The organism is Thiorhodococcus minor (assembly GCF_010820565.1).
GTDB lineage: Bacteria > Pseudomonadota > Gammaproteobacteria > Chromatiales > Chromatiaceae > Thiorhodococcus > Thiorhodococcus minor.
Genome location: NZ_JAAIJQ010000039.1, coordinates 1 through 54,211, shown reverse-complemented (window position 1 = coordinate 54,211; position 54,211 = coordinate 1). Strand labels below are relative to the sequence as shown.

Below are 54,211 nucleotides of genomic sequence, written 5' to 3'. Positions count from 1 at the left end.
CTTACTCGATGATCTTGGAAACCACACCAGCGCCGACGGTACGACCGCCCTCGCGCACCGCGAAGCGCAGACCCTCTTCCATCGCGATCGGCGCGATCAGCGTGACGGTCATCTTGACGTTGTCGCCAGGCATGACCATCTCGATGCCCTCTGGCAGCTCGCAGGCACCTGTGACGTCGGTGGTGCGGAAGTAGAACTGCGGACGATAGCCGTTGAAGAAGGGCGTGTGACGCCCGCCCTCTTCCTTGCTCAGCACGTAGACTTCGGCCTCGAAGTGGGTGTGCGGCGTGATCGAGCCGGGCTTGGCCAGAACCTGACCGCGCTCGACGTCTTCACGCTTGGTGCCACGCAGCAGGGCGCCGATGTTGTCGCCAGCCTGACCTTGGTCGAGCAGCTTGCGGAACATCTCGACACCTGTGCAGGTGGTCTTGGTGGTGTCTTTGATGCCGACGATCTCGACCTCTTCACCCACCTTGACGATGCCGCGCTCGACACGACCGGTGACGACGGTGCCGCGACCGGAGATGGAGAAGACGTCCTCGATCGGCATCAGGAAGGCACCGTCGACGGCACGCTCGGGCTCGGGGATATAGCTGTCGAGCGCCTCCATCAGCTTGTCGATGGACGGACCGCCAATCTCGGACTCGTCGCCCTCGAGCGCCAGCTTCGCCGAGCCGGTGATGATCGGGGTGTCGTCACCCGGGAAGTCGTAGCTCGAGAGCAGCTCGCGCACTTCCATCTCGACCAGCTCGAGCAGCTCGGCGTCGTCGACCATGTCGGCCTTGTTCAGATAGACGACGATGTAGGGCACACCGACCTGACGCGAGAGCAGGATGTGCTCGCGGGTCTGGGGCATGGGGCCGTCGGCCGCCGAGCAGACCAGGATGGCGCCGTCCATCTGCGCCGCACCCGTGATCATGTTCTTGACATAGTCGGCGTGACCGGGGCAGTCGACGTGCGCGTAGTGACGATTGTCGGTCTCGTACTCGACGTGCGCCGTGGCGATGGTGATGCCGCGCTCGCGCTCTTCCGGGGCGTTGTCGATCTGATCGTAGGCGCGCGCTTCACCGCCAAACTTCTTCGCCTGGTGAATGGTGATCGCCGCCGTCAGCGTGGTCTTGCCGTGGTCGACGTGACCGATGGTACCGACGTTGACGTGTGGCTTGCTACGCTCGAATTTTTCTTTGGACATCCCGCTCTACCTAAATCACTCGATTACTGTTTCTTGGAGACCGCTTCGGCAATGCTGGCGGGCACCTCGTTGTACTTACCGAACTCCATGCTGTAGGTCGCGCGACCCTGGGTCGCCGAACGGAGGTCGGTCGCGTAACCGAACATCTCCGAGAGCGGGACCTCGGCACGGATGATCTTGCCGGAGGGCGCGTCTTCCATACCTTGAATCATGCCGCGCCGGCTGTTGAGGTCGCCCATGACGTCGCCCATGTTCTCTTCGGGCGTCACCACTTCGACCTTCATGATGGGCTCGAGCAGCACTGGCTTGGCCTTGGCCGCCGCTTCCTTGATCGCCATGGAGCCCGCGATCTTGAAGGCCATTTCGCTCGAGTCGACCTCGTGGTAAGAGCCGTCGTAAAGCTCGATCTTGACGTCGACCATGGGGAAGCCAGCCAGGATACCGTTCTGCATGGCCTCCTGAATGCCTTTGTCGACCGCAGGAATGTACTCCTTCGGAATGGCACCTCCGACGATAGAGTTGACGAACTCGTAACCGCCGCCGGCCTCCATTGGAGAAACCTTGATGTAGACATGGCCGAACTGACCGCGACCGCCCGACTGACGGGCGAACTTGGTTTCCTGCTGGACGCTGCCGCGAATGGTCTCGCGGTAGCTGACCTGAGGAGCGCCGACGTTGGCCTCGACCTTGAACTCGCGCCGCATGCGGTCGACGATGATCTCGAGGTGAAGCTCGCCCATGCCGGAGATGATGGTCTGACCGGACTCTTCGTCGGTCCGCACACGGAACGACGGATCCTCCTGAGCCAGCTTGGAGAGGGCGACGCCCATCTTTTCCTGGTCGCTCTTGGTCTTGGGCTCCACCGCGACCGAGATAACCGGCTCGGGGAACTCCATGCGCTCCAGGGTGATCACCTTCCCGAGATCGCACAGGGTGTCGCCAGTGGTGACGTCTTTCAGACCCACGGCCGCCGCGATGTCGCCAGCGCGCACTTCCTTGAGCTCTTGGCGGTCGTTGGCGTGCATCTGCAGGATGCGACCGATGCGCTCCTTCTTACCCTTGACTGGGTTGTAGACAGAGTCGCCCGAGCTGAGCACGCCCGAATAGACCCGAAAGAAGGTCAGGGTACCGACGAAGGGGTCGGTCGCGATCTTGAACGCGAGCGCGGCAAAGGGCTCGTTGTCGTCGGAGTGACGCTCCGCCTCGGTCTCGTCCTTGTCGTCCAGGATGCCCTTGATCGCGGGGACGTCGACCGGGGAAGGCATATAGTCGATGACCGCGTCCAGCATGGCCTGCACGCCCTTATTCTTGAAGGCGGAGCCACACATCATGGGGACGATCTCGGTCTTGAGGGTGCGCGCACGGAGACCAGCCATGATCTCTTCTTCGCTCAGCGCCTCGCCCTCGAGGTACTTCTCCATGAGCTCTTCGCTGGCCTCGGCCGCGGCCTCGACCATCTTTTCACGCCACTCTTCGCAGGTCGCGACGAGGTCTTCCGGGATATCACGGAGCTCGTACTCGGTGCCGCGCGACGCCTCGTCCCAGAAAATGGCCTTCATCTTCACGAGGTCGATGACGCCCTGAAAGTCCTCTTCGGCGCCGATCGGCACCTGGATGGGCACGGCGTTGCCGCCAAGGCGATCCTTGACCTGCTCGACGACACGGAAGAAATTGGCGCCCATGCGGTCCATCTTGTTGACGAACGCAATGCGCGGGACGCCGTATTTGTCGGCCTGACGCCAGACCGTTTCGGATTGGGGCTCGACGCCGCCAACAGCACAGAAGACGGCGCAGGCACCATCGAGCACGCGGAGCGAGCGCTCGACTTCGATGGTGAAGTCGACGTGCCCGGGGGTGTCGATGATGTTGATTCGGTGCTCAGGGCGCTCGCGACTCATGCCCTTCCAGAAGCAGGTCGTCGCAGCGGACGTGATGGTGATACCACGCTCCTGCTCCTGCTCCATCCAGTCCATGGTGGCGGCACCGTCGTGCACCTCACCGATCTTGTGCGAGATCCCCGTATAAAAGAGGATGCGCTCGGTCGTAGTGGTCTTCCCAGCATCGATGTGCGCCATGATGCCGAGGTTGCGATACCGCTCGATGGGTGTGCTACGTGCCACGACTAAATCCGCCCTGATGAATCCGAAAAATAAAGAGCTCGACAAACAATGCGCCCGCAGGGCGCAGCGAGAGACTTACCAGCGATAATGCGAGAAGGCCTTGTTCGCCTCGGCCATGCGATGCGTATCTTCCTTCTTCTTGACCGCCGTGCCACGCGCATCCGCGGCATCCATCAGCTCGCCCGCCAGCCGCTGCGCCATGGACTTCTCGGAGCGCTTGCGGGCCGCATCGATGAGCCAGCGCATCGCCAGCGAGTTGCGACGCGTCGGACGCACCTCGACCGGCACCTGATAGGTCGCACCACCAACGCGCCGCGACTTGACCTCGACGGCGGGCCGCACATTCTCCATCGCCTGCTCGAGCAGCTCGATAGGCTCGGCGCCCTTCTTCTCCGCAACCTGATCCAAGGCCTTGTAGATGATTCGCTCGGCAACGGACTTCTTGCCGTCTTCCATCATCATGTTGATGAACTTGGTCAACAGCTCGCTTCCGTGCTTTGGATCCGGAAGGATCTGGCGACGGGCGGCAATGCGTCTTCTCGGCATGTTCTTTAAGGCTCCGACCTGACTCGTTGGTAACTGATCGCTTCAGCGCGAAATCACTTCTTCGGGCGCTTGGCGCCGTACTTGGAGCGACCTTGACGACGCTTCTCGACACCAGAGGTATCCAAGGTTCCACGCACGGTGTGATAGCGCACACCCGGCAAGTCCTTCACACGACCGCCCCGAATCAGCACCACGGAGTGCTCTTGGAGGTTGTGCCCCTCACCACCAATATAGGAGGCGACCTCGTAGCCATTGGTCAAGCGCACACGCGCAACCTTACGCAGCGCAGAGTTCGGCTTCTTGGGCGTCGTGGTATAGACACGCGTGCAAACGCCACGACGCTGCGGGCAGGCCTCAAGCGCCGGCACGTTGGACTTTGCCACGTTCCGCTTGCGAGGCTTGCGGACGAGTTGGTTGATCGTTGCCATGCAAAGAGTCTCCAGCGGCGCCCTCGCGCCATAATCTCTGATAGAGCTAAACGAAGCCTGCACGAAATCGCGCCAGCGCTGGTAAAGCGCCAGCCGTCGCGCACGAAGCGATCGCCTACTCGGGGACCGGGCGATAGACCCAGACCTAGGAACCGGATATTCGAAAATGAGACTAGCCGGCAGAGTGCCGGCTAGCTGAGACAGAGCAGTATAGGGACCGACCTAGCCGATGTCAACAACCATCATGCCGGCCAGGTAGGTCCCGAAGTAGCCCTATTCCGTCTCTGAGGTATTGAGCGCCTTCTTCAAGGCCTCTTCGAGATCCTCGGCCGCCATCTCGACCTTGGCCCCGCCCTCGCTTTCCAGACGCTGACGCCGCCGCTCCTGGTGATAGGCGAGTCCAGAGCCTGCCGGGATCAGACGACCGACGATGACGTTCTCCTTCAGTCCCGTCAGACGATCCGTCGAGCCGCGCACGGCGGCCTCGGTGAGCACGCGCGTCGTTTCCTGGAAGGAGGCCGCGGAGATGAAGGACTCCGTCGCCAGCGAGGCCTTGGTGATCCCCAGCAGCAGCGGATCGAAGAGCGCCGGCTGCTTGCCTTCGGCCGCAGCCCGATTGTTCTCATCGAGAAGATGCGAGTGCTCGACCTGCTCGCCACGCAGCAGGGTCGTGTCTCCGGGCGCCGTGACCTCGACCTTGCGCAGCATCTGGCGCACGATGACCTCGATGTGCTTGTCGTTGATCTTCACGCCCTGCAGACGGTAGACGTCCTGGATCTCCTTGACGAGATACTCCGCCAAGGCGGTCACGCCCTTGAGACGCAGGATGTCGTGCGACGACAGCTCGCCATCGGCGATCACCTCACCGCGCTCCACGCGCTCGCCCTCGAAGACATTGACGTGCCGCCACTTCGGGATCAGCTCCTCGACCGTCTCACCATCGTCCTTGGTGATGATGAGACGCTGCTTGCCCTTGGTGTCCTTACCGAAGCTGACCGTGCCGCTGGCTTCGGCCAGGAGCGCCGGCTCTTTCGGCTTGCGCGCCTCGAAGAGGTCGGCGACCCGCGGCAGACCACCCGTGATGTCACGGGTCTTACTGGACTCCTGCGGAATACGCGCGAGGATGTCACCCACGCCGACCTCTGCCCCGTGGGAGACGCTGACGATGGCGCCCGAGGAGAGGGCGTAGCGCGCCGGCAGGTCCGTGCCGGCGATATTGAGCTCATTGCCGTTCTCGTCGAGCAGCTTGACCATGGGGCGCAGGTCTTTGCCGGAGGCCGGACGCTGCTTGGGGTCGATGACGACCAGCGAGGTCAGACCTGTGACGTCGTCGACCTGTCCCTGAACCGTCACGCCCTCGATGAAGTCCTCGAACTCCAGCTTACCGGCCACCTCGGTGACCACCGGGTGGGTGTGCGGATCCCAGTTCGCCACCACGTCGCCCGGCTTGACGGCGTCGCCGTCGGCGACACGCAGCGTCGCACCATAGGGCACCTTGTAGCGCTCCTTCTCCATGCCGCGCTCGTCGACCACGGTCAGCTCGCCGGAGCGCGAGACCGCGACCAGGTTGCCGGAGTGGTGCTGCACCGTCTTGATGTTGTGCAGCCGCGCCGAGCCGCTGTTCTTGATCTCGATGCTGTTGACCGCCGCGGCTCGGGACGCCGCGCCACCGATGTGGAAGGTCCGCATCGTCAGCTGCGTGCCGGGCTCGCCGATGGACTGCGCGGCGATGACGCCGACGGCCTCGCCCATGTTGACGCGGTGCCCACGCGCGAGGTCGCGCCCGTAGCATTGGGCACAGACACCGACCCGAGACTCGCAGGTAATGGGCGAGCGCACGCGCACCTGGTCGATACCGACCTCCTCGAAGCGCTCGACCCAGCCCTCGTCCAAGAGCGTACCTGCCTCGCAGACCAGCTCATCCGTGCCCGGACGATAGACGTCGATGGCGCAGACGCGCCCGAGGATACGCTCGCGCAGCGGCTCGACCACGTCGCCACCCTCGATGATGGGCGACATCAACAGGCCTTCGTCGGTGCCGCAGTCCTCCTCGAGCACGACCATGTCCTGCGCGACATCCACCAGACGGCGCGTGAGATAACCGGAGTTGGCGGTCTTCAACGCCGTGTCCGCGAGGCCCTTCCGCGCGCCGTGGGTCGAGATGAAGTACTGGATGACGTTCAGACCCTCGCGGAAGTTCGCGGTGATCGGCGTCTCGATGATGGACCCGTCCGGCTTGGCCATGAGGCCGCGCATACCCGCTAGCTGACGAATCTGCTGGGCCGAGCCTCGCGCACCTGAGTTGGCCATCATGTAGATGGAATTGAAGGAGTCTTGCTTGCGCTCGGCGGCGATGCGCGACTTGCCGTCCTTCAATCCGTCGGCAATGCGATCCTTCGCACCCTGGGCCTTGATCTGCTCGAGATCGATGTGCTCCAGCACCTTGCCGCGATAGCTCTCGGTCAGGGCGTCGACCTTGGCCGCGAGCTCCTCCTCCGCCATGCTGCCGGCAGCGAGCAGAGAGCAGACTCCCTTCAGCTCGCCCTGCCAATCGCCGAAGATGCCGCGCATGAGGTCGCGCTTGTCGTCCTCTATCACGCCCATCACGGCCTGGCGATACTCGCTGACGAGCCGCTCGGCCTCGTAGGCGACACTGGCGCCCGCGGTGTCGGTGCCGAGCTTGGCCATCATGGCCTTGGCGACCTGGTCGTTGGTGCGCGACCAGATGTCGACCACCTTGTTGTAGCGCTCGCCGTTGGTGACGAGACCCGAGGCGTATTGCTCCTGGATCTCCTTGACCTCGGCCTCGGCCGCCGCGAGCAAGGCGCCCTTGTCCATCTTCATGTCGTGCGCGTCGGTCGGAACCTCCATGTCCTCCAGTCCGATGGAGACACCGGCCTTGGTGGCCATGCGGAAGCCCAGATACATGATCTGGTCGGCGAAGACCACGGTATCCTTGAGACCCAAGCGGCGGTAGCAGATGTTGATCAGCAGCGAGATCTGCTTCTTGCCCATCGGCCGATCGACCAGCTCGAAAGGCAGCCCCTTCGGCACGATCGCGTAGACCAGGGCCCGCCCCAAGGTCGTCTCCTTGACGCTGGTGACCTTGCGCACCGAGCCGTCCTTGTCCTTGATCACCTCGCGGATGCGCACCCGGCAGCGTGCGTGCAGATCGGCCTGCCCGGTCTCGTAGGCGCGGCGCGCCTCGTCGATGTCGGCGAACAAGCTGCCCTCGCCCTTCGCGCTCACGCGCTCGCGGGTCATGTAGTACAGACCCAAGACCACGTCCTGCGAGGGCACGATGATGGGCTCGCCGTTCGCGGGCGAGAGGATGTTGTTCGAGGCCATCATGAGCGCGCGCGCCTCGAGCTGGGCCTCCAGCGAGAGCGGCACATGCACGGCCATCTGGTCGCCGTCGAAGTCGGCGTTGAAGGCAGTACAGACCAGCGGATGGAGCTGGATGGCCTTGCCCTCGATGAGCACGGGCTCGAACGCCTGGATGCCCAGACGGTGCAGCGTCGGCGCGCGGTTGAGCATGACCGGGTGCTCGCGGATGACCTCCTCGAGGATGTCCCAGACCTCGGCCGTGCCGCGCTCGACCATCTTCTTGGCGGCCTTGATGGTGGCCGCCTGGCCGCGCAGCTGCAGCTTGCTGAAGATGAAGGGCTTGAACAGCTCTAGGGCCATGCGCTTGGGCAGACCGCACTGATGCAGCATGAGGGTCGGACCCACCACGATGACCGAGCGGCCCGAGTAGTCGACACGCTTGCCGAGCAGGTTCTGACGGAAGCGCCCCTGCTTGCCCTTGATCATGTCGGCGAGCGACTTGAGCGGGCGCTTGTTGGTGCCGGTGATGGCGCGGCCACGGCGGCCGTTGTCCAGCAGGGCGTCGACCGACTCCTGCAGCATGCGCTTCTCGTTGCGCACGATGATGTCCGGCGCGACCAGATCCAGCAGCCGCTTGAGGCGGTTGTTGCGGTTGATGACGCGACGGTAGAGATCGTTCAGGTCCGAGGTCGCGAAGCGCCCGCCGTCCAGCGGGACCAGCGGACGCAGCTCGGGCGGGAGCACCGGCAAGACCGTCAGGATCATCCACTCGGGCTTGTTGCCGGACGCGAGCAAGGACTCCATCAGCTTGAGCCGCTTGGAGAGCTTCTTGATCTTGGTCTCGGAGTTGGTGCCCTCGATCTCCTCGCGCATCTTGCGGATCTCGGCCGCCATGTCGATGGTGCGCAGCAGCTCGAAGACCGCCTCGGCGCCCATGCGCGCGTCGAACTCGTCACCGTTGGCCTCGAGGGCCTCCAGGTACTGTTCGTCGTTGAGCAGCTGGCCGCGCTCGAGATCCTGAACCAGGCCGGGATCGATGACCACGAAGGACTCGAAGTAGAGGATGCGCTCGATGTCGCGCAGCGTCATGTCGAGCAGCAGACCGATGCGCGACGGCAGCGACTTGAGAAACCAGATGTGCGCGACCGGGCTGGCCAGGTCGATGTGGCCCATGCGCTCGCGGCGCACCTTGGCCAGCGTGACCTCGACGCCGCACTTCTCGCAGACGACGCCGCGGTGCTTGAGGCGCTTGTACTTGCCGCAGATGCACTCGTAGTCGGTGATGGGTCCGAAGATCTTGGCGCAGAAGAGCCCGTCCCGCTCCGGCTTGAAGGTGCGGTAGTTGATGGTCTCGGGCTTCTTGACCTCGCCATAGGACCAGGAACGGATCATCTCGGGAGAGGCAAGTCCGATCTTGATCGCGTCGAACTCGAGCGCCTGGCCCTGTTGCTTGATGATTTTAAGTAGATCTTTCAAGACCTTAATCTCCTGCCTGGGATAACCGGCTTGGGATGGGTAGAGCTGTGGCGACACCCATCGCGGCAACGTATGAGCTTCGGCGGTCCCGGGCATGGGTCATACGGCACCATGCCCGGACGCGCCCGCTAGTCCTGTTGAAGCTCCACGTTGATGCCGAGCGAGCGGATCTCCTTGACCAGCACATTGAAGGACTCGGGCATGCCCGCCTCCATGCGGTGGTCGCCGTCGACGATGTTCTTGTACATCTTGGTACGACCGTTGACGTCGTCGGACTTGACGGTGAGCATCTCCTGCAGCGTGTAGGAGGCGCCGTAGGCCTCGAGCGCCCAGACCTCCATCTCCCCGAAGCGCTGCCCGCCGAACTGCGCCTTACCGCCCAGCGGCTGCTGCGTGACCAGACTGTAGGGACCGGTCGAGCGCGCGTGCATCTTGTCGTCGACCAGGTGGTTCAGCTTGATCATGTACATGTAGCCGACGGTGACGGGCCGCTCGAACTGATCGCCGGAGCGCCCGTCGAAGAGAATCGTCTGACCGCTCGGGACACCTTGGGCTGTGTTGTCGCGCTCGGCCAGCTTCAGCATGGCCTTGATCTCTTCCTCGGTTGCGCCATCGAAGACCGGGGTTGCCAGGGGCACACCCTTGATCAGATTGCGCGCCAGCGTGATCACCTCGTCGTCCGAGAAGGAGGCCAAATCCTCTTGCTTGCCGCTGGTGTTGTAGACCTGCTCCAAGAAGTCGCGCAGCTCGGCGACGGCAGCCTGCTGCTTGAGCATGCGATTGATCCTGTCGCCAAGCCCGTTCGCCGCCCAGCCGAGGTGCGTCTCCAGGACCTGCCCCACGTTCATGCGCGATGGCACACCGAGCGGATTCAGCACGATGTCGACCGGGACGCCGTCGGCGGAGAACGGCATGTCCTCCACCGGCACGACCTTGGAGATGACACCCTTGTTTCCGTGACGGCCAGCCATCTTGTCACCGGGCTGGATGCGGCGCTTTACGGCCACATAGACTTTGACCATCTTGAGCACGCCGGGCGCAAGGTCGTCGCCGCTGGAGATCTTCCTCTTCTTGACCTCGTAGCGCTCGCGGAATTCCTCGCGCTGCTGCTTCACCTGCGCGGCAACGGCCTCGAGCTGCGCGGCGATCTCCTCCTCCTGCATGCGGATCTCGAGCCAGGCGTCGCGCGAGGACTTGGCCTTGAGCTCGTCCAGATATTCCTTGGTGATCGTCGAGCCCGGGCGCAGATTGGCCGGGCCGCCGTCCGCCACCTTGCCAATCAACATCTTTTCGACGCGATCGAAGGTGTCGTTCTCCATGATGCGCTGCTGATCCGCAAAGTCCTTACGGACACGATCCAGCTCCATCTCCTCGATCTGCAGGGCACGCTTGTCCTTCTCCACGCCGTCGCGCGTAAAGACTTGAACGTCGACCACGGTGCCGCTCATGCCCGAGGGCAGACGCAGCGAGGTATCCTTCACGTCCGAGGCCTTCTCGCCGAAGATGGCACGCAGCAGCTTCTCTTCCGGAGTCAGCTGGGTCTCGCCCTTGGGCGTGACCTTTCCGACCAGGATGTCGCCATCGCGCACCTCGGCACCGACGTAGACGATGCCGGACTCGTCGAGCTTGGAGAGCGCGGACTCGCCGACGTTGGGGATATCGCCGGAGATCTCTTCCGGACCCAGCTTGGTGTCCCGCGCCAGGCAAGACAGCTCCTCGATGTGGATGCTGGTGAAGCGGTCTTCCTGCACCACGCGCTCGGAGATGAGGATGGAATCCTCGAAGTTGTAGCCGTTCCAGCACATGAAGGCGACACGCAGGTTCTGCCCCAAGGCTAGCTCCCCCATGTCGGTCGAGGGGCCGTCAGCCAAGACGTCGCGGCGCGCGACCACATCACCCGGCTTCACCAGCGGGCGCTGGTTGATGCAGGTGTTCTGGTTCGAACGGGTGTACTTGGTCAGGTTGTAGATGTCGACGCCAGGCACTTCAGGCGTCTTCATCGCCTCGTCGTCGTTGACGCGCACCACGATACGGGCGGCATCGACCGACTCGATCACGCCGCCGCGCCGCGCCACCACGCAGACCCCCGAGTCCTTGGCCACCACGCGCTCCATGCCGGTGCCGACCAGTGGCTTCTCGGCGCGCAAGGTCGGAACCGCCTGGCGCTGCATGTTCGAGCCCATGAGGGCGCGGTTGGCGTCGTCGTGCTCGAGGAAGGGGATGAGCGATGCCGCGACCGAGACGATCTGACGCGGCGAGACGTCCATGTACTGGACCTCTTCCGGCGGACGCATGGTGAACTCGTTCGCGTGCCGGCAAGACACCAGGGCATCGCTGAGCACGCCGCCCTCGTCGAGGGTCGCGTTCGCCTGGGCGATGACGTAGTTGCCCTCCTCGATGGCCGAGAGGTAGTTGATCTCATCGGTGACGCGACCACCCTCGACCTTGCGGTAGGGCGTCTCGAGGAAGCCGTAGGAGTTGGTGCGGGCGAAGACCGCCAGCGAGTTGATCAGGCCGATGTTCGGACCTTCAGGGGTCTCGATCGGACAGACGCGGCCATAGTGCGTCGGATGGACGTCGCGCACCTCGAAGCCGGCACGCTCGCGCGCCAGACCGCCCGGACCCAGCGCCGAGACACGACGCTTGTGGGTGACCTCGGACAGCGGATTGTTCTGGTCCATGAACTGGGAGAGCTGACTGGAGCCGAAGAACTCCTTGATCGCCGCCGAGACCGGCTTGGCGTTGATCAGCTCTTGCGGCATCAGGCCCTCTGACTCTGCCAAGGAGAGGCGCTCCTTGACGGCGCGCTCGACACGCACCAGACCGACGCGGAACTGGTTCTCCGCCATCTCGCCGACACAGCGGATGCGGCGGTTGCCGAGGTGGTCGATGTCGTCGACCGTGCCGCGTCCATTGCGCAGCTCGACCAGCACCTTGAGGGCATCGATGATGTCCGAGACACCCTCGCCCTGCGCCTCGAGCAAACCCTTGGAAAACTCATCCGTGCGGCCGCTGAAGTAGCGCCCGTCATAGATGACGCCCGGCCCCTCTTCCGTCGGACGCCCCAGCCGGCGATTGAACTTCATGCGGCCCACGGCCGAGAGGTCGTAGCGGTCGGGCGTGAAAAAGAGGTTGTGGAAAAGGTTCTGCGCGGCCTCCTTGGTCGGAGGCTCGCCCGGACGCATCATGCGGTAGATCTCGACCTGCGCCTCGAGATCGTTGGTGGTCGGGTCGATCCTCAGGGTCTCTGAGATATAGGGGCCCTGGTCGAGATCGTTCACGAAGAGCGTCTCTAGGGTCTCCACTCCCTTAGCGAAGAGGGCTTCCAACAGCTCGGCGGTGATCTGCTCGTTGGCCTCCGCGAAGACCTCGCCGGTATCGGTATCGACATGCGCGTGGGCGAGGGTGCGCCCGATGAGGAACTCGGCAGGCACTTCCAGTCGCTCGACGCCAGCCTTCTGCAGCTCGCGGATGTGACGCGCCGTCACGCGGCGGCCAGATTCGACCAGGAGATCGTCGCCGATCTTGACATCGAAGCCGACGGTCTCGCCACGCAGGCGCTCGGGCACCAGGTCGAGCCTGACCGTGCGGTCCTTGATGCGGAAGGTATCGGTCTCGAAGAAGCGCCCGAGGATCTCCTCGACGCCGTAGCCGAGCGCGCGCAGCAGCACGGTTGCCGGCAGCTTGCGCCTGCGGTCGATACGCACGAAGACGTTGTCCTTGGGATCGAACTCGAAGTCGAGCCAGGAGCCGCGGTAGGGGATGACGCGCGCGGAGAAGAGCAGCTTGCCCGAGGAGTGGGTCTTGCCCTTGTCGTGATCGAAGAAGACGCCCGGCGAGCGATGGAGCTGGGAGACGATGACCCGCTCGGTACCATTGATAATGAAGGTACCCGTCTCGGTCATGAGCGGCAGCTCGCCCATGTAGACCTCTTGCTCGCGGATGTCCTTGACCACCTTGGAGCCGGCAGGCGCCTCCTTGTCGTAGATGACCAGACGCAGCAGCACGCGCAGGGGCGCCGCGAAGGTCGCGCCGCGCAGGTGACACTCGCGCTCGTCGAAGACGGGCTCGCCGAGGCGGTACTTGACGTACTCGAGGACAGCATTGCCCGAGTAGCTCTCGATCGGGAAGACGGACTGGAAGGCGGCGTGCAGCCCCATGTCCGCACGATCCTTGGGCGCGCTATCGGCCTGCAGGAACTCTTTGTAGGAGTTGATCTGCGTCGCCAATAGAAACGGCACGTCCAGAATACTGGGACGCTTGCCGAAGTCTTTGCGAATGCGCTTTTTTTCGGTGAACGAATAGGCCATTATGCCTTCCCTCGAGGTGCTTGCGTGGGTCCCTGACAGGACGCGGACACGGGTGCAGATTGCGGACGGCTTGGAACGAGCATCGATCCGGTACCTCGGTCGGCGCGGCTGCCGCCCCACCGCCCAAGGCAGAATTCCTTGCTGAGCTCGCCGAGCCCAGCGGGAAAAGGCCGGCGGCTCTCAGCCGCCAGCCTCTTCGCTTGGTCGAAAAGCTTGCGACGCAATGCGCCGTTACTTGACTTCGACAGTAGCGCCAGCCTCTTCGAGCTGCTTCTTGGCCTCTTCGGCCTCTTCCTTGGAAACGCCTTCCTTCAGCGTGGTCGGAGCGCCTTCAACGGCGTCCTTGGCCTCCTTCAGGCCCAGACCCGTAATGCCGCGCACGGCCTTGATGACGCCAACCTTGTTGGAGCCGAAGGACGCGAGCACGACGTCGAACTCGGTCTGCTCTTCGGCGGGCGCGGCGTCGCCACCGCCAGCGCCAGGCGCGGCAGCGACCATTGCGGCAGCGGCGGTCACGCCGAACTTCTCTTCCATCGCGCTGATGAGGTCGACGACCTCGAGCACGGTCATGTTGCCAATCGCTTCGAGAATCTCGTCTTTCGAAACGGCCATGGTCTTCTCCTAGAACTTAAGACTATAGATCGGATTGCTGATGAATGGAGACTGCCGATTAGGCCGCCTCTTTGGCATCGCGAACCGCGGCAATGGTGCGGACGAGCTTGCCCGGCACCTCGTTGATGGTCGCTGCGAGTTTTTGCACCGGAGCCTTCATGGTCGCCATCAGTATGCTGATCGCCTCTTCGTAGGTCGGCATCTTCGCGAGATTGCCGATTTCGGAGGGGTCCAGCAGCTTGCCGCTCAAGGCGACGAGGCGTACCTGAAACTTGTCGTGCTCCTTCGCAAAGGCCTCGAGGACGCGTGCCGCAGAGCCCGGATCCTCCTGCGAGAATGCAAGGATCATGGGGCCGGTGAGCCCCTCCTGCATGCAGGCGAAATCCGTCCCTTCCAGCGCGCGCCGCGCCAGGGTATTCTTGACCACGCGAACATAGACACCAGCATTGCGCGCTTCGACGCGAAGCTTAGTGAGCTGCTCGACTGTCAAGCCCCTGTACTCGGCCCCGATGGCCGAGTAAGCGGTCTTAGCGACTTCCGCGACTTCGGCGACGATTGCTTCTTTTTGCGCGAAATTAAGCGCCATAGTCGTCACCTCTTTCACATGTAGCCCGGCGAGTGCCGGGCGGTGGAGAGACAGCCGCATCCAGCGGCGGCGCCTCCGTCTGAGTCGTGCACCTTCATCAGCGTTGGATCTGAATCCGGAGCACCGTCTGCGCAGGCGTAACCTCGATTAAGCCATAGCACCCCTGTCCCTCTGGGCGCTATGGCACCTGCGGTCTTTGACGGCCTCCAGCCATTGCCGAGACCTCAAAGATTCAGGCGGCCCATCTTATCGAGACCGCCTGCAACGCCCAGCCCCAGTCATCCCAGCACCGGGGCGAACGAAAAAGACTGGGAGCTGTGCCAGAAGTATCCGCGTCGACACCGCTCCACACCCGGCGCGACGCGCCGGCAATCGCCTTAGAAGCCCTAGCCTTTAGAAGGTCAAGGCCGAATGGTCGACGATTACCCCGGGCCCCATGGTGCTGGAGACAGTGACCCGCTTCATGTAGACACCCTTCGCCGCGCTCGGCTTGGCCTTCATCAGGTTCGCGAGCAGGGCCTCGAGATTTTCACGTAGCTTGTCCGGGTCGAAATCGGCCTTGCCGAGCGGACAGTGGATGATGCCTGCTTTGTCGGTCCGGTAGCGCACCTGACCGGCCTTGGCGTTGTTCACTGCCTGAGCCACATCAGGCGTGACCGTCCCGACCTTGGGGTTCGGCATCAAGCCGCGCGGACCGAGGATCTTGCCCAGCTGACCCACGACTCGCATGGCATCTGGAGCGGCGATGACGACATCATAGTTGAGCTGACCCGCCTTCATCTCCTCCGCCAGATCCTCGAAGCCGACACGATCGGCGCCAGCCTCGGTCGCGGCATCAGCCGCGGCACCCTGGGCGAATACGGCGACACGTACCGTCTTGCCGATACCATGAGGCAAGACGGTCGAGCCCCGGACGACCTGGTCCGACTTACGGGGATCGACGCCGAGATTGACGGCCACGTCGATGCTCTCGACGAACTTGACCTGAGAGACTTCCTTGAGAAGCGTAAAGGCCTCTTCCGCCGGATACAGCTTTCCAGGCTCCAGACGCTCACGAATCGCACGAATGCGCTTGGATAGAGCTGCCATCAGTTAACCCCCTCGACATTCAGACCCATCGCACGCGCGCTGCCGGCAATGGTGCGCACTGCCGCATCCATATCCGCCGCAGTCAGATCCGGCATCTTAGTCGTCGCGATCTGCTCGAGCTGCTCGCGCGTGACCGTGCCGACCTTGACCGTATTCGGAGTCGAGCTGCCCTTGGCAATACCGGCCGCCTTCTTCAGAAGAATCGCCGCCGGCGGAGTCTTGGTAATGAAGGTGAAGCTACGGTCGGAGTAGACCGTAATGACCACTGGGATGGGCATCCCCTTCTCGAGCTCTTGCGTGCGCGCATTGAACGCCTTGCAGAACTCCATGATGTTGACGCCATGCTGACCAAGCGCAGGACCGACGGGCGGACTCGGATTGGCCTCGCCGGCCTTCACCTGCAGCTTGATGTAGGCAGAAATTTTCTTTGCCACAATGTTTCTCCAATGGGTGCTAGCGCCAGCGCATGCGCGGACTGGCTCCCCATACAATGAACCCACTCGGGGCTATCAAATCAGCCAGACCCGGCTCAAGAGATCTGGCCGCGAAAACCTTTGCGTGTCACGGGGCGAGGGAAATGCCCCGGAGAGAGATCAGCCTTTCTCGACTTGCGAAAACTCGAGATCGACAGGCGTCGAGCGACCGAAGATGAGGACAGACACCTTGACGCGGCTCTTGTCGTAGTCGACATCCTCGACGACGCCATTGAAATCCGTGAAGGGACCATCGGTGACCCGCACCACCTCCCCTGGCTCATAGAGAACCTTGGGCTTGGGCTTCTCCCCACCTTCCTGGAGACGCTGCAGAATGACCTCGGCCTGGGAGTCCGGAACAGGTGCCGGCTTATCGCCAGTACCGCCGATAAAGCCCATCACCCGAGGAACACTCTTCACGAGATGCCAGGTCTCGTCGGTCATCTCCATCTGGACCAAGACATAGCCGGGGAAGAATTTACGCTCGCTCTTGCGCTGCTGCCCACCACGGACCTCGACCACCTCCTCGGTGGGAACCAGGATCTCGCCGAAGCAATCTTCGAGACCGGCCCGGCGGACGCGCTCTTCCAGGGATCGCTTGACTTGACCTTCGAAGCCGGAATAGGCGTGAATCACATACCAACGCTTCGTCATTCTCAGCCCCCCTGGCCGGTCAAGAAGCGCAGAATCGACATCAGCACCATATCGAAGAGCCAAAGCACGATGCCGACGATCAGCACCATGACGACAACGACCAGGGTCGTTTGAAGCGTTTCCTGCCGCGAAGGCCAAACGACCTTACGAACCTCCATGCGCGCATCGGCGACGAACTGCCACAGCTGACGCCCGCGCTCCGTTTGGAACGCGACGGCAGCGGCACCAGCACCGATCACCAAGAGACCCACGACCCGCAGCAGGGTCGAGACGCTCGAAAAGTAATAGAAGGCAAAAATGCCAGCGACGAGCAAGAATATGGCGGCAGCCAGCTTGACCGTATCCAAGCTGGCGCCACGGGCCTCTGCACGTAAATTCATGGAATCGCCTGTTGCCGAAGCGATGGATTAAATGGCAGGCCAGGAGGGACTCGAACCCCCAACCTGCGGTTTTGGAGACCGCTGCTCTGCCAATTGAGCTACTGGCCTAAAAACGAAAGGACTCGCGGTGCGGGGAGGCCGAAGGTGCGCCCCCGCGCACCGGATAACACCTACAACTTACTCGATGATCTTGGAAACCACACCAGCGCCGACGGTACGACCGCCCTCGCGCACCGCGAAGCGCAGACCCTCTTCCATCGCGATCGGCGCGATCAGCGTGACGGTCATCTTGACGTTGTCGCCAGGCATGACCATCTCGATGCCCTCTGGCAGCTCGCAGGCACCTGTGACGTCGGTGGTGCGGAAGTAGAACTGCGGACGATAGCCGTTGAAGAAGGGCGTGTGACGCCCGCCCTCTTCCTTGCTCAGCACGTAGACTTCGGCCTCGAAGTGGGTGTGCGGCGTGATCGAGCCGGGCTTGGCCAGAACCTGACCGCGCTCGACGTCTTCACGCTTGGTGCCACGCAGCAGGGCGCCGATGTTGTCGCCAGCCTGACCTTGGTCGAGCAGCTTGCGGAACATCTCGACACCTGTGCAGGTGGTCTTGGTGGTGTCTTTGATGCCGACGATCTCGACCTCTTCACCCACCTTGACGATGCCGCGCTGGACACGACCGGTGACGACGGTGCCGCGACCGGAGATGGAGAAGACGTCCTCGATCGGCATCAGGAAGGCACCGTCGACGGCACGCTCGGGCTCGGGGATATAGCTGTCGAGCGCCTCCATCAGCTTGTCGATGGACGGACCGCCAATCTCGGACTCGTCGCCCTCGAGCGCCAGCTTCGCCGAGCCGGTGATGATCGGGGTGTCGTCACCCGGGAAGTCGTAGCTCGAGAGCAGCTCGCGCACTTCCATCTCGACCAGCTCGAGCAGCTCGGCGTCGTCGACCATGTCGGCCTTGTTCAGATAGACGACGATGTAGGGCACACCGACCTGACGCGAGAGCAGGATGTGCTCGCGGGTCTGGGGCATGGGGCCGTCGGCCGCCGAGCAGACCAGGATGGCGCCGTCCATCTGCGCCGCACCCGTGATCATGTTCTTGACATAGTCGGCGTGACCAGGGCAGTCGACGTGCGCGTAGTGACGATTGTCGGTCTCGTACTCGACGTGCGCAGTAGCGATGGTGATGCCGCGCTCGCGCTCTTCCGGGGCGTTGTCGATCTGATCGTAGGCGCGCGCTTCACCGCCAAACTTCTTCGCCTGGTGAATGGTGATCGCCGCCGTCAGCGTGGTCTTGCCGTGGTCGACGTGACCGATGGTACCGACGTTGACGTGTGGCTTGCTACGCTCGAATTTTTCTTTGGACATGAACGGCTCCCCGCATGATTCAAATCGACTGAATGCGCCTCGGCGCACGCGAAACCCGAAATACTGGAGCCCATGACCGGAATTGAACCGGTGACCTCACCCTTACCAAGGGTGTGCTCTACCAACTGAGCTACATGGGCCAAACATAAAACTTCTACAGCAGCGCCACGATCGCGCAACGTGGAGCGGGTGATGGGAATCGAACCCACATCATCAGCTTGGAAGGCTGAGGTTCTACCATTGAACTACACCCGCAAGATCAAAATCCGCAAGATCACACTTGCGCCAATCCTTTTGCACAGCCGAGCCAAGCGATGCCACAGTACGCACCTAAGCTTCAAGCACGGAGAGCCGAGACCGGATGCACTTCCGTGATTTGGTGGAGGGGGGAGGATTCGAACCTCCGAAGGCTGAGCCGTCAGATTTACAGTCTGATCCCTTTGACCGCTCGGGAACCCCTCCAAATGAGCGGCGCAGTATAGGGGCGCAGAGAGGGCCCGTCAACATCTTTGTGCGAATCCGACGCGCAAGGCCCAACGGCTTCCAAGCCTCCCCCCCCGGACGCTCATCCCGGCATCCCCATCGCCGCAATCGAAACGCAATGCCAAGCTGCTAAGATGGGCGATCGACTTGAAAGAACCCTCGTACTCGGAGAGATCAGCGAACGATGGATGTCACGATTTTTGGCAGTGGCTATGTTGGACTCGTCACCGGAGTCTGTCTCGCGGAGGTCGGCAACAACGTCCTCTGCGTCGATGTCGATCCCGGAAAGATCGAGCTGCTCAACAGCGGCGGCGTCCCCATCTACGAGCCCGGCCTGGAGGAGATGATCCATAGAAACCGGGAAGCGGGCCGCCTCAGTTTCACGACGGACGCCGAGGCGGGGGTCAAGCACGGACTCTTCCAGTTCATCGCCGTCGGCACACCGCCGGATGAGGACGGCTCGGCCGACCTGCGATACGTCCTCGCCGTCGCCCGCTCCATCGCCGAGCACATGGATAGCTATCGCATCCTGGTCGATAAGTCGACGGTCCCGGTCGGCACCGCGGACAAGGTCGCCAACCAGGTGCGAGAGTCGCTCTCGGAGCGAGGGGCCGACCTCGAGTTCGATGTCGTCTCGAACCCGGAATTCCTCAAGGAAGGCGCCGCCATTGAGGACTTCATGCGACCGGACCGCATCGTCGTCGGCACGGACAACCCGCGGACGGCAGAGCTGCTGCGCGCACTCTACGCCCCATTCAACCGCAGCCACGACCGTCTCATGCTCATGGATGTCCGCTCGGCCGAGCTGACGAAGTACGCGGCGAACGCCATGCTCGCAACCAAAATCAGCTTCATGAACGAGCTTTCCAACATCGCCGAGGCCGTAGGCGCGGATATCGAGAAGGTCCGCGTAGGCATCGGCTCCGACCCTCGCATCGGCTACCAGTTCATCTACCCAGGCTGCGGCTACGGCGGCTCATGCTTCCCGAAGGATGTGCGCGCCCTCGAGCAAACGGCCCGCTCGCTCGGCTACGAGCCTCAGCTGCTGCACGCGGTCGAGGCCGTGAACTTCCGCCAGAAGGCCGTCCTGTTCGACAAGATCCAGACATGGTTCGACGGGGATCTGAGCGGCCGAGCCTTCGCGCTCTGGGGGCTGTCCTTCAAGCCCAACACCGACGACATGCGCGAGGCATCCAGTCGCGTGCTCATGGAGCAACTTTGGGATGCCGGGGCGAGCGTACAAGCCTTCGACCCGGTCGCCACGGAGGAGGCACGGCGCATCTATGGCGAGCGCCCCGACCTCACCTTGACCACAGACGCCATGTCCGCCGCGGAAGGTGCCGACGCCCTTGTCATCTTGACCGAATGGTCGGAGTTCCGCAGCCCTAATTTCGACGCCATCCGAAGCGCCCTCAAATCGCCGGTCATCTTCGACGGCCGCAACATAGTCGACGGAGAGCTCGCGCGAGCGGTCGGGCTGAGCTACGTCTCCATCGGACGCGCACCCCTGATCCCCAGCCATTGAGACGAAAGCATCCGAGCGGCCGACTCATGGCGAACCGCTGCCCGCCAGGGGCCGATCATCCGAGACTGGCGGCTCGATAGAGGTCGAGCCGCATCCACGGCAAAAGGGGCGCATGTGCGCCCCTTTTTCATTCCCCGAGACCCGGCCTCGGGAGCGGCGAGGTCTCGACTAGACCATCTTAAAAGCTGTGGCTCCAGCTGACCGTGATCTCGTACTGCTCCATGTAGAGACTGCCGGTCTGAGTCTGCGTGAGCGTCGGACTCGTTCCGTCGTAGGTCTCCTTGGGCATATAGGCAAACGCCAGCGCAAACTCGTCCGTCTTCGTGGCTTGATAAGCCGCGCCGAGCGTCCAGTGCCAACGCACCGTGGCAGGGGCCAGGACATTGAAAAGGCCCTGACGGTCGCTCCTCAGAAAGTCCGTGTTATAGCTGACACCCGCCATCAGGCTGAGCCGGTCATTGGGGTCGTAGCGCAGACCGAGCTTCAAGACGTCCATGCTCTCCCAGCCAAATCCGACACCACTGTTACCCCCAAGGCAATAGGAGGGCTTCTGAGAGGTGCCCTGGCAGGCCGACAAATCGACGTCGTTCGAGTTGGCGATCGAATGGCTCTCGTCGTAGAAGATGTGCTGATAGTCGAACGCGAGCGTGAGATTGGGCTGCGCCTTGTAGGCCACTCCAAGATTGAACATCGCCGGAATATCAAAAGATCCGCCATCGGCGAAGAGACCGGCGTAATCGTCGAAATCCGTCATCCAGATCGTGGTGCGGTAAGACGCACCGAGAGCGAGCTGATCGCTGACCTGACCGTACCAGCCGAAGTGCAGGCCCGCGCCATAGCTGTAGTCCATGCCATTGTTGGTCACCTTGTCCGGCCGGACCGACAGCTGCTTGAAGGGCTCCAGACCTGTCGCCTCGAATCGCTGAATGGCAAAGACAGGCGCGATACCGATCGACTGAGCACCTCCCCCAAGCGTCATCGTGTACGGGATCTCGATGAACAACTGCTCCAGATTGATGCCGGTGGGCGTCGTTGCCGTGAAGATGCCGTTGGGATTGCCATTCACCGTCCCCTCGACCTCCGCCGTCACCGGCATGGGCGAGCCCGACGAGAAATCGAAATAGGGCCCAGTGCTCCCGTCCGGATAGGCGCCTACCCGCTGATTCGGATAAACGGCGAAGTTCTCGAAAACGGCGCGGTCCTTGTACTTGGTATTCATACCGCCGTTGCCGAACACCGTAATACCGATGGTGCTGTTCGCGCTCAGCTGATGGTTGTAGCCGAAGCTCGGAATCAGAAACCAATCACCGCTGCTGTCGTACTCCCCCGGGGTCACGAACCCGCCAGCCGGCAAGGTGAAGGTGCCGCTTTCGGTCTGAACCTGCTGAGTTGCGTAGTCGTTATTGGCCTCGTAGCCGCGCGGTGTCGGGCTGAAGAAGGAGACGCCAACATCCAAGCTATTCCCGATGAAGGCCATTCCCGCCGGGTTGGTGGCACTCACCAGGGTATCCTGGGGGAGCGCGGTCGCCACGCCCGCCATCGCCTTCGAGCGAGTACCCCAGCCATGCGAGAAATAGCCGTTGGTCGCAAAGACGCTGACCGGGATGGCGCTCGTGGCAGCAACTGCAACGACGAGCGAGCGCTTGATTCTTGTACTCATACGAATGAAATCCCCTCCTCAAATCAGCTCTCAATGGGCACATAGACCCTACTTATTTATTGCTGGCCGGACCGGACCAAGGCACGAGACCTAAACGTCGCGCATGTACACACCTGAGTCAATGGCTAGAAACACCTAGCAGGAGGTTGGCCTCTCCAATCCAATTGACCCTGGACCCTCCAAGCACAGGCTTGCGAGTCACGCACCAATGGCAGGCCACACCAGGCGCAATTCAGTACAGCCCTTCAATGCAGAAGAGCCGCAGCCGCAGCCGCAGCCGCAGCCGCAGCCGCAGCCGCAGCCGCAGCCGCATCGCGATGTTCTGCCTCGAAAGCATGTGTGTCAAAGAAAATCGATCTACAGAATATTTAAATATTATTCTTCTCTAATGCGTATAGAGAAGAACGACAGCCGCTCGAGCTTTGAAACCCTAGCCGTCAGTCGGACCGGTAGGGTGGACGAGCGAGAGCGAAGTCCACCGAATCCCGCGCCAGCATTGGCGGACCGCGCTGTGAGACTGAAGAGAAATTCTACATAGAAGGTTGAGCTGAGGTACGACGCCCAACATGGCAACCGGCTTAAGGCGGTCAAGCGAAACGATGATCGAGGCCAGCTCTGACTCCAAAGGAGGAGAGGCTCGCGCGACGGCGCTGCCCAAACTCTAAGCAGGAAGCAGGAAGCAGGAAGCAGGAAGCAGGTCTAACCGCAGACTTTATATGCTCAACGCTGACTGTGGAGGCGATTCATCGCCAACTGGAACTGCCCGGCGATCAGATCCGGCAGCGTCCGCTCCGCATCGTCGAGCGCATTGCGGATGAGCCCGTCGTCTTCCTTCGAGGGGCGACCTAGCACATAGCCCGTCACCAGGGTCTTATCGCCAGGGTGGGCGATGCCGATACGCAGACGCCAGAAGTCGCGGCTGCCGAGCGCCGCGATGGTATCGCGCAGACCATTGTGGCCGGCGTGCCCACCACCCTGCTTCAGACGAACGGAGCCGACAGGGAGATCAAGCTCGTCATGGGCGACCAGAATCTCCTCGGGGGGGATATCGAAATACCGCGCGACGGCAGCAATCGCGCGACCACTGCGGTTCATGTAAGTCGACGGCTTCAAGAGCCTGAGGTCTGCGCGACCGACGGTTACCCGACAGAGATCGCCGTGAAACTTTGATTCGGAGCGAAACGACTGATGACAGCTGGCGGCAATCGCATCGACGAGCCAGAAGCCAACGTTGTGACGCGTCTGCTCATATTGCTCGCCCGGATTACCTAGCCCGACAACGAGACGAATCCCCGCTTCTGCCATGTCGCCGCCTCTTGCGCTCCTTCAGAAAGCCGATTTGCGGGCGCGAAGACAGGGGACCGAAAGCTCACCCCACCCGCGCCCGCTCGAGCCGTCAAGCCTCGGTCTCTCCGCCCTCTTCGGACTCTTCCTCATCACCGCCAGCACGCGCGCCATGGACAACGACCACGGGCTCGTCTGGGTCGGGAGCATGGGCCAGCTCGACCCCCGCCGGCAGCTGCAGCTCGGAGAGGTGGACGATGCCACCAACCTCCAGCTCAGTCATGTCGACCTCGATGAACTCGGGCAGATCCCTCGGCAGACAGCTGATCTCGACCTCGGTCAGGCTGTGCGAGACGGAGCCTCCCGCCTTGACTCCCTTGCACTTGGCTTCGTTCACGAAGTGCAGCGGGACGATCATCTTGATCTTCTCGTCCTGAGACACGCGCATGAAATCGACGTGCATGATGAAAGGCTTGGCCGGATGACGCTGCAAGTCCTTCAAGACAACCTTGGTGCTCGCGTCGCCGACCTTGAGATCCAGGACGTGCGAATAGAAGGCCTCATGCTCGAGGTGCTTGAGAATCTCGTTGTGGGGCACCGAGATCGCCTCCGGCTCCTTATGGGCACCATAGACGATTGCCGGCACCAGACCCTCGCGACGCAGGCGGCGGCTCGCACCTTTCCCTGCAGCTTCGCGCGGCTGCGCAACGACTTCGAAATCCACGCTCATTGGCGTTCTCCAAGATGTGATTGAAACGAAACGCGCCGAAATCCCGCGACCAGGATTTCGGCGCTCTAGATCGGACTGCCGATGACGTCAGCCTCGCCGCGCGCGGTCACGGCGGCGCCAGGATGCGCACCACCGAGCGAGCGCGGATCAGTCCACGAAGAGCGAGCTGACCGACTCTTCGTTCGAAACCCGACGCATGGTCTCGGCGAGCAGCTCGCCGATGCTCAGCTGTCGGATCTTTCCGCAGGCCCTGGCCTGCGGACTCAAGGGAATCGTGTTGGTCACGACCAGCTCGTCGAGCTGGGAGGACGCGATGTTGTCCACTGCCGGGCCGGAGAGCACCGGATGCGTGCAATAGGCCGCGACTAGACGCGCGCCGTGCTCCTTCAACGCCTCGGCCGCTCGACAGAGCGTGCCCGCGGTATCGACCAAGTCATCGATCAGGACGCAAGCCCGGCCACGCACGTCGCCGATGATGTTCATCACCTTGGCTTCGTTGGCGCGCGGGCGGCGCTTATCGATGATCGCCAGATCCGCGTCATCGAGCCGCTTCGCCAATGCCCGAGCCCGCACCACACCGCCGACATCCGGGGAGACGACCATCAGACCGTCGTACTTCCGACGCCAGACACCGCCCAACAAGATGGGGGAGGCGTAGACGTTGTCGACGGGGATATCGAAAAAGCCCTGGATTTGATCGGCGTGCAGATCGACCGTCAGCATCCGATCGGCGCCGGACTGACCGATCATCTTCGCAACCAGCCTGGCCGTGATCGGCACACGGGCCGACCTGGGACGCCGATCCTGGCGGGCATAGCCGAAGTAGGGGACTACCGCTGTGATGCGCTTCGCCGACGCCCAGCGCAAGGCGTCGATCATCACCAGCAGCTCCATGAGGTTGTCGTTCGTCGGCGCACAGGTCGACTGTACGACGAAGACGTCTCGCCCCCGCACGTTTTCTTGAATCTCAGCCATGACTTCGCCGTCACTGAACTGGCCGACGACGGCCTTGCCCAGTGGAAGACTGAGATGAGCGGCGATCTCCGCCGAAAGCTCCGGGTTGGCATTCCCGGAAAACACCATCATGTGGCTGGCAGGCACGGGGGTCATTCCTGTCTGCGCGGTCGATCTAGCGCGGGAAGTTGGCTGGGGTGCCAGGATTCGAACCTGGGAATGCCGGGATCAAAACCCGGTGCCTTACCACTTGGCGACACCCCAATGTTTGAAATTCAGTTTCGCTTCACTACAGATGCGGCCATCGTGGTCGCGAGCGCGCGGCTAAGGACCCGGCAGCCTCAGACGGCCGTCTGAGCCGCGACACGGTCCAGCAGTGGCGAGCGATTCCGCCCTCGAGCCACGAAGCCGCCAAGCTCGGCAGGCATGCGACCGAGTGCGGCCGAAGCCTCGCTTTCGCTCGGGAAGGCCGCAAAGACGCAAGCTCCGGTCCCTGTCAATCGCCCACCCCAAGGGTCGAGCAGACCGAGCGCGGACCTCACCTCCGGGTACTCGCGACGCACGACGGGGAGACAGTCGTTGACCGTATCCCCGTGCATGAAGTCCGCTAGTGTGATGAGTTTGGAATCCCTTGTCAAATCAGGGTGTGAAAAAACGTCTTTCGTCGAGACGGAGCACGCCGGAGTCAAGACCAGATACCAAGGCTCAGGCAGCTCCACGGGATCGAGGCGCTCCCCGACACCTTCCGCCCAAGCGGCACGCCCCCTGATGAACACAGGCACATCCGCCCCCAAGGGCAGCGCGATCTCGGCGAGCTCGTCTTCGCTGAGTCCCGCCGACCAGAGGGCATTCAGCGCGACAAGTGTGGTCGCCGCATCCGAGCTGCCACCGCCGAGCCCACCGCCCATGGGGAGATGCTTCTCGCAACGAATGTCTGCGCCGAGCGCGCAGCCGCTCGCCTGCCGCAAGGCCAATGCGGCACGGACGGTCAGATCGGCCTGCTCGGGGACGCCCTCGAGGTCGCCGACACGACGGATTCGACCGTCATCTCGAACATCGATCCAGAGCCGATCGCACCGATCGATGAGCTGAAAGACGGTCTGGAGCTCGTGATAACCGTCGGCGCGCCGACCAACCACCCGCAGCATGAGGTTGAGCTTGGCGGGCGCGGGCCAAGCCTCGCCCCAGCCGACACCCTCGCCCCAAAGGGCATCCCCGGAATCCGCCCTCCCGAGCATCGTCATTTGCCCTCACCGCGCGCCGCGGGCGCTGCCGCTGGATCCTCCCGCACGGCATCCGTCCGAGAGACCCGGTAGCGCCCCACCACGGCCTGCAGGTAGTCGTGGCCGGGATGGGCCTGGAGCGCCTTGTCCCATACCGCCAGGGCATCGGCACGCCGGCCGAGCGCCCACAGAACCTCGCCCAGGTGCGCCGCGATCTCACCGTCGTCCAGCTTCTCGAAAGCGCGCTCGAGATAGTCGAGCGCCGTCTCGAGATTGCCGAGCCGGTAGCTCACCCAGCCCATGCTATCGAGAATGGCCGGCTCATCCGGCTTGATGGCATAGGCACGCTCGATCAGCGCACGCGCCTCCTCGTAGCGCTTAGTGCGATCCGCAAGCGTGTAGCCGAGCGCGTTCAAGGCATCCGCATGATTGGGCTCGACCTCGATGATTCGCCTCAGATCCTGCTCGCCCGCCGCGATGTCCCCCTGCTTGACGCGATAGAGACCCCGCGCGTAGAGGAGATTCGTATTCGCCGGATGACTGCCGAGCGCGGCATCGTAGACCGCCAAGGCATCCTCCGGCAGCCCAACCTCGTCGAGAATCTCGGCCTCGACCATGAACAGCGGGATCGCGTTGTCGGGTGACTCGCTGCGCAGCCGCTGCAGGATCTCGCGCGCCTGCGCAACCTGCCCCTGCCTGGCCTTGAGCAGGGCAATGCGGACATGCGCATCGTCGCTGTTCGCTCCGTCGACACGGCCGTACCACTCGAGCGCGGCGGAAACGTCATCGGATTGCTCCGCTGCCTGCCCCAGGTAGAAGGCAGCCTCACCCTTGCGCTCTCCGGTCTCGTACAGCCGCTCGAAGTAGAGTCGGGCCCCCCCGAGATCCTCGAGCTGGAGCGAGAGTATGCCGACCGCGAAGAGCACGTCGGGCTCCTTGGGCTGATTGCGCAGCATCCGCTCGAAGACATCGCGCGCCGTCGTGAACTCCTCTTCCTCGACAAGGAACTGCCCATAGAGCATTCGCAGCGCATGGTCATCCGGGCTCTCGTTGACGAAACCCTCGAGCAGAGCACGCGCGTCGTCACGCTTGTCCTCGGAGATGAGCAGGCGAACTAGGAAGAGGCGCGGCGCATTCCAGCCCGGCCGCAGCGCCATCGCCCGGCGCGCTGCTTGCTCGGCCACGTCGATCTGCGAGGCGCTAGCCGCGACCATCGCCAGTGCATTCTGCGCCTCGGGAAGGTCGGGGTAGCGCTCCGCGAGCGCCTGCATCATGGAGACACGCGTCTCCGCGCTCGGGAGACGCGCCAAGATCGCCGCCGCCTTCGCGAACGCCGCCTCTAAGCGGGGCCCCGACAGATCGACGAGACGTCCCAGGTGAATCAGGGCCCCCTCCTGATCACCGGCCTTGATCCGCACGAATGCCGCGACCTGATGCGCCGACGGCGACTCCGGCTCGATATCCAGCCACAAGCGGATGCCGCGATCCGCAGACGCCAGATCGTCCCCGGTGATCGCCGCCCTAACGGCGAGCTCGGCCATTTCCACCGACCGCGTCAGCTCCGCCGCACGATAGTAGTGCTCGAAGGCCGTCACCCAGTCCCCACGCCGACCGGCGATCTCGCCCACCAAAACCGAATAGACCTGATCTGGGCGCAGCCCTCGCACAGCTGAGGGCGGCGCCGGCCGCTCGCCCACCGGCGCCGCACTGACTGTCGACGACGGCACGGACTCGGTCAGCGCCAGAGGGCTTCCCGCTGCAAGGAGCAGCGCGAGAGCCAGTGCTAGCGACGGTGAAAAGCGAGGTGATAGAGCCATGGTGTTAGATCCGGAGATGAGTGGCACCTAAGTATTGATGTGCGTCCTGGGAGCTGGTCTGCGTCCTGGGACATCGAGTTGCGACCGAGGGTCAATTTTGCATCCGATGAGATTTTTCATCCGAGGATTTAGGGCCACCGATGGGCGAGCATGCACCCGCATCGAGTATACCCAGAGCGCTCGACGGCCTTCAAAACATCCCCGGACCGGGCGCGGCATCCAGGACGCGAAAGCCAAGCGCCCCTACCACCGATCCGGGACTGCGGCTGAGCCAGATCAAGTGTCTGCCGCTTTCGAAGCCAGGCCCAGGGTCATGCTAGGCATCATTCCAGCAAAAAAATTGGTAGCATTGCGCTGTTTTGCATCCTTAAGCCCAGGCTCAAGCGATTCATATCGAATCATGACGGCCCGAGTCATGACGGACGCTCGGCAGGATTATCGGCTGGGAAACCCGAATCTCGCACCCCGAAAGAAGCGGTGCTCGTCGACGCCGTCACATCACTGAAACCTCAGATCATCACTCAAACGAATATGAAGCTGATTGTTCTCGGACTCAACCACAAGACCGCCCCGGTCGACATCCGCGAGCGACTGGCCTTTGGTCCGGACATCATCGCTGGCGCGCTAAGGGACCTCACGGGCTGCAATGACGTTTGCGAAGGCGTCATCCTCTCGACCTGCAACCGGACCGAGATCTACGCCGCCGTGCAGGACGGCGCGGAGGAGGAGATGCGCCGCTGGCTGAGCGGCTTCCACGGCCTCGAGCACGAGCGGGTCAATCCCTTCCTCTACGCCCACGCGGAGCGGGATGCAGTCACCCACCTTCTGCGCGTCTCGAGCGGCCTGGACTCGCTGGTGCTTGGCGAGCCGCAGATCCTCGGACAGGTCAAGACGGCCTACCAGACGGCCGTCGACTGCAACGCGACCGGCAAGCTCCTCGGCAGGCTCTTCCAGCACACCTTCTCAGTCGCCAAGACGGTGCGCACGGAGACCGCGATCGGCAGCAGCCCGGTCTCAGTGGCCTTCGCCGCCGTCAACCTAGCACGTCAGATCTTCAGCGACTTGTCCGAGCAGACCGCCCTGCTCGTCGGCGCCGGCGAGACCATCGAGCTCGCCGCACGACATCTCCACCACAACGGCGTGGGCCGCATCATCGTGGCCAACCGCACGGTCGAGCGCGCGCATGACCTCGCCTCGCAGTTCGATGGCTTCGCCATCTCCTTGACCGAGATCGCCAACCACCTCCCCGAGGCCGACATCGTCATCGCCTCCACCGCGAGCCCACTGCCGGTTCTCGGCAAAGGCACGGTGGAGCGCGCCCTCAAGAAGCGCAAGCATCGCCCCATCTTCATGGTCGACATCGCCGTTCCACGCGACATCGAGCCCGAGGTGGGCGATCTGAGCGACGTCTATCTCTATACCATCGACGACCTGCAAGAGGTCATCGACGAGAGCCTGCGATCGCGCCAAGCCGCCGCCGAGCAGGCCGAGGAGATCATCGCCTTCCATTCGGGCGAGTTCATGGCCTGGGTCCGCTCCCTGGACGCCGCCGGGCTCATCCAGGACTATCGGCAGCGCGCAGAGGAGCTGCGCGACGAGGTCTTGGCCCGCGCCCAACGCCAGATCGACGCCGGCAAGCCGCCCGCCGAGGTTCTCAACTTCCTCGCGCATACGCTGACCAACAAGCTGCTGCATGCCCCCAGCTCGCGACTGCGTCAAGCGGCACGCGATGGTGACGCAAGCATTCTGGAGGCCGCCAACGAGCTCTTCCAGCTCGAGCAGACGCGCACCCACGCCAATCCATGAATCCATCCATCCGGGCCAAGCTGGAGCGCATCTCGGAGCGCTTCGGCGAGGTCATGGCATTGCTGGCGGAGCCCGAGACACAGGCCGACTCGGATCGTTTTCGCGACCTCAGCCGCGAATACGCCCAGCTCGAGCCGCTCATCACCTGCTATCGGCAGTACCTCGCCGCGGAAGCGGACGTCGCGGCCGCCGAGGAGATGCTCGGCGACCCCGAGATGGCCGCGCTCGCCAAGGAGGAGGTCTCAGTAGCCAGCGCGCGGCGCGCGCGGCTCGAGCCCGAGCTGCATCAGCTTCTCATCCCACCGGACCCTAACGATCAGAGCAACGCCTTCCTCGAGGTCAGGGCCGGCACCGGGGGCGCCGAAGCGGCGCTCTTCGCCTCAGACCTGCTGCGCATGTACATGCGCTATGCCGAGCTGACGGGCTGGCGCACCGAGCTGCTCTCCGAGAGCCCGGGCGAGCTCGGCGGCTACAAGGAGGTCGTCATCCGCATCAGCGGCAACGGGGTCTATTCGCGACTGAAATTCGAGCCTGGCGCCCACCGCGTGCAGCGCGTCCCCGAGACCGAATCCCAGGGACGCATCCATACCTCCGCGTGCACAGTCGCCGTCCTGCCGGAAGTCGCCTCGATCGACAGCATCGACATCAACGCCAACGACCTCAGGATCGACACCTACCGCTCCTCGGGCGCGGGCGGTCAGCACGTCAACAAGACGGACTCGGCGATCCGCATCACCCACCTCCCCTCGGGCATCGTCGTCGAATGCCAGGAGGAGCGCTCGCAGCACAAGAACCGCGCCAAGGCCATGGCGCTGCTGCATGCCAAGCTGCTCGCCGGCGCCCGGGACAGCCAAGCCTCCGAGCAATCCGAGTCACGCAAGCTGCAGGTGGGCAGCGGTGATCGCTCCGAGCGCATCCGCACCTACAACTTCCCGCAGAACCGTCTCACCGATCACCGCATCAACCTGACGCTCTACAAGCTCGACGAGATCATGGCCGGCCAGCTCGACCAGGTGATCGAGCCACTGCTCGCCGAGTACAGGACGGAGCAGCTCGCCGCCATGATGCAGGCTTGATGACAGGGACAGCGACATCGCCCGCGGCGGTTGCGCAGATCCTGAAGGACGCGGCTCGACGCCTGAGCCAGATCCCAGAGAGCACTCCCAGGCTCGAGGCCGAGCTCCTGCTTACCGAAGCGACCGGCTGGTCTCGCACGACACTGATCGCCTGGCCCGAGCGGACGCTCTCCCAAGCCGCAGCGAGCAAGTTGGAGGGGCTGATTCAACGCCGCCTCGCCGGCGAGCCGATCGCCTACATTCGCGGACGGCAGGCCTTCTGGACCTTCGAGCTCGAAGTCACGCCGGCAACCCTGATCCCGCGTCCCGAGACCGAGCTGATCGTCGAGACAGTGCTCGAGCTGCGCCGCGAGTATGCGGCGCTCCAGGTCGCGGACCTCGGCACAGGATCGGGCGCCATCGCCGCCGCAGTCGCAAGCGAGCGGCCCGACTGGAAGGTCATCGCAACCGACCGCTCGGCCGAGGCCCTGGGCGTTGCCAGGAAGAACCTTCGCGCGCTTGGCTTAGGCAAGGTCAGACTCGCGCGCGCCAATTGGCTCGATGCCCTGGCACCTGCGTCTCTAGACGCCATCTTGAGCAATCCGCCCTATGTCGCCGAAGGGGATCCGCACCTTCAGCGCGGCGACCTGAGATTCGAGCCTGCGGACGCGCTCTGCCCGGGTGGCGACGGCTTGGATGCGATCCGCGCCATCGCAGGCACCGCTCACCTCTGCTTGCGCCCCGGCGGCCTCGTCGTAGTCGAGCATGGATTCGATCAGGGCGCCAGGGTGCGCCAGCTCTTCGAGCAGCACGGACTCGAGCATGCGGAGACGCGCGCCGACCTTGCAGGCCTCGACCGCGTCACCCTGGCCTGGCGCTCGCGCGAGCGATCCGCAGCGCCAGCCTAACCAGCCTTCCGCTCGGTCTCGCCGAGCTCGGCAAGCGCGTCTCGAATCCACTGCTCCGTCTCGGCGATGAGCGCCTCGGGACCGGCCTCGCAGGCGATCGGCGGGCCGATCCTGAGTCGAATCCGCCCCGGCCGCCGCAGGATCGAGCGCGCCGGCCAGCAGTGCCCGGCATCGTGCGCGATGGGCAGGACGCGGCGGCCGGCATGACAGGCCAGCTTGGCTCCCCCGGCATTGAACCTGCCGATCCGACCCGGCGGCTGGCGTGTCCCCTCCGGAAAGATCAGGACGCTGATGCCGGCGTCGAGGCGACGCTTGCCCTCGCGCAGGACAGTCTTCATGGCTTGCACAGGCTTGCCACGATCGATCGCGATGGGCTGCAGCAGCGCCAGGCCCCAGCCGAAGAAGGGCACCCAGAGCAGCTCGCGCTTGAGGACGGTCACCTGAGGGAAGACGAGCAGCTGGAGATAGAAGGTCTCCCACTGGCTCTGATGGTTCGCCATGACGACGACCGGCTCGCCCCGCGGGATGTGCTCGTGCCCCGAGACCTCGATCTCCACGCCGTTCAGCCTGCGCAGCAGCCACATGCTCGCCCGGGTCCAGAGGTTGACGAAGCGATGACGCCCCTCGAAGCGCATCAAGGGCGCCAAGAGGACGCTGACGAGACTGTGCACAATGCCCATGACATTGTAGAGCAGGAAAAAGAGTAGACTTCGTACCCAGATTCCAGGGGTGACTTCAGATCGATACATGCTTGATCAGGTGACTCCCTTGACTAAGGTGACTCCGTGGAGATTTCCGGTCGGCCGGCCTCGGCCAAGCGCGCAAGTCGGCGCAAAACTATAGCCTTCCGAAAGTGCACGAGTTTTGTCAATACTCGAACCGGACCGGAGAGATACGGATTGATTATTTCCCGCTCCGGATTAGCATGAAACCGCTATGGACATTTCCGACTCAGAGCACATCCGACAGCGCATCATCGCGTTTCAGGAGATCCACCCGAATCCCAACCAGGCGGAAACAGCTGCGCTCTTCCTGGTCGAGGTGGATGGCATCCTCAACGCATCACCTGTCTCACCCGTCTTGCTCCATGTCCATTACGACGTCCTCAAGACAACACTCCACGAGATCGAGGACGCCCTCACGGAGCTTGGCCTTCACCTCAATACCGGTCTCTTCAACAGGCTGAAGCGCGCCTTGCACTACTACACGGAGGAGACCGTGCGCGCGAACTGCGGCTGCGAATGCTGCGAGGTCAATTGTACCGCCAAGCTCTTCGCGAAGCGCTACGAGCTCATCGAGCACGGCTGCCGCGACGAGCGCCCCGAGCACTGGCGGCGGTATCTGTAGCCGCCAGCCGCCAGCCGCCAGCCGCCAGCCGCCAGCCGCCAGCCGCCAGCCGCCAGCCGCCAGCGTATTGGATCCGCTACCAGCGAGCCGCGCAAACGTCTGAAGAGAGCGCCATCCGCCCCACGCCTGTGCCACAATGAGTTATCCTTATCCCGCCTAAACGTCAGGCATTCAGCCTAAAAAAGCTGTTGAGCCGTAAGCGGTTAGCCCCCTCCCGCAGCGCTATCATCCTGATATATGAAATTATTCTCGCATATCCGGAATGTGTAATTTTGAAGCCGAGAGGGGCGCGCACGAAGAAACAAGGGCTTATGGTGGGGTGATCGGTGAAATCCACGAAGTGAGTGCGCCGTAAGTCTTCGAAATATCAGCCGTTAAGGGGGCTAAACGGCTACGTTGAGCCTCAAGACCCACGAACAACGCATAGGATTTCAAGCAGCCATGAATGGGCGTCGATCATCGATCGGTCCGGCTTCCCGCTGTTAGGCAAGCGCAGCGCAGTCCAATAACGCCGGCGCGGGATTCGGTGGACTTCGCTCCCGCTCGTCCACCCTACCAGCTCGACTGACGATGGCGGCCCACAACGGCGATGGCGCCGCCGCAGAGGTGAAAGCCGCGAATTGGAGAGACCTTTATCCTTGGCGTCCTTCGCACCTTTGCGGTTCGAATTACCGAATCTAGGCTGAGATCAATAAGATAAAGCGCCAGCCGCGATCCGCTGGTAGCTGGTAGCTGGTAGCTGGTAGCTGGTAGCTGGTAGCTGGTAGCTGGTAGCTGGTAGCTGAGAAAAGATGACTGACGACGAGCTCCTACGCTATAGCCGACAAATCCTGCTGCCCCAATTCGGTATCGAGGGACAGGAGCGGCTGCGCGCCTCCAGCGCACTGGTCGTCGGGCTCGGCGGCCTAGGATCGCCGGTCGCCATGTATCTGGCTGCGGCGGGGATCGGCCGGCTCTTGCTCGCCGATTTCGACGCCGTCGATCTCTCGAACCTGCAGCGCCAGCTGCTGCACAGCTCGGAGCGGATCGGACAGCCCAAGGTCGATTCGGCGATCACCGCCCTGCACGCCCTGAATCCCGACGTCGAGCTGGTCCCCATCAAGCCGAGCTTGAGCGATGAAAGCCTGCCCGAGCTCGTCGGCCAGGTCGACATCCTGATCGACGGCAGCGACAACTTCCCGACCCGCTTTGCCGTCAACCGGGCCTGCGTCGCCGCCCGCGTGCCACTGGTGTCTGGGGCGGCGATTCGCATGGAAGGCCAAGTCGCCTGCTTTTCAGGCCAGCCCGGCGGCCCCTGCTATCGCTGCCTCTACCCGGAGCACGGCAGTATCGACGAGACCTGCTCGGCCAACGGTATTCTCGCCCCCGTCGTCGGAATCGTCGGCAGCATTCAGGCGACGGAGGCGCTCAAGATCCTGACCGGCGTCGGCATCCCGCTGTTCGGGCGCCTCCTCATCCTGGATGCCTCGACCATGGACTGGCGCAGCATCCGCGTGCCCGCCGACCCGGCCTGTCCCGTCTGCGCAGGCTAGCACGGCATTCCGCCTGCTATCGCAGGAAGGGGTGACGCTGGGAGTGCTGGCCTCCAGGCCAACAGGCGTCGACCTGTAGGCCGACACGCCCAGCACTGATGGCGCCGACATCAATGCTGGCATAGCAACTTGAGCGTGAAACGCGGTTCTCGTCACCCCGGCCCTTGCCACTCCGGCCGACCACGCCCCCACGATCAGTCGTTCCTTCCAGCTCCATCGTCAACAACTGATGCTAGCCGCGCGCGATTGCTATATGGTGACCTGCCAGTCACCACTGGGAGCCGCCGCCAATGCGCTTCGAAGTCAGCCCGGCCGACATCAAGAAGGCCAACGTCCCGCACGAGATCTTCCTGACCAACCTGATCGGCAATCACATCCTCATGGCGGTTGGCCTCGGCGGACTCGCCGGCAGCTTTCCCTGGATCATGGCGATCGTGCCCGCCGTGTCATTCACCCTTCTCCTCTACACCCTGTGGCGCGCGAGACAGTCGATCGGGCGAGATCCCTGGTATGTCATGTGTCATTGGCAGATCTGCGCCCGCCGCAGCCGGATCTTCCTATTCATGCTCGGACTCCTGCTGACCGCCGTTGTGCTCGGCTGGGTCTCCTACACCTACGGGGGCATGATGAAGGAGGCCGTGTGGGCGCTCGTGGCGGGGACCGGCATCCTGCCGGTCATGGTCACAGTCCTGGTGCTCGTCATCGTCGAGTCAGACGCGCTCTATCATGCAAACCAAGCCAAACTGCCGCAATGGGTCGTGGCGCGTTTTCCGAATCCGGACGCGCGCGTCATCCATGACGAGGAGCCAGCGCTCCACGCGTCATGATCCGGACTGAAGCTCCTGCTCCAGCAGGGTGTCCAGCACCTCGAACATGCGCGCCTGCCCCCCGGCCTGACTGGGTCCCGTGCGGTACTTGCCATCGATGATGATGGTGGGGACGCTGTCGATGCCGTAGCGCGTCGCCATCTCCTTGGCCTTGCGGAGCTGGGTCTCGACCAGAAAAGACGCGTAATCCGCGCGAAACTCGGCTTCATCGAGACCTGCCTCGCCGGCAAGCCCGGCCAGGTCGTCCTCGGTCATCAGCTCGCGCTTCTCCTCGTGAATGGCACGAAAGAGTGCCTTGTGGAAGACATCCAGCTTCCCCATGGCCTGGGCCGCATAGAAGGCACGCGCATGGGCATCCCAACGCCCGCCGGTCGCGGGCATGCGGCGAAACGCGGCACCTTCCGGCAGGGACTCGAGCCATGCGTCCAGCGCGGGCTCGAGGTGCCAGCAATGCGGACAGCCGTACCAGAAGACCTCCAGCACCTCGACCTGCTCGCCGGTCTCGGTCGGCTGCGGCTGCACCAGGCGCGTGTAGTCGATCCCTTCGTCGAAGGCCCAAGCCTGCGCCACCAGCATCGAGCCGAGCAGGACAGGCGAGAGGAGCCAAGCAAGCATCTCAGGACTCCTGTCGATAGGGCACGAGCAGCACCCCGTCGAGCCAACCCGCGCCTCAGCCCACGAAGGCGTAGTCAAGAATCAGCCCGACGAAGACCGCCATACCGAAATAATTGTTGTTCAAGAACGCCTGAAAACAGAGGGCTGGCTCGCGGCTGCGAATGAGGTACTGCTGATAGACGGCAAAGCCGGCCGCGACCAAGAGCCCGAGGTCATAGAGCATCCCGCGCCCGGCCTCCCGGCCGATCCAATAGAGCATGGCGAGCATAAGGATCTGCAGCAGCCCGACGACCAGCCGGTCCCAACGGCCGAACAAAATCGCCGTCGACTTGATGCCGATTTTGAGGTCGTCCTCGCGGTCCACCATGGCGTACTGGGTGTCGTAGATCAGCGCCCAGATCAGCGTCGCGGCGAAGAGCACCCAGGCGTAGAAGGGGATGGACCCTGTGACGGCCGTGAACGCCATGGGGATCGCCCAGCCGAAGGCCGCCCCGAGAAAGACCTGCGGCACGTGCGTGAAGCGCTTCATGAAGGGATAGATCATCGTCAGCAGTGCGGCGACGACGGACAGCGCGACCGTCTGCCAATTCAGCTGCAGCACCAGCGCGAACGCCAGCAGGCAGAGCACGACGAAGACGCCCACGGCCTCCTTCGGCGTGACCTGCCCGGTCGCCAGGGGACGCTGATTGGTGCGGGACACATGGCCGTCGAAGTCGCGATCCGCGAAGTCGTTGATCGCGCAGCCGGCGGAGCGCATCAGCACCACGCCCAGGACGAAGATGAGCACGACGCTCCACGGCGGCGATCCCGCGCCGGCCAGCCAAACCGCCCAGAGCGCCGGCCACATGAGCAGGAAGATCCCGATGGGCCGATGCAGCCGGACCAGCAGGTAGTAGCCGTAAAGGCGCTCGCGCAAGGTCAGGGGGCGTTGCGATGGTTGGACTTTCAGCTCGGGAACGCTCATGCCGCTCTCTTGGGGAAATCGATTGATTGGAGATGGGCTCGAATGGCCGGAATTATCGCATAGGCCCGCCTGGATGACCCGAGCGACCATTCGCGGGCCAGGTCTCGACCGTCGGAGACCCGGCTCCGCCGCCGCTTGCGAGACCGAGCGATGCAGCGCCTGGCCCACCGAGACCGAATGGCACCGACCTGGAAGCCGACACTCCCAGCGCGAGAGCAACCTGCCCGGTTAGACCTGGCCGTAGAGCTCACGGGCACCGAGCCAGCGAGCGATCAGGGGATCGACCGCCTCCGGGTGGTGCTCCAGGATGCGATCGGCCGCGCGCTGTGCCGGCGCGGTCAGCCGCTGATCACGGACGGGATCCGCCACGCGAAATTGAATCGCGCCGGTCTGGCGCGTCCCAAGCACCTCGCCGGCACCACGGATCGCAAGGTCTCTCTCGGCGATCTCGAACCCGCTGGTCGAGGCGCGGATGATACCGAGGCGCTCGCGCGCAATCTGCGACAGTGGGGCGTGATAGAGCAGGAGGCAATGGCTCTCCACGGCACCGCGTCCGACGCGCCCGCGCAATTGGTGGAGCTGGGCGAGCCCCAAACGCTCGGGGTTCTCGATGATCATGAGGCTCGCGTTCGGGACGTCGACGCCGACCTCGATCACCGTCGTCGCCACCAGCAGATCCAGCTCACCGGCGGCGAAGTCCGCCATGACTGCATCGCGCTCCGTCGCCTTGAGCCGCCCGTGCACCAGCCCGACCCTGAGGCCAGGCAAGCCTTCGCGGAGCTGCCGGGCCGTCTCCTCCGCGGCCTGACACTCCAGGGCCTCCGACTCCTCGATCAGGGTACAGACCCAGTAGGCCTGCCGCCCCTGCCGGCAGGCCAGCATGACGCGCTCGACGACCTCGTCCCTGCGCGTGTCCGGCACCGCGATGGTGGTGATTGGGCTGCGCCCGGGCGGTAGCGCGTCGATGACAGAGAGATCGAGGTCCGCGTAAAGGGTCATTGCCAAGGAGCGCGGGATGGGCGTCGCGGTCATGATGAGCTGGTGCGGCGCGGCACCCTCGCCATCACGCTTCTCGCGCAGCTTCATGCGCTGATGCACGCCGAAGCGGTGCTGCTCGTCGATGATGGCGAGCCCGAGATCCTGGAAGACGACCTCATCCTGGAAGAGCGCATGGGTCCCGACGACGAGCCGAGCCGCCCCCGAGGCGATGGCCTCCAGCCGCTCCGCGCGCTCCTGCCCCTTGTGGCGACCGGCAAGCCAAAGCGGCTCGATGCCCAATGGCAGGAGCCATGCCCTGAGATTGCGCAGGTGCTGCTCGGAGAGCAGCTCGGTCGGCGCCATCAGGGCGACCTGGAAACCGGCCTCCAGCGCCTGCAGCGCGGCGAGCGCGGCCACGACCGTCTTCCCTGAGCCGACATCGCCCTGGAGCAGGCGCTGCATGGGGCGAGGCCGCGCCATATCCGCGGCGATCTCCCGCACGACACGCCCCTGCGCCTCGGTCAATTCGAATGGCAGGGCCGCGCGCAGCCGCGCGCGCAGGCGGCCATCGCCTTCCAGGATCGGCGCCGAGATGCGCTGCTGCGCGAGCCGAAGCCGCCGCAGACTGACCTGATGCGCGGTCAGCTCCTCGAAGGCAAGCCGCACGAAGGCCGGATGACGCCGCTCGAGCAAGTCCTCCAGGCTCGCCTCGAGCGGCGGGCGATGGAGGTCGCGCAGCGCCTCGCAGAGGCCGGGCAGGCCCTGCGGTCCGATCACCGCGCGCGGCAGCAGATCGAGCGGGCGCAGGCGCTCCATGAGCGCGAGCGCCTGCTCGATCAGGCCACGCCAGGTCGCCTGCTGCAGGCCCTCGGTCGACGGATAGATGGGCGTCAAGCCAGGCTCGGCCTCATCGCCATCCTCAGACTGGACCCGATATTCCGGGTGAATCATCTCGAGCGAGACAGGGCCTTGCCGGACCTCGCCATAGCAGCGCAGCAGCGTCCCGGACTGCAGCGCGGCGGCTTGCTGCCGGGAGAAGTGGAAGAAGCGCAGCAGGATCCGCCCTCCCCCTGCGTCGACCAGAGATACCTTGAGCGAGCGACGGCGCCCCATGGCGATGCTGGCATCCTCGACGAAGCCCTGGATCAAGGCCTCGCTGCCCAGGCGCAGATCCGCGATGGGGGTCAGGCGTGAGCGGTCCTGATAGCGGATCGGCAGATGGAAGAGGAGATCCTGAACGGAGCGGATACCGAGCTTCGCCAAACGCTCGGCAACCCGCGGACCAACGCGCTTGAGCGACTCGACCGGAAGCCCATCCAGTCCTGGCGTATCCGGCGCTGCTTGCGCCAACCCGTGTTGTGTCAAGGTTTTGGTCTTTGCTCTAATTCTGCGAACGGCCGCAACCGGCGCCGACCCGGCGGAGAGGAATCAGACACATGATCGTTCAGCACGGCTTGACGGTCCAGACACGTGGACGCGGGACCTATGACATCACCCGAGAGGTGCGCGAGCAGGTCCGCAGCGCCGGCATTCGTGCAGGGCTATGCCATGTCTTCGTCCAGCACACCAGCGCCTCGCTGGTCCTGTGCGAGAACGCCGACCCCACAGTCCGGCGCGATCTCGAGGCCTTCATGGCGCGTCTCATCCCGGATGGCGACCGGCTCTTCGACCATACCGACGAGGGGCCCGACGACATGCCCGCGCATCTGCGCGCCATCCTGACCAACATGGACCTCACGGTCCCGGTGCGTGATGGCGACTGCGTGCTCGGGACCTGGCAGGGCATCTATCTCTACGAGCATCGCGCGCACCCGCATCAGCGCCGGATCATGCTGACGATCACGGGTGAATAGGCCGCTCGTACCGCGTTTCACCCTAGGTGATTTCCGGGAAACAGATTCCCCGTAGACAGATTCCCCGTAGGATGGGCAAAGCGCAGCGTGCCCATCGACCAGGCGCCTAAGCGACCTGGGTGGACACGCCCCACAAAGGTCTTCCCCATGCGCGCCGGCGTGCCAGGGGCTTTGCCCATCCTCTGGAGGCGCTGTCTGGGTAGGATCATTTCAGGAAATCACCTTAGGCGATTTCTCGAGCTCTTCCTACCAGCCTTTCACACTCAGGAAATGCGTGACGGGATGGGGGCAGGATGCTCTCCGCCAGTCATTTTCCCCGCCTACGCCCCAGGATCGCCCGCAAGCGGGCTCCTACGGCGCCGTCTTCGTAGGAGCCCGCTTGCTAGCGGCTCGAGGACAGCCGCACGCCACTGGACCCTCCCTTACGCGCACGGATCGCCTGCGCCAATTGGTGAACCGCCATGGCGTAATAGGTGCTGTGGTTGTAGCGCGTGATGACGTAGAAGTTCTTCAAGCCGATCCAGTATTCGTAGCCGCCGCGCGCGTCCAGCCTCAATAGGCTCAACCGGCCGGAGCGTCCCGGCGAGGCGACAGGTGAAATACCCTGGCTCTCCAGCTCGCGGAGCGAATAGTCGGACTTGTAGCCAGCTTTCATCACCTTGGCGGTCGTCGGCGAGGCGACCCGCGCACGCACGGCGACCGCCTCGCCGGGCTGCCAGCCATGTCGCACGAAATAGTTGGCCACGCTCCCGATGGCGTCGCCTGGGCTCCAGAGGTCACGATGACCGTCTCCCGTGTGATCTACGGCATAGTCGCGGAAGCTCGACGGCATGAACTGACAGAGCCCCATGGCGCCCGCGAAAGACCCCCGCGGCGCGAAAGGATCCAGTCGCTCGTCCCGCGTCATGATGAGGTAGCTCTCGAGCTCGCCCGTGAAGTAATCGGCCCGGCGCGGATAGGCGAACGCCAGGGTCGCCAGGGCATCGACGATCCGGGTCTTGCCCACGAAGCCCCCATAGCGCGTCTCGACGCCGATGATGGCGACGATGTATTCGGCCGGGACGCCGTAGCGTCTCGCCGCGCGGTCGAGTGCCGCCTCGTTGCGGCGCCAGAAGCTCACCCCCTTGGCGATGGAATCGTCCGTCAGGAACTTCGCGCGATAGCGTGTCCAGGCGCCCGTGGGGCCCTTCTTGCGGCTGGGCGCCTGACGATCCATGAGGTCGATGATCGACTGCTTGCGCTGGGCGCCCGAGATGATCGCGGCGGTTTGGCTCGGGGGAAATCCATGGCGCTCCATGCGCCGAATGAAGGCACTGACGCCAGGCGCTCCCGAAAAATCGCCACTGACACGCGAAGTCGCCGACGCCGGGATGGCGCGGTAGGCGTATTCGGGGGCGTCCCTGGTGGTGGAGGATCCGCAGCCGGCGAGGACCAGGAGCGAGCCGAGGACGAGCAAGGTCGAAAGGATGCGCATGAAGAGACCGCCAAGTCGTTGAGTGCTTGGCTCGGCATTCTAGGACAACAGCTCAAGAACGCAAACCAAGCTGCTCATTTACCTAGAGGTTTCCCGCACCCGGCAACCTCCCACTGGCGAGGGTTTTCCGGGTAGAGCCGGCATGTTGGGCCTCGTACCTCAGCCCAACCTTCTGCGCAGAATTTCTCTACAGTCTCGGTCTCGCAGCGCAGTCCACCAGCACCGGAGCGGGATTCGGTGGGCTTCGCTCTCGCTCGTCCACCCTCAGGGTCCGACTGACGACCCGGCACTTCTGCCCCGGTCAGTCGTCGAGCACCATGAGGGCATCCATCTCGACGCGCGCCCCCTTTGGCAATGCCGCCACGCCGATCGCCGCTCGCGCCGGATAGGGCTCCTGAAAATAGTCGGCCATCACCTGATTGACGAGTGCGAAGTCGTTCAGATCTGTGAGAAAGACATTCAGCTTGACGATGTCCGCAAGTCCCCCGTTCGCCGCTTGGGCCACTGCCTTGAGGTTGTCGAAGACGCGCCGAATCTGCGCCTCCATGTCGCCCTGCACCAGCTCCATGGTCTCGGGCACCAGGGGGATCTGGCCCGAAAGGTAGACGGTATCGCCAGCCCGGACGGCCTGCGAGTAGGTCCCGATGGCGCGCGGGGCCTGGTCGGTGCGAATGATCTGCTTTGTCATGGCCTGTTGCTCCTTGGTTATGGCGGGCGGGCTCGACGAGAATCGGCCGAGTCGCGCGGACAGAAACCCGCTTGAGAAGGCTCAGGACGCCAGGGCAGCGTCACAATCAGCCGAAGATGCGCCGCCACCAGCGCTGGCGACCCCTCGGCGGCCGGGTCGCTGGGAGATCGCACGGCGGCAGCAGGCTCATCACCCAGCCGGGCAATGGGGGATTGTCGCTGAAGCCGCAGGACACGCCCAGGTTGTTGGGGTCGTAGATCTTGATCAGGCGCGGCGCGCACGGATCGTCGGCGTAGACGATGCCGCAATAATCTTCGTCATGCTCGGCCCGCAGCAAGGCATCGATCTCGGCGACGAAGGCCAGCACCTGATCGCGCTCCGCCGGCGCGCTCGGCGGCAGCTCGCCGACCGCATAGAGATACCATCCGGCATCCGCTCGCGCGCGCACGCCCTCCCACAAGGCATCGAGCTGGGGCCAGCGCAGCGCCGAGGTAAAGCTGCCGCGGAAGGCTTGGAGAAAGGGATCTGGGCGCTCGGGCGCGGCAGTCATGGCTCGAAACTGAGGACGGGCTCAAGCTACAGTGGACATGAGTCGATATAATCCCAGCCTTGTCGACACCGGATCAACCTCAATGTCTGCCCTGTACGAATCAAGCATCAAGAGTCTCCCCCTGATCACCCGCGGCAAGGTCCGCGACATCTACCAGGTCGGCAGCGACCATCTGCTCGTCGTCACCAGCGACCGACTCTCGGCGTTCGATGTCGTGCTCCCGCAGCCGATTCCTGGCAAGGGGGAAGTATTGACCCGGCTCTCCAAATTCTGGTTCGACCGCACCCAATCGCTGATCCCCAACCATGTCGCGGACGTCCCCGTCGCGGCCGTGGTCACGGATGCGGCCGAGCTCGCGCAGATCGGCGAGCGCGGGATGGTCGTTCGCCGCTTCGCCCCGCTGCCCGTCGAGGCCATCGTGCGCGGCTACTTGATCGGCTCCGGCTGGAAGGACTACCAGCGCACTGGCGCCGTATGCGGCATCGCCCTGCCCAAGGGGCTGCGGCAGGCCGACCAGCTCCCGGAGCCGATCTTCACGCCCTCGACCAAGGCGGATATCGGCGCCCACGACGAGAACATCGACTTCGCCAGGACCGTCGACCTGATCGGCGCCGAGCTCGCGGAGCGCGTGCGCGCCGTGAGTCTTGCCATCTACAGGGACTGCGCCGCCTATGCCCGCGAGCGCGGCATCATCATCGCCGATACCAAGCTCGAATTCGGCTTGGACGACCGAGGCCGGCTGCATCTCATCGACGAGGTACTGACGCCGGACTCCTCGCGCTTCTGGCCCGCCGACCAGTACGCACCTGGAACCAGCCCACCCAGCTTCGACAAGCAGTTCGTACGCGACTATCTGGAGACGCTGGACTGGGACAAGACACCACCTGGCCCGGAGCTGCCGCAGGCGATCATCGACCGCACCGCGGCCAAGTACCGCGAGGCCGAGCAAAGGCTCACCGCCCCGTCATGAGCCAAGACACGCCGCCGGGTCGATCCGGACCGACCGACCTCGCGCCTCCGAATACGGAACATCGGATGCGCTTGACAGACATGGCTCCGGGGATGCGTCTCGCCAAGGATGTCTATGACCCCAACGGCAACGTCCTCATGCGCTCGGGGACCGTCGTCACGGAGCGCCTCGTCAAGGCCCTGCGCTCCTGGGGAATCGACGAGGTCACCATCGAGGCCGACGCCGAGGACGCCGCGAGCGCGATGCTCGACCCCAAGACCGCGGCCGAGATCCGCGCCCTGCTCGATCAGCAGTTCAGCCTGAGCAACCGCGATCACCCCGTGATTCAGGCGCTGTACGGCCTCTGTCTCGAGCGCGCTCTGGGCAATCGGTAGGCGGCGCGCATGATGGAGACCAAGGGGGATCTTCTCGAACGCCTGGACGAGCTGCCCAGTCTCCCCGCGGTCTACCATCGGGTGCGCCAAACCTTGGAGAATCCCGACGGCTCTCTCGAGACCGTCGCGGCGATCATCGAGGCGGATCCCGCTCTCGCCGCCCGTCTGCTGCGCGTCGCCAACAGCGCCCTCTACGGGCTAGCCACCAAGGTCGACACTGTGCTGCGGGCCCTGACCATCATCGGCGCCGCGGAGACGCACAACCTGGTGCTCGCGACCACGCTCGTCTCGGTCTTCCGCGACCTCCCGCTCGGCGCCGTCTCCATGCGCTCGTTCTGGGAGCACAGCATCGCCTGCGGCGTCGCGGCACGCGTGATCGCCCGGGTCGGCGGACGCGCCAGCCCGGACCGCGCCTATCTCGCCGGGCTCCTCCACGACATCGGACGCCTCCCGCTCTACATCCTGGAGCCGCACATCATGGGCGCCGCGCTTCAGGCCCACCGCGACCGTCAGGGTCACCTGTTCGACCTGGAGCAGCAGTTCTTCGGCAGCTCGCATGCGGAGATCGGCGCGGCCCTGCTGCGCGGCTGGGCGATTCCGGAGGTGTTCTGCGCGGCGGCCGCGCACCACCACAGGCCAGCCCTGGCGGAGCACCCCGCCCCCGAGATCGCCGTCACCCATGTCGCCGATCTCGTCGCCAACAGTCTGAGAATCGGCACCAGCGGCGCCCGCTGGACGCCAATCCTGGACGATCTGGCCTGGCGGGCGACGGGCCTCGAGACAGCACAGCTTCGCGCCGTGGTCGAGACCACCATTGCCACCACGCGGGATGTGACATCCGCCTTCCTGGAGCACTGAATGAACTTGGCCCTGCATCCGCGACTCCTCAGTCCCGCCGAGACCACGGGCGAGCTGTCGAAAGGCGGCGCGGCGACCCTCTTCCCGCTGGCGCTCGACGTGCTGCGCGAGGCGATGGCACAGCTCCCCGCCTGCCGCACCTTGACCGAGCTCTTCAGTGTCCTCAACGCCTGCTCGCGTACCCTGGTACCGACGGCGAAGACCGCCACCCTGCTGCGTCAGCCGGACGCCTGTTTCGAGCTGGTCCAATGCTCGCCGCGCGCCCTCGAGGCGGAGCTGCGCGAACAGGCCGATGCCATGATCGAGTCCGGCCATTTCGCCCAGGCGCTCAAGCAAGGCCTTTGCTACCATCGCGAGCGCCCGGATCGAGCCAGCCTCTTGCTGCGCATCGCAACGCCGCGCCGCATCTATGGCGTCGCGCTCTGGACCAGCCATCACATCCCGGAAGACGCTCGCCAGGCCCTGGGGGCGCTCACGGATCTGGCCGCCATGAGCCTCGAGCGTTTCCAGGGTGGGGCCGAGAGCTTTCTCGTGCAGACCCACACGGACCGGCCAAGTGTCGGCGGTATCAGCATCGCGGAAGACGTCGCCATTCCAGCCGACCAGCTCACCGGGCTTGCGCATCGCACGCACTTCATTCGCTTTCTGCAACGAGCCCTCGAGCAGCGCACGCCGAGCACTAGCGTCGGCACCCTCCTCTTGGACATCGACGGCTTCCACCGCGTCAATCGCGAGCTGGGCTGCGACATGGGCGACCAAATCCTGCGCGATGTCGCCCTGCGGCTGGACAGCGCCCTGCGCTCACGGCTGTTCTTCGAGACCCTGGGAATCGCCGAGTGCGATCTGTGCTTTTCCCGCACCGGGGCGGACGAGTTCGGCCTGGCGATCGCGCGCCTGCGGACCCCGCAGCACCTCGACGAGATCGCCGCACATCTGCACAGCCACGTCGCCGAAGGCTTCTTGCAGGGCGGCTCGCGACTGCATCTCTCCCTAAGCATTGGGCTGGCCGACTCTGGCCAAGACGCGGACGCCTCCTCGCCCCAAGCCTTGCTGCGCAACGCGGACACGGCGCTCAAGAAGGCCAAGCTGAGCGGGCGCAACAAGCATGCCATCTATACGCCGGACTGGGACGAGAGCGGCTCGCCCCATCTGCGCACCGAATCCCTGCTCCAGGAAGCCCTGCGCCAGGACAGATTCTCGCTGCACTACCAGCCACTCTTCGGTTTGACGGACATGCGGCTCGTCGGCGCCGAGGTCCTGCTGCGGCTCGACATGACGGACGGCTCCCCCATCCCACCCTCCAAATTCATTCCCGTCGCCGAGAGCACGGGACAAATCGCCGAGATCGGCGAGTGGGTCACGCGCCAGGTCTGCCATCAGATTCGCGCCTGGGACGCCCTCGGCTACGCGCGCATCCCCTTTTCCATCAATGTCTCGGGGATCGAGCTCAGCCTGCCCAGGCTGACCGAGCGCTTCGCGCGCATCTTGGCGGCCGAGCAGGTGCCCCACCGGCGCATCCATGTCGAGATCACGGAGACCGCCATCGCACGCAACGAGAAGCAAGCACTGGCCAACATTCGCGAGCTGCGCGAGGCGGGCTTCGAGGTCTGGATCGACGACTTCGGCACCGGCTACTCCTCCCTCAAGTCCCTCAAGAACTTTCCGATCTCCGGCATCAAGCTGGACCGCGAGTTCGTCAAGGATCTGGTCGGAGACTTGGCCGCGGAGGGCATCGCCATCTCCATTCTCGAGATGGCGCAGCGGCTGCGCTATCCGGTGATCGCAGAGGGTATCGAGACGGCCGCGCAGCTCGCCTTCCTGCGCGCCGAGGGCTGCGCCTCGGGGCAAGGCTTTCATCTCGGCCGCCCGGTGCCGACGGACGACTTCCAGAAGAGCTACTTCGCGCAGACCGAAGCGGACTCTGGGCAGTCTGCCTGAGCTACTTCCCGGCCAGCCGGGGTGCCGGCCTGAGCTTGTCGAGCAGATGCCCAAGGCCGAGAATGGGGTGGCGCAGCAGCATGCGCGGCCCGGCATAGCGCATCACCGCCTTGACCTGCTCACGCATCTTTCGACTGTAGCAGTGCACCTCGCAATGATTGCACGCGGGCTTGCCGGCTCCGAAGGGGCAGACCCCGAGCCGCCGATGCGCATAGTCGAGCAGGGTCTCACAGTCTTCGCAGAGCCTGCCCGCCCCATCGTGATGGTCCCGGCAATTGATCCGGGTCATGGCGCGGATAGTCCGCCGCTCCCTTCTGATTCGCGCTGGCAGGGTCGTCATGGAGGAGGTCTCATCAATCCGGGTGTGCCGTCGAGACTCTTGCACGGCGGGAAACGGCGCCTTGACCCGAGTCAAGTCAGGGCCTGAGCGACCCGAGCGTCCCGATTGAGACGGGACCGGGCTCGAGCCGCTCTTGCAGCTCACCGATCGCCAAGAGGGCATCTGGATCGAGAATGGTGAGCGTCGTGCCCTCCATCCGGATGACCTCCTGGGCGGTGAGCGACTTGATGACGCGCGAAAAGGTCTCCGGCTGGACCGACAGGCGGGAGGCCAAGACGCCCTTGCGCACATCGAGCGCGAGTGTTCGCTGCCCCGGCGCCAGCTTGGCGGCGAAGTAGCGCGCCACCCTGCTGGTGGCGGTATGCAGGGTGAGATCGTCGATCTCTCCGATCAGACCGCGCAGCCGCTGACTCAAGGCGCCGAGCAGGACGAAGCAGGTATCGACGGACTCGCGCAGCATCGCGGCGAAATCATTGGCATCGATCGCCAAGAGTCTGGAGGGCAGGAGCGCGGAGGCGCACACCGGATAGCGCGGGGCATTGAGGAACATCAGAGCCTCGGCGAAGGTCTGCCCCGGACTGACGATCTCGATCACCTTCTCGGCCCCCTCGGGCGAGAGCCGATAGAGCTGCATCTGGCCGGCAAGGAGCAGATAGAAGCGCTCTGCCGCATCCCCTTGGCTGAACAGCAGCTGCTCTGCGCTCAACGTCACCCGTTGCGCGTGCAGGGCGACCCGCTCGAGCTGGTCCGCTTCCAACCTGGATAGCAAGGGCGCACGGCGTAGCTCATCGATCATCTCTGCACTGACTCCTGGGAATATCCGCCGAGCGAAGGCAAGGCGCATCAAGGTCGCTATGCTATCTTAGCCACTGCCCCCGACAACGCGTGCGAAAGCGCGGATTTCGCTCGGCGAGCCGCGTCCACCCCACAGCTCGAGCCCGCCATGTCCGCAGGAGATGCGCCCCGCAGCGCTATCTGGCCCAGTGCCGATTACCACCGCCAGGTCGACCGCCTCCGGGCAGCCATCGGCAGCACCATTCACATTCTGGAGATCGAGGCCACGGACACCCATCTCTGCATCCGGCATCTGGGCAAGCCCTATGTCCTGCTGGACGTGCTCGAATTCCCCCGCCCCGATCCAGCACGCGGCATCGCCCCGCACCTCTTGCTGCTCGACGACGGACGCGGCGTCAACCTCGGACGGATTGCCCGCGTGAGCCTCGAGCGCGCCTTCGGCCCGTCACCAGATCAGATCCTCTACCAGGACGAAGAAGCCGCGAAAGGCTTGCTCTTCCGCGACCGTCAGCTCACCAAGGAGCGCATCGCGGAGCGCTCGAGAGCCATCGTCGGACAGATGCTCGGCAGGCCGATCGAGGAATCGGCGGAGCATCTGATCTCGGACGAGCAGCCCGCCGACAGCGACGATCCCCAAGCCCGCGACCGATGAGCCGGACAAAGAGCCCCAGCCGCCTGCGACCAGCGCTTGGGAATCGGCAGAGCCGGCGCATGTCAGACGCTCGATCCCTGGGAGCGCCGTCCTGGCGCGACATTGCCCACTTCAATCATCCTAAAAAGAGCATTTGAACCGCAAAGGCTCAAAGAGCACAAAGAAATCAAAAATGTTGTCCGCGAAGCAATGCCCCCAGAGGGTGAGGGTGCGACCAGAACTGATGCGTACCAGGCCCCCTGTAGGCTGGGGTGAGGGACGAACCCCAGCTTGGCGCCGACCGTGGATGCTGGGGTTCACTCTCGTTCACCCCAGCCTACGCCTGACATCGGTTGTGGTCGCACCCAGAGGGTGAAGCGACGCCCCAAAGCAAGCCTCTGTTTTTCTTTGTGTCCTTCGCGTCTTTGCGGTTCCAATTGCCGAATCTAGGATCATTTCAGTCGCGGCGGGGCGCCGCTCCCACGCGATACGCGCATGGCGACGCAGATGGAATCGCGCTTGATCAGAAGACGTTCGGAAACCGGCCAATCAGTGACGGCTGCCCGCGCTCTCTCGAATGGAGCAAGATGGAGGACAGAAGCGACAACTCACTCGGGCCTGCGCAGCTCATCCCATCGGGCCAGCCCACGAGTATCGCGTTTCACTCGAAGTTGCGATCCCGGCATTGATGTGGGCGCCACAGGTGCTGGGAGTGTCGGCCTCCAGGCCGACACCTGTTGACCTGGAGGCCGACACTCCCGGCGTCACGCCTTCCTGCAAGGATGAGAGGGAGCGCGTACTCGCCCATCCCGCACAAAAAACGCCGGCCCGCGCATCGCGGACCGGCGTCCATTACTCTAGCAGCTGCCAGAGCGCACGCGAGCGCTCGGGCTAGGCCTCCTGATGGTAGCCCAGGATGCGCTCGACCTCGTTCTTGGAGCCCAGGATGACCGGCACGCGCTGGTGCAGGGATTCCGGCTGAACGTCGAGGATGCGCTCACGCCCCGTAATGGCCCCACCGCCGGCCTGCTCGACGATCATGGACATGGGGTTCGCCTCATACAGCAGTCGCAGCTTACCGCCCTGCCCCTTCGCCTCCATCTTGGAGTCGAAGGGATACATGAAGACGCCACCGCGGGTCAGGATGCGATGGACCTCGGCGACCATGGACGCGATCCAGCGCATGTTGAAGTCCTCGCCGCGCGGACCCTCCTTGCCGTCGAGACACTCCTGGACGTAGCGCTTCACTGGCTCCTCCCAGAAGCGCATGTTCGACACATTGATCGCGAACTCGCGCGTGTCGGCGGGGACGGTCATGTTCGGATGCGTCAGAATGAACTCGCCGATGTTCTGGTCCAGCGTGAAGCCGTTCACGCCATTGCCCGTGGTCAGCACCATCATGGTCGAAGGCCCGTAGAGCGCGTATCCGGCGGCCACCTGCTGCACGCCGGCCTGCAAGAAATCGCGCTCGGTCGGCTCCTGAACACCGCCAGAGACCCGCAGGATGGAGAAGATGGTCCCCACGGAGACATTGACGTCGATGTTGGAGGAGCCGTCCAGCGGATCGAAAGTCAGCAGATACTTGCCGCGCGGGTACTTGGCCGGGATGGGATAGATCTCGTCCATCTCCTCGGAGGCCATGGCCGCCAAGTGGCCCGCCCACTCGTTCGACTTGATGAACACCTCGTTGGAAAGAACGTCGAGCTTCTTCTGCGTCTCCCCCTGCACGTTCTCGGTGCCCGCGCTCCCCAGCACTCCAACCAGGGCCCCGTGGTTGACCATGTTGCTCAACACCTTACAGGCCGTGACCACATCGTTGAGCAGCGACGTGAAATCGCCCGTCGCGCCCGCGATGTGGCGCTGCTCCTCGATGATGAACTGGGTAATCGTCGTACCGTTATGCATGTTGTCCTCGTCTCTTCAACTTGAGGTCGCGAACTGTTGAGATCGCTTTTGTTAAGCCAAGCCTGCAAGTATAGGCGCTCTGTAGAGCCCAACCAAACTCTAGCGAGGCTTCGCCTCAGACTGACGAGCCGTGAGGAATACTGCGCCGCAACAACTTGACTTACATGCAAGGGTCTTGGCCCTTCAAGGAACCTAGTCGCAACTTACCGACCAAAACCGGGCCCCAGGCTCGCCTCGCAAATGTGCGCCAAGTCTCGGTCCAAGGAGAGCATATCGCCTAGGCTCATCACCTAGAGCGTCCAGCGGCTGAGCCGACGGGTTTCGCACACAGAATTTCGACGCGTAACAGGGCCGAACGCAACACGCCTGGTGCTGCGCTGTTCACTAGCGTGGCTCTTGCAAGCTAGTCGAGCCGGCTCACGCTGAGGATCCTGCGTGCGCACCGCACACGGCAAGAGATTCCAGGCACCATGCCGTCAAGCGAACGCAGACACAGAAACAACCCGCAGACTAGGCTCTGCGGGTGCGCCCAAGAGTGAAGACAACACAGATGCAAGACCGGATCAGAACGTCACTGACGAGCTTCTCAGTACCGTCAGGAGCTAAGCAAGCAACCCACGCGCTAGCCGGCTTCACACTGATCGAGCTCCTCATCTCGATCGCAATGCTGTCCATTCTCTTGACCGTTGCCGTTCCTAGCTTCACGGAGCTCGTCAAAAATAACCGGATGTCTTCAAATACGAACGAACTACTCGCAGCGCTTCAATACGCACGCTCGGAAGCTGTGACTCGAAAATCTGCGGTTGCCATCTGTACGAGCAATACAGGCATGGAGTCTGATAATCCCGCCTGCATCGACACTGTCAACTGGCACAGTGGATGGATCATTTTCGTTGACGCGAACAACGACGGTTCTCGCGACACGAGTTCGGGAACTGGGGAAATACTTCTGCATGTCCGCGAAGCGCTTGATGGCGGTGATGTTACGGCCGTTGGAGAAACCGCGATCGCGCACGGGATACGCTTTTTTTCAGACGGCACGGCAAGCTCCGGTGGCAGAATCAGTGTTTGCGATAACCGAGGAACATCAAAGAGCAAGACCGTCAGTGTTGAGCGCTACACCGGCCGCACCTTCGCCGAAAGCGGCACAGGATCCTGCCCATGATCAATTCCGCCTGTATCGGAGCATCACGGCATGCCGGCGCAGAGAAACGCGCACGCCAGCAGCTCGGCATGACTCTTATAGAAGTGCTTGTCGCAGCAATCGTGATGGGATTCGGACTTCTGGGGGTTGCCGCACTTCAACTTTCTACCTCAAAGATCAGCACCGAGTCGCTCTCACGCTCTCAGGTTGTGATGCTAGCCGAGTTCATCGCCGATAGGATCCGTGCCAATACCGCAGGAGCAGCTAGTTATGACGGCCTTTCCTGCGACGCCTCAGGCTGCAACCGAACTACAACGGCTACATGCGACACAAGCTCCTGCTCCTCGAGTGAAATCGCGGCCAAGGATGCTGAACAGTGGCAAGAAGAGCTCGCGGGAAGCGCTTCTCACTTAAGCGCGGTTACGGGCACTCTTGCACTAGACGCAAATAACATATGGACAATACGAATATTCTGGAACGATAGCAGGATGTACGGTGAAGACGCACTGAATCGCCATTCGGCATCTGATCTCAACTGCACACCTCAAAGCGTCTCGAATAAGGATTCACTGCAGTGTTATCAGATCCGATTAGTACCCTAGACCAATCAATTTTTCAATGAGATGCCTAAGACAACTCCACTTGTGAAAGCTCGCGGATTCTCAATCGTCGAGCTTCTCGTTGCCATGACGATCGGCCTCTTCTTGGTCGGTGGTGCGATTCAGATACTCACCCAGGGCAAACACGCCTACAACCTCATCTCAGAGACACTCAACATCCAGGAGTCCGCTCGATTTGCCTCACGCCGAATCGGAAATCTACTGCGCATGGCAGGTCATCGTGGCGGCGTTCTCATGACTCAGGTCGATCACAACTTCAGCTCATTGACAGGCGACGGCGTTTGCGAGAGCAAATGGCTTGTCGACAACTTCGCCGATGAACCGGTGCGCGCCTACGAAAATGGCACGGGAATCGTTGACACCGGCCAATGTGCCACACAGGGCATCACTGACGTAAACCATGTCGACAATACTGATGTACTCGTAGTTCGGCATAGCGAAGCTAAGCACGAATCAAACCCAGGAAACACCGACAACCAGAACAGGATTTTTGTCTACACCATAGTCAGCCTTGGAGCAAAAATCGGGCTAGGAAGCGACATAGCAACTGACTGGTCCACCTTCTCTGGGCAGCCAGAGAAGGTCTATGGGCGCTTCGTTTACCCCTACTATACGGATGTCTACTTCGTCAGACCCTGGACACGCAACGCGTCCGAGACTCCAGCCATACCGGCCCTAGTGCGGCAGCGAATGGACGGAAGCTCGGTTGAAACCGAGGTCATGGTCTCTGGTATCGAACTGCTCAAGGTAGAGCTCGGAGTCGACTCCAACGACGATTCTCAGGTCGACAAATATCTTGCTCCGTCAGCTGTTACTAGTTCGGAATGGTCAGATGTCATGCTTGCCAGAGTCGCCATAGTGGCACGTAGCATGAGCCGGGACCAGATCGAAGACACAAATACTTACATCCTGCTTCCCGGAGAAAACGAGTACTCTTACACGCCTTCGACCAGCGTCACTCACTTCTCACGAATGCTCTTCGAGGTAAGCATCAACCTACGCAACACTGTGCCGATCCGAACGGCCGGTTAGGAGCAGCGGGTATGACTCATTCCCATTCGCCGCATAGATCCCGTGGTGTAGCGCTTATCGTTGTGCTGATCTTCCTCGTCGTCCTCACTCTTGTCGCGATCACGGTGACAAAGCGAAGCGGCACCGACATGAAAATAAGCACAAATCAGGCCTACGAGTTTCGCGCTTTCAGCAGCTCCGAGTCCGCCCGAGCCATGGTGCGCAGACTTCTGGTTGATCACGCGGACAATGACGGCGTCTGGACAGGCGTCACCTTCCCAACCGGAGTATCGAGCACATCTGCAGGCGCGAATCTTCTCGCCAATTCTGAGCAGTCTAGCTTGACGCCTGACCAAATGATGTCGGTATTGCAGGACTTGAATCATTGCGACCTGTCCTCCCTCGACACGGACTTACAGGTCCGGTACGACGGTGACACAACCGACTCGACCACCGACGGGACTGCTGAGTCCGACATATTCGCCGACATCAAGGTCGTGAAACTTTCACTCGCCGGCCTTACACCCGGGACCGGAGGAGCCCAGGTCGAAGGTTACTCCGGAATCGGGCAAGGCGCGGCCTCCGCCGGCGCCGGTTACATCTACTTCGATATCCGCAGTATCGGGCACTACGGGGATGCCAGGGCGGTTACTGCCGCAGATTTTCGAATTCGAAGGTAGCGTCTTGCCTTCGTGATTTGTCCAGCCAACTTCTTGGCTCTCCCGTTTGCTCTGGGGTTGTGATATCTTTAAAATCAATGGCTTGCCTGCTGCTTTCCGCTAGAACCCTAT

General features: G+C 63.4%; 46 protein-coding genes and 5 tRNA genes. 17 read left to right on the top strand and 34 right to left on the bottom strand.

The window, feature by feature from the left end:
* Nucleotide 1: 1 nt before the first annotated feature.
* The 17 genes from tuf (G3446_RS14095) to G3446_RS14015 form a co-directional block, all read right to left on the bottom strand.
* Nucleotides 2-1,192 (bottom strand): elongation factor Tu, encoded by a 1,191-nt coding sequence (gene tuf, locus G3446_RS14095; RefSeq protein WP_164453465.1) that lies wholly within the window; start codon nucleotides 1,190-1,192, stop codon nucleotides 2-4.
* 23 nt (nucleotides 1,193-1,215) lie between these two features.
* Nucleotides 1,216-3,312 carry an elongation factor G gene (gene fusA / locus G3446_RS14090; protein WP_164453464.1) on the bottom strand — a complete coding sequence of 699 codons (2,097 nt, stop codon included), beginning with the start codon at nucleotides 3,310-3,312 and terminating at the stop codon, nucleotides 1,216-1,218.
* Between the two features lie 75 nt (nucleotides 3,313-3,387).
* Nucleotides 3,388-3,858, bottom strand: a complete 471-nt coding sequence (gene rpsG / locus G3446_RS14085; protein WP_164453463.1) for a 30S ribosomal protein S7 — start codon at nucleotides 3,856-3,858, stop codon at nucleotides 3,388-3,390.
* 53 nt (nucleotides 3,859-3,911) lie between these two features.
* On the bottom strand, nucleotides 3,912-4,286 hold the full coding sequence (gene rpsL, locus G3446_RS14080) for a 30S ribosomal protein S12 (protein ID WP_164453462.1): 375 nt from the start codon (nucleotides 4,284-4,286) through the stop codon (nucleotides 3,912-3,914).
* Nucleotides 4,287-4,559: 273 nt separating this feature from the next.
* Nucleotides 4,560-9,089 (bottom strand): DNA-directed RNA polymerase subunit beta', encoded by a 4,530-nt coding sequence (gene rpoC / locus G3446_RS14075; RefSeq protein WP_164453461.1) that lies wholly within the window; start codon nucleotides 9,087-9,089, stop codon nucleotides 4,560-4,562.
* A 128-nt stretch (nucleotides 9,090-9,217) separates the two neighbouring features.
* On the bottom strand, nucleotides 9,218-13,399 hold the full coding sequence (rpoB, locus tag G3446_RS14070; RefSeq protein ID WP_164453460.1) for a DNA-directed RNA polymerase subunit beta: 4,182 nt from the start codon (nucleotides 13,397-13,399) through the stop codon (nucleotides 9,218-9,220).
* 231 nt (nucleotides 13,400-13,630) lie between these two features.
* Entirely contained in the window at nucleotides 13,631-14,011 is a 381-nt protein-coding gene (gene rplL / locus G3446_RS14065; protein WP_164453459.1) for a 50S ribosomal protein L7/L12, read from the bottom strand.
* Between the two features lie 58 nt (nucleotides 14,012-14,069).
* Nucleotides 14,070-14,597: a 50S ribosomal protein L10 gene (gene rplJ, locus G3446_RS14060; protein WP_164453470.1), complete on the bottom strand. Its 528-nt coding sequence runs from the start codon at nucleotides 14,595-14,597 to the stop codon at nucleotides 14,070-14,072.
* Nucleotides 14,598-14,990: 393 nt separating this feature from the next.
* Nucleotides 14,991-15,686: a 50S ribosomal protein L1 gene (gene rplA, locus G3446_RS14055; RefSeq protein ID WP_164453458.1), complete on the bottom strand. Its 696-nt coding sequence runs from the start codon at nucleotides 15,684-15,686 to the stop codon at nucleotides 14,991-14,993.
* Nucleotides 15,686-16,120 (bottom strand): 50S ribosomal protein L11, encoded by a 435-nt coding sequence (gene rplK, locus G3446_RS14050; protein ID WP_164453457.1) that lies wholly within the window; start codon nucleotides 16,118-16,120, stop codon nucleotides 15,686-15,688. The genes rplA and rplK overlap by 1 nt, the downstream gene beginning before the upstream one ends.
* A gap of 159 nt (nucleotides 16,121-16,279) precedes the next feature.
* Entirely contained in the window at nucleotides 16,280-16,813 is a 534-nt protein-coding gene (gene nusG, locus G3446_RS14045; protein WP_164453456.1) for a transcription termination/antitermination protein NusG, read from the bottom strand.
* Nucleotides 16,814-16,815: 2 nt separating this feature from the next.
* Nucleotides 16,816-17,193 (bottom strand): preprotein translocase subunit SecE, encoded by a 378-nt coding sequence (gene secE, locus G3446_RS14040; RefSeq protein WP_164453455.1) that lies wholly within the window; start codon nucleotides 17,191-17,193, stop codon nucleotides 16,816-16,818.
* Nucleotides 17,194-17,225: 32 nt separating this feature from the next.
* A tRNA-Trp gene (locus tag G3446_RS14035) sits at nucleotides 17,226-17,301 on the bottom strand.
* A 69-nt stretch (nucleotides 17,302-17,370) separates the two neighbouring features.
* A complete protein-coding gene (gene tuf / locus G3446_RS14030) occupies nucleotides 17,371-18,561 on the bottom strand; it encodes an elongation factor Tu (RefSeq protein WP_164453454.1) in 1,191 nt (396 codons plus the stop codon).
* Nucleotides 18,562-18,625: 64 nt separating this feature from the next.
* Nucleotides 18,626-18,701: transfer RNA gene (locus G3446_RS14025), tRNA-Thr, on the bottom strand.
* A 41-nt stretch (nucleotides 18,702-18,742) separates the two neighbouring features.
* Nucleotides 18,743-18,816 (bottom strand) — tRNA-Gly (locus G3446_RS14020).
* A 122-nt stretch (nucleotides 18,817-18,938) separates the two neighbouring features.
* A tRNA-Tyr gene (locus tag G3446_RS14015) sits at nucleotides 18,939-19,023 on the bottom strand.
* A gap of 205 nt (nucleotides 19,024-19,228) precedes the next feature.
* Here G3446_RS14015 and G3446_RS14010 point away from each other — a divergent pair.
* Nucleotides 19,229-20,569, top strand: a complete 1,341-nt coding sequence (locus G3446_RS14010; protein WP_164453453.1) for a UDP-glucose dehydrogenase family protein — start codon at nucleotides 19,229-19,231, stop codon at nucleotides 20,567-20,569.
* Between the two features lie 178 nt (nucleotides 20,570-20,747).
* On the opposite strand, the gene G3446_RS14005 is transcribed toward G3446_RS14010, so the two are convergent.
* The 7 genes from G3446_RS14005 to G3446_RS13975 all read right to left on the bottom strand — a co-directional run bounded on the left by G3446_RS14005 (nucleotide 20,748) and on the right by G3446_RS13975 (nucleotide 28,237).
* Entirely contained in the window at nucleotides 20,748-22,229 is a 1,482-nt protein-coding gene (locus tag G3446_RS14005; RefSeq protein ID WP_164453452.1) for an OmpP1/FadL family transporter, read from the bottom strand.
* A 720-nt stretch (nucleotides 22,230-22,949) separates the two neighbouring features.
* Nucleotides 22,950-23,534 (bottom strand): aminoacyl-tRNA hydrolase, encoded by a 585-nt coding sequence (pth, locus tag G3446_RS14000; RefSeq protein WP_164453451.1) that lies wholly within the window; start codon nucleotides 23,532-23,534, stop codon nucleotides 22,950-22,952.
* Between the two features lie 91 nt (nucleotides 23,535-23,625).
* Nucleotides 23,626-24,243 carry a 50S ribosomal protein L25/general stress protein Ctc gene (locus G3446_RS13995; RefSeq protein WP_164453450.1) on the bottom strand — a complete coding sequence of 206 codons (618 nt, stop codon included), beginning with the start codon at nucleotides 24,241-24,243 and terminating at the stop codon, nucleotides 23,626-23,628.
* A gap of 147 nt (nucleotides 24,244-24,390) precedes the next feature.
* The gene (locus G3446_RS13990) at nucleotides 24,391-25,344 is read right to left on the bottom strand and encodes a ribose-phosphate diphosphokinase (protein WP_164453449.1); all 954 of its coding nucleotides are present in this window, start codon (nucleotides 25,342-25,344) and stop codon (nucleotides 24,391-24,393) included.
* 42 nt (nucleotides 25,345-25,386) lie between these two features.
* Nucleotides 25,387-25,461: transfer RNA gene (locus tag G3446_RS13985), tRNA-Gln, on the bottom strand.
* A 77-nt stretch (nucleotides 25,462-25,538) separates the two neighbouring features.
* The gene (gene ispE, locus G3446_RS13980; protein WP_164453469.1) at nucleotides 25,539-26,435 is read right to left on the bottom strand and encodes a 4-(cytidine 5'-diphospho)-2-C-methyl-D-erythritol kinase; all 897 of its coding nucleotides are present in this window, start codon (nucleotides 26,433-26,435) and stop codon (nucleotides 25,539-25,541) included.
* A 2-nt stretch (nucleotides 26,436-26,437) separates the two neighbouring features.
* A complete protein-coding gene (locus tag G3446_RS13975; RefSeq protein ID WP_164453448.1) occupies nucleotides 26,438-28,237 on the bottom strand; it encodes a tetratricopeptide repeat protein in 1,800 nt (599 codons plus the stop codon).
* Nucleotides 28,238-28,768: 531 nt separating this feature from the next.
* Here G3446_RS13975 and hemA point away from each other — a divergent pair.
* Genes hemA through prmC form a run of 3 tightly spaced genes read left to right on the top strand, consistent with a single transcriptional unit; the run spans nucleotide 28,769 to nucleotide 32,006 of the window.
* Entirely contained in the window at nucleotides 28,769-30,043 is a 1,275-nt protein-coding gene (hemA, locus tag G3446_RS13970) for a glutamyl-tRNA reductase (RefSeq protein WP_164453447.1), read from the top strand.
* Nucleotides 30,040-31,119 carry a peptide chain release factor 1 gene (gene prfA / locus G3446_RS13965; protein ID WP_164453446.1) on the top strand — a complete coding sequence of 360 codons (1,080 nt, stop codon included), beginning with the start codon at nucleotides 30,040-30,042 and terminating at the stop codon, nucleotides 31,117-31,119. Before hemA ends, prfA begins: the two co-directional genes overlap by 4 nt.
* Nucleotides 31,119-32,006 carry a peptide chain release factor N(5)-glutamine methyltransferase gene (gene prmC, locus G3446_RS13960; protein WP_164453445.1) on the top strand — a complete coding sequence of 296 codons (888 nt, stop codon included), beginning with the start codon at nucleotides 31,119-31,121 and terminating at the stop codon, nucleotides 32,004-32,006. Before prfA ends, prmC begins: the two co-directional genes overlap by 1 nt.
* Here prmC and G3446_RS13955 read toward each other — a convergent pair.
* Nucleotides 32,003-32,755: a lysophospholipid acyltransferase family protein gene (locus G3446_RS13955; RefSeq protein WP_164453444.1), complete on the bottom strand. Its 753-nt coding sequence runs from the start codon at nucleotides 32,753-32,755 to the stop codon at nucleotides 32,003-32,005. The genes prmC and G3446_RS13955 overlap by 4 nt on opposite strands.
* Nucleotides 32,756-32,942: 187 nt before the next feature.
* Between G3446_RS13955 and G3446_RS13950 the strand changes: the two genes are divergently transcribed.
* From G3446_RS13950 to G3446_RS13940, 3 genes are all read left to right on the top strand, one after another.
* Entirely contained in the window at nucleotides 32,943-33,353 is a 411-nt protein-coding gene (locus G3446_RS13950; protein WP_164453443.1) for a hypothetical protein, read from the top strand.
* Between the two features lie 791 nt (nucleotides 33,354-34,144).
* The gene (locus G3446_RS13945; protein ID WP_164453442.1) at nucleotides 34,145-34,885 is read left to right on the top strand and encodes a HesA/MoeB/ThiF family protein; all 741 of its coding nucleotides are present in this window, start codon (nucleotides 34,145-34,147) and stop codon (nucleotides 34,883-34,885) included.
* A 290-nt stretch (nucleotides 34,886-35,175) separates the two neighbouring features.
* Nucleotides 35,176-35,712, top strand: coding sequence for a hypothetical protein (locus G3446_RS13940; protein ID WP_164453441.1), 537 nt, complete (start codon nucleotides 35,176-35,178; stop codon nucleotides 35,710-35,712).
* Here the strand turns inward: G3446_RS13940 and G3446_RS13935 are convergent.
* From G3446_RS13935 to recG, 3 genes are all read right to left on the bottom strand, one after another.
* The gene (locus G3446_RS13935) at nucleotides 35,707-36,327 is read right to left on the bottom strand and encodes a thiol:disulfide interchange protein DsbA/DsbL (RefSeq protein WP_164453440.1); all 621 of its coding nucleotides are present in this window, start codon (nucleotides 36,325-36,327) and stop codon (nucleotides 35,707-35,709) included. The two genes, G3446_RS13940 and G3446_RS13935, sit on opposite strands and share 6 nt — an antisense overlap.
* Nucleotides 36,328-36,382: 55 nt before the next feature.
* Nucleotides 36,383-37,291 carry a 4-hydroxybenzoate octaprenyltransferase gene (gene ubiA, locus G3446_RS13930; protein ID WP_164453439.1) on the bottom strand — a complete coding sequence of 303 codons (909 nt, stop codon included), beginning with the start codon at nucleotides 37,289-37,291 and terminating at the stop codon, nucleotides 36,383-36,385.
* 228 nt (nucleotides 37,292-37,519) lie between these two features.
* Complete coding sequence (gene recG / locus G3446_RS13925) at nucleotides 37,520-39,634, bottom strand: ATP-dependent DNA helicase RecG (RefSeq protein WP_245232499.1); 2,115 nt, start codon at nucleotides 39,632-39,634, stop codon at nucleotides 37,520-37,522.
* A gap of 71 nt (nucleotides 39,635-39,705) precedes the next feature.
* On the opposite strand from recG, the gene G3446_RS13920 reads away from it, so the two are divergent.
* The gene (locus G3446_RS13920) at nucleotides 39,706-40,122 is read left to right on the top strand and encodes a secondary thiamine-phosphate synthase enzyme YjbQ (RefSeq protein WP_164453438.1); all 417 of its coding nucleotides are present in this window, start codon (nucleotides 39,706-39,708) and stop codon (nucleotides 40,120-40,122) included.
* Between the two features lie 382 nt (nucleotides 40,123-40,504).
* On the opposite strand, the gene mltB is transcribed toward G3446_RS13920, so the two are convergent.
* From mltB to G3446_RS13905, 3 genes are all read right to left on the bottom strand, one after another.
* Complete coding sequence (gene mltB / locus G3446_RS13915) at nucleotides 40,505-41,596, bottom strand: lytic murein transglycosylase B (RefSeq protein WP_164453437.1); 1,092 nt, start codon at nucleotides 41,594-41,596, stop codon at nucleotides 40,505-40,507.
* A gap of 301 nt (nucleotides 41,597-41,897) precedes the next feature.
* A complete protein-coding gene (locus tag G3446_RS13910; protein ID WP_164453436.1) occupies nucleotides 41,898-42,284 on the bottom strand; it encodes a RidA family protein in 387 nt (128 codons plus the stop codon).
* A gap of 106 nt (nucleotides 42,285-42,390) precedes the next feature.
* On the bottom strand, nucleotides 42,391-42,834 hold the full coding sequence (locus tag G3446_RS13905; RefSeq protein ID WP_164453435.1) for a hypothetical protein: 444 nt from the start codon (nucleotides 42,832-42,834) through the stop codon (nucleotides 42,391-42,393).
* Nucleotides 42,835-42,916: 82 nt separating this feature from the next.
* Here G3446_RS13905 and G3446_RS13900 point away from each other — a divergent pair, with 82 nt between their 5' ends.
* The 4 genes from G3446_RS13900 to G3446_RS13885 all read left to right on the top strand — a co-directional run bounded on the left by G3446_RS13900 (nucleotide 42,917) and on the right by G3446_RS13885 (nucleotide 46,974).
* Complete coding sequence (locus tag G3446_RS13900; protein WP_164453434.1) at nucleotides 42,917-43,804, top strand: phosphoribosylaminoimidazolesuccinocarboxamide synthase; 888 nt, start codon at nucleotides 42,917-42,919, stop codon at nucleotides 43,802-43,804.
* Between the two features lie 65 nt (nucleotides 43,805-43,869).
* On the top strand, nucleotides 43,870-44,178 hold the full coding sequence (locus tag G3446_RS13895; RefSeq protein ID WP_164453433.1) for a hypothetical protein: 309 nt from the start codon (nucleotides 43,870-43,872) through the stop codon (nucleotides 44,176-44,178).
* Nucleotides 44,179-44,187: 9 nt separating this feature from the next.
* Nucleotides 44,188-45,036 carry an HDOD domain-containing protein gene (locus G3446_RS13890; RefSeq protein ID WP_245232498.1) on the top strand — a complete coding sequence of 283 codons (849 nt, stop codon included), beginning with the start codon at nucleotides 44,188-44,190 and terminating at the stop codon, nucleotides 45,034-45,036.
* Entirely contained in the window at nucleotides 45,037-46,974 is a 1,938-nt protein-coding gene (locus G3446_RS13885) for a putative bifunctional diguanylate cyclase/phosphodiesterase (RefSeq protein WP_164453432.1), read from the top strand. It begins immediately after the preceding gene.
* Nucleotide 46,975: 1 nt separating this feature from the next.
* Here the strand turns inward: G3446_RS13885 and G3446_RS13880 are convergent, their stop codons facing one another.
* Nucleotides 46,976-47,314, bottom strand: coding sequence for a nitrous oxide-stimulated promoter family protein (locus G3446_RS13880; protein ID WP_164453431.1), 339 nt, complete (start codon nucleotides 47,312-47,314; stop codon nucleotides 46,976-46,978).
* 76 nt (nucleotides 47,315-47,390) lie between these two features.
* Entirely contained in the window at nucleotides 47,391-48,110 is a 720-nt protein-coding gene (locus G3446_RS13875) for a Crp/Fnr family transcriptional regulator (RefSeq protein WP_164453430.1), read from the bottom strand.
* 147 nt (nucleotides 48,111-48,257) lie between these two features.
* On the opposite strand from G3446_RS13875, the gene G3446_RS13870 reads away from it, so the two are divergent.
* Nucleotides 48,258-48,761, top strand: a complete 504-nt coding sequence (locus G3446_RS13870; RefSeq protein WP_209262416.1) for a hypothetical protein — start codon at nucleotides 48,258-48,260, stop codon at nucleotides 48,759-48,761.
* Nucleotides 48,762-49,631: 870 nt separating this feature from the next.
* Here the strand turns inward: G3446_RS13870 and G3446_RS13865 are convergent.
* Nucleotides 49,632-50,645, bottom strand: coding sequence for a class 1 fructose-bisphosphatase (locus tag G3446_RS13865; RefSeq protein ID WP_164453429.1), 1,014 nt, complete (start codon nucleotides 50,643-50,645; stop codon nucleotides 49,632-49,634).
* 550 nt (nucleotides 50,646-51,195) lie between these two features.
* Between G3446_RS13865 and G3446_RS13860 the strand changes: the two genes are divergently transcribed.
* The 4 genes from G3446_RS13860 to G3446_RS13845 are packed head-to-tail and all read left to right on the top strand — an operon-like array spanning nucleotide 51,196 to nucleotide 54,100.
* The gene (locus tag G3446_RS13860) at nucleotides 51,196-51,810 is read left to right on the top strand and encodes a GspH/FimT family pseudopilin (RefSeq protein WP_164453428.1); all 615 of its coding nucleotides are present in this window, start codon (nucleotides 51,196-51,198) and stop codon (nucleotides 51,808-51,810) included.
* Nucleotides 51,807-52,391 (top strand): type IV pilus modification protein PilV, encoded by a 585-nt coding sequence (gene pilV, locus G3446_RS29170; protein ID WP_164453427.1) that lies wholly within the window; start codon nucleotides 51,807-51,809, stop codon nucleotides 52,389-52,391. The genes G3446_RS13860 and pilV overlap by 4 nt, the downstream gene beginning before the upstream one ends.
* Nucleotides 52,392-52,412: 21 nt before the next feature.
* On the top strand, nucleotides 52,413-53,441 hold the full coding sequence (locus G3446_RS13850) for a PilW family protein (RefSeq protein WP_164453466.1): 1,029 nt from the start codon (nucleotides 52,413-52,415) through the stop codon (nucleotides 53,439-53,441).
* A gap of 11 nt (nucleotides 53,442-53,452) precedes the next feature.
* On the top strand, nucleotides 53,453-54,100 hold the full coding sequence (locus G3446_RS13845; RefSeq protein WP_280818825.1) for a pilus assembly PilX family protein: 648 nt from the start codon (nucleotides 53,453-53,455) through the stop codon (nucleotides 54,098-54,100).
* Nucleotides 54,101-54,211: the final 111 nt, after the last annotated feature.

Coding starts and splice junctions, on each gene's coding strand:
- tuf (WP_164453465.1), bottom strand. CDS start 1,192: ATGTCCAAAGAAAAATTCGAGCGTAGCAAGCCACACGTCAACGTCGGT.
- rpsG (WP_164453463.1), bottom strand. CDS start 3,858: ATGCCGAGAAGACGCATTGCCGCCCGTCGCCAGATCCTTCCGGATCCA.
- rpsL (WP_164453462.1), bottom strand. CDS start 4,286: ATGGCAACGATCAACCAACTCGTCCGCAAGCCTCGCAAGCGGAACGTG.
- rpoB (WP_164453460.1), bottom strand. CDS start 13,399: ATGGCCTATTCGTTCACCGAAAAAAAGCGCATTCGCAAAGACTTCGGC.
- rplL (WP_164453459.1), bottom strand. CDS start 14,011: ATGGCCGTTTCGAAAGACGAGATTCTCGAAGCGATTGGCAACATGACC.
- rplJ (WP_164453470.1), bottom strand. CDS start 14,597: ATGGCGCTTAATTTCGCGCAAAAAGAAGCAATCGTCGCCGAAGTCGCG.
- rplA (WP_164453458.1), bottom strand. CDS start 15,686: ATGGCAGCTCTATCCAAGCGCATTCGTGCGATTCGTGAGCGTCTGGAG.
- nusG (WP_164453456.1), bottom strand. CDS start 16,813: ATGACGAAGCGTTGGTATGTGATTCACGCCTATTCCGGCTTCGAAGGT.
- secE (WP_164453455.1), bottom strand. CDS start 17,193: ATGAATTTACGTGCAGAGGCCCGTGGCGCCAGCTTGGATACGGTCAAG.
- tuf (WP_164453454.1), bottom strand. CDS start 18,561: ATGTCCAAAGAAAAATTCGAGCGTAGCAAGCCACACGTCAACGTCGGT.
- G3446_RS14010 (WP_164453453.1), top strand. CDS start 19,229: ATGGATGTCACGATTTTTGGCAGTGGCTATGTTGGACTCGTCACCGGA.
- G3446_RS14005 (WP_164453452.1), bottom strand. CDS start 22,229: ATGAGTACAAGAATCAAGCGCTCGCTCGTCGTTGCAGTTGCTGCCACG.
- pth (WP_164453451.1), bottom strand. CDS start 23,534: ATGGCAGAAGCGGGGATTCGTCTCGTTGTCGGGCTAGGTAATCCGGGC.
- G3446_RS13995 (WP_164453450.1), bottom strand. CDS start 24,243: ATGAGCGTGGATTTCGAAGTCGTTGCGCAGCCGCGCGAAGCTGCAGGG.
- ispE (WP_164453469.1), bottom strand. CDS start 26,435: ATGCTCGGGAGGGCGGATTCCGGGGATGCCCTTTGGGGCGAGGGTGTC.
- G3446_RS13975 (WP_164453448.1), bottom strand. CDS start 28,237: ATGGCTCTATCACCTCGCTTTTCACCGTCGCTAGCACTGGCTCTCGCG.
- hemA (WP_164453447.1), top strand. CDS start 28,769: ATGAAGCTGATTGTTCTCGGACTCAACCACAAGACCGCCCCGGTCGAC.
- prfA (WP_164453446.1), top strand. CDS start 30,040: ATGAATCCATCCATCCGGGCCAAGCTGGAGCGCATCTCGGAGCGCTTC.
- prmC (WP_164453445.1), top strand. CDS start 31,119: ATGACAGGGACAGCGACATCGCCCGCGGCGGTTGCGCAGATCCTGAAG.
- G3446_RS13955 (WP_164453444.1), bottom strand. CDS start 32,755: ATGTATCGATCTGAAGTCACCCCTGGAATCTGGGTACGAAGTCTACTC.
- G3446_RS13950 (WP_164453443.1), top strand. CDS start 32,943: ATGGACATTTCCGACTCAGAGCACATCCGACAGCGCATCATCGCGTTT.
- G3446_RS13945 (WP_164453442.1), top strand. CDS start 34,145: ATGACTGACGACGAGCTCCTACGCTATAGCCGACAAATCCTGCTGCCC.
- G3446_RS13940 (WP_164453441.1), top strand. CDS start 35,176: ATGCGCTTCGAAGTCAGCCCGGCCGACATCAAGAAGGCCAACGTCCCG.
- G3446_RS13935 (WP_164453440.1), bottom strand. CDS start 36,327: ATGCTTGCTTGGCTCCTCTCGCCTGTCCTGCTCGGCTCGATGCTGGTG.
- ubiA (WP_164453439.1), bottom strand. CDS start 37,291: ATGAGCGTTCCCGAGCTGAAAGTCCAACCATCGCAACGCCCCCTGACC.
- G3446_RS13920 (WP_164453438.1), top strand. CDS start 39,706: ATGATCGTTCAGCACGGCTTGACGGTCCAGACACGTGGACGCGGGACC.
- mltB (WP_164453437.1), bottom strand. CDS start 41,596: ATGCGCATCCTTTCGACCTTGCTCGTCCTCGGCTCGCTCCTGGTCCTC.
- G3446_RS13910 (WP_164453436.1), bottom strand. CDS start 42,284: ATGACAAAGCAGATCATTCGCACCGACCAGGCCCCGCGCGCCATCGGG.
- G3446_RS13905 (WP_164453435.1), bottom strand. CDS start 42,834: ATGACTGCCGCGCCCGAGCGCCCAGATCCCTTTCTCCAAGCCTTCCGC.
- G3446_RS13900 (WP_164453434.1), top strand. CDS start 42,917: ATGTCTGCCCTGTACGAATCAAGCATCAAGAGTCTCCCCCTGATCACC.
- G3446_RS13895 (WP_164453433.1), top strand. CDS start 43,870: ATGCGCTTGACAGACATGGCTCCGGGGATGCGTCTCGCCAAGGATGTC.
- G3446_RS13890 (WP_245232498.1), top strand. CDS start 44,188: ATGATGGAGACCAAGGGGGATCTTCTCGAACGCCTGGACGAGCTGCCC.
- G3446_RS13885 (WP_164453432.1), top strand. CDS start 45,037: ATGAACTTGGCCCTGCATCCGCGACTCCTCAGTCCCGCCGAGACCACG.
- G3446_RS13880 (WP_164453431.1), bottom strand. CDS start 47,314: ATGACGACCCTGCCAGCGCGAATCAGAAGGGAGCGGCGGACTATCCGC.
- G3446_RS13875 (WP_164453430.1), bottom strand. CDS start 48,110: ATGATCGATGAGCTACGCCGTGCGCCCTTGCTATCCAGGTTGGAAGCG.
- G3446_RS13870 (WP_209262416.1), top strand. CDS start 48,258: ATGTCCGCAGGAGATGCGCCCCGCAGCGCTATCTGGCCCAGTGCCGAT.
- G3446_RS13865 (WP_164453429.1), bottom strand. CDS start 50,645: ATGCATAACGGTACGACGATTACCCAGTTCATCATCGAGGAGCAGCGC.
- G3446_RS13860 (WP_164453428.1), top strand. CDS start 51,196: ATGCAAGACCGGATCAGAACGTCACTGACGAGCTTCTCAGTACCGTCA.
- pilV (WP_164453427.1), top strand. CDS start 51,807: ATGATCAATTCCGCCTGTATCGGAGCATCACGGCATGCCGGCGCAGAG.
- G3446_RS13850 (WP_164453466.1), top strand. CDS start 52,413: ATGCCTAAGACAACTCCACTTGTGAAAGCTCGCGGATTCTCAATCGTC.
- G3446_RS13845 (WP_280818825.1), top strand. CDS start 53,453: ATGACTCATTCCCATTCGCCGCATAGATCCCGTGGTGTAGCGCTTATC.